The 48,730-nt window shown below is 28.5% G+C and carries 40 protein-coding genes and 1 pseudogene (1 of these 41 running past the window's edge); 19 read left to right on the top strand and 22 right to left on the bottom strand.

Annotated elements, in window-relative coordinates; translation table 4 throughout:
* A pseudogene (locus tag T395_RS0101155) lies at positions 1-271 on the bottom strand (hypothetical protein); the annotation flags it as partial.
* A 560-nt stretch (positions 272-831) separates the two neighbouring features.
* On the opposite strand from T395_RS0101155, the gene T395_RS0101150 reads away from it, so the two are divergent.
* Positions 832-1,887 (top strand): Fic family protein, encoded by a 1,056-nt coding sequence (locus tag T395_RS0101150; RefSeq protein WP_029512678.1) that lies wholly within the window; start codon positions 832-834, stop codon positions 1,885-1,887.
* 92 nt (positions 1,888-1,979) lie between these two features.
* Here the strand turns inward: T395_RS0101150 and T395_RS0101145 are convergent, their stop codons facing one another.
* The 9 genes from T395_RS0101145 to T395_RS0101110 form a co-directional block, all read right to left on the bottom strand.
* Positions 1,980-6,335: a PolC-type DNA polymerase III gene (locus T395_RS0101145; protein ID WP_051617774.1), complete on the bottom strand. Its 4,356-nt coding sequence runs from the start codon at positions 6,333-6,335 to the stop codon at positions 1,980-1,982.
* A gap of 132 nt (positions 6,336-6,467) precedes the next feature.
* Positions 6,468-6,725 (bottom strand): MG284/MPN403 family protein, encoded by a 258-nt coding sequence (locus tag T395_RS03740; protein WP_408633498.1) that lies wholly within the window; start codon positions 6,723-6,725, stop codon positions 6,468-6,470.
* A gap of 119 nt (positions 6,726-6,844) precedes the next feature.
* Positions 6,845-8,281, bottom strand: a complete 1,437-nt coding sequence (gene proS / locus T395_RS0101140; RefSeq protein ID WP_029512676.1) for a proline--tRNA ligase — start codon at positions 8,279-8,281, stop codon at positions 6,845-6,847.
* An 82-nt stretch (positions 8,282-8,363) separates the two neighbouring features.
* Complete coding sequence (locus tag T395_RS0101135) at positions 8,364-9,416, bottom strand: aminopeptidase P family protein (protein WP_029512675.1); 1,053 nt, start codon at positions 9,414-9,416, stop codon at positions 8,364-8,366.
* Positions 9,417-9,428: 12 nt separating this feature from the next.
* A complete protein-coding gene (gene era, locus T395_RS0101130) occupies positions 9,429-10,301 on the bottom strand; it encodes a GTPase Era (protein WP_029512674.1) in 873 nt (290 codons plus the stop codon).
* The gene (gene cdd, locus T395_RS0101125; RefSeq protein WP_029512673.1) at positions 10,301-10,696 is read right to left on the bottom strand and encodes a cytidine deaminase; all 396 of its coding nucleotides are present in this window, start codon (positions 10,694-10,696) and stop codon (positions 10,301-10,303) included. The genes era and cdd overlap by 1 nt, the downstream gene beginning before the upstream one ends.
* Positions 10,689-11,147, bottom strand: a complete 459-nt coding sequence (gene ybeY, locus T395_RS0101120) for an rRNA maturation RNase YbeY (RefSeq protein ID WP_029512672.1) — start codon at positions 11,145-11,147, stop codon at positions 10,689-10,691. Before ybeY ends, cdd begins: the two co-directional genes overlap by 8 nt.
* A 23-nt stretch (positions 11,148-11,170) precedes the next feature.
* The gene (locus tag T395_RS0101115; protein ID WP_408633497.1) at positions 11,171-11,572 is read right to left on the bottom strand and encodes an MAG1140 family protein; all 402 of its coding nucleotides are present in this window, start codon (positions 11,570-11,572) and stop codon (positions 11,171-11,173) included.
* Entirely contained in the window at positions 11,538-13,577 is a 2,040-nt protein-coding gene (locus T395_RS0101110; protein WP_029512670.1) for an Mbov_0121 family peptidase domain-containing ABC transporter, read from the bottom strand. The genes T395_RS0101115 and T395_RS0101110 overlap by 35 nt, the downstream gene beginning before the upstream one ends.
* A 95-nt stretch (positions 13,578-13,672) precedes the next feature.
* On the opposite strand from T395_RS0101110, the gene T395_RS0101105 reads away from it, so the two are divergent.
* Entirely contained in the window at positions 13,673-14,119 is a 447-nt protein-coding gene (locus tag T395_RS0101105) for an RpiB/LacA/LacB family sugar-phosphate isomerase (protein ID WP_029512669.1), read from the top strand.
* Positions 14,120-14,436: 317 nt separating this feature from the next.
* Entirely contained in the window at positions 14,437-15,186 is a 750-nt protein-coding gene (locus T395_RS03365; RefSeq protein ID WP_281170779.1) for a YhjD/YihY/BrkB family envelope integrity protein, read from the top strand.
* A gap of 64 nt (positions 15,187-15,250) precedes the next feature.
* Here the strand turns inward: T395_RS03365 and T395_RS0101095 are convergent, their stop codons facing one another.
* Positions 15,251-15,799, bottom strand: coding sequence for a thymidine kinase (locus T395_RS0101095; protein WP_029512668.1), 549 nt, complete (start codon positions 15,797-15,799; stop codon positions 15,251-15,253).
* Positions 15,800-16,304: 505 nt separating this feature from the next.
* On the opposite strand from T395_RS0101095, the gene T395_RS0101090 reads away from it, so the two are divergent.
* The gene (locus tag T395_RS0101090; protein WP_029512667.1) at positions 16,305-16,658 is read left to right on the top strand and encodes a hypothetical protein; all 354 of its coding nucleotides are present in this window, start codon (positions 16,305-16,307) and stop codon (positions 16,656-16,658) included.
* Positions 16,659-16,945: 287 nt separating this feature from the next.
* Here T395_RS0101090 and T395_RS0101085 read toward each other — a convergent pair whose 3' ends face one another.
* The 6 genes from T395_RS0101085 to T395_RS0101060 are packed head-to-tail and all read right to left on the bottom strand — an operon-like array spanning position 16,946 to position 22,248.
* On the bottom strand, positions 16,946-17,575 hold the full coding sequence (locus T395_RS0101085; protein WP_051617772.1) for a hypothetical protein: 630 nt from the start codon (positions 17,573-17,575) through the stop codon (positions 16,946-16,948).
* Between the two features lie 48 nt (positions 17,576-17,623).
* Positions 17,624-18,136 (bottom strand): adenine phosphoribosyltransferase, encoded by a 513-nt coding sequence (locus T395_RS0101080; protein ID WP_029512665.1) that lies wholly within the window; start codon positions 18,134-18,136, stop codon positions 17,624-17,626.
* A 15-nt stretch (positions 18,137-18,151) separates the two neighbouring features.
* Positions 18,152-19,969, bottom strand: a complete 1,818-nt coding sequence (infB, locus tag T395_RS0101075) for a translation initiation factor IF-2 (protein ID WP_029512664.1) — start codon at positions 19,967-19,969, stop codon at positions 18,152-18,154.
* A complete protein-coding gene (locus tag T395_RS0101070; RefSeq protein ID WP_408633499.1) occupies positions 19,957-20,253 on the bottom strand; it encodes a YlxR family protein in 297 nt (98 codons plus the stop codon). Before T395_RS0101070 ends, infB begins: the two co-directional genes overlap by 13 nt.
* Entirely contained in the window at positions 20,225-21,805 is a 1,581-nt protein-coding gene (locus T395_RS0101065; RefSeq protein ID WP_029512662.1) for a NusA N-terminal domain-containing protein, read from the bottom strand. Before T395_RS0101065 ends, T395_RS0101070 begins: the two co-directional genes overlap by 29 nt.
* A gap of 8 nt (positions 21,806-21,813) precedes the next feature.
* A complete protein-coding gene (locus T395_RS0101060) occupies positions 21,814-22,248 on the bottom strand; it encodes an LSm family protein (protein ID WP_029512661.1) in 435 nt (144 codons plus the stop codon).
* Between the two features lie 182 nt (positions 22,249-22,430).
* On the opposite strand from T395_RS0101060, the gene rpsT reads away from it, so the two are divergent.
* The gene (gene rpsT / locus T395_RS0101055) at positions 22,431-22,706 is read left to right on the top strand and encodes a 30S ribosomal protein S20 (RefSeq protein ID WP_029512660.1); all 276 of its coding nucleotides are present in this window, start codon (positions 22,431-22,433) and stop codon (positions 22,704-22,706) included.
* Between the two features lie 499 nt (positions 22,707-23,205).
* Here the strand turns inward: rpsT and T395_RS0101050 are convergent, their stop codons facing one another.
* A complete protein-coding gene (locus tag T395_RS0101050; protein WP_029512659.1) occupies positions 23,206-23,394 on the bottom strand; it encodes a hypothetical protein in 189 nt (62 codons plus the stop codon).
* 225 nt (positions 23,395-23,619) lie between these two features.
* On the opposite strand from T395_RS0101050, the gene secDF reads away from it, so the two are divergent.
* From secDF to rpsO, 3 genes are all read left to right on the top strand, one after another.
* Entirely contained in the window at positions 23,620-26,118 is a 2,499-nt protein-coding gene (secDF, locus tag T395_RS0101045) for a protein translocase subunit SecDF (protein WP_408633496.1), read from the top strand.
* 58 nt (positions 26,119-26,176) lie between these two features.
* A complete protein-coding gene (locus T395_RS0101040; protein WP_029512657.1) occupies positions 26,177-27,040 on the top strand; it encodes an FAD synthase in 864 nt (287 codons plus the stop codon).
* A gap of 108 nt (positions 27,041-27,148) precedes the next feature.
* On the top strand, positions 27,149-27,415 hold the full coding sequence (rpsO, locus tag T395_RS0101035) for a 30S ribosomal protein S15 (RefSeq protein ID WP_029512656.1): 267 nt from the start codon (positions 27,149-27,151) through the stop codon (positions 27,413-27,415).
* 47 nt (positions 27,416-27,462) lie between these two features.
* On the opposite strand, the gene T395_RS0101030 is transcribed toward rpsO, so the two are convergent.
* Both T395_RS0101030 and argS read right to left on the bottom strand, forming a co-directional pair.
* Positions 27,463-29,181: a hypothetical protein gene (locus T395_RS0101030; protein ID WP_029512655.1), complete on the bottom strand. Its 1,719-nt coding sequence runs from the start codon at positions 29,179-29,181 to the stop codon at positions 27,463-27,465.
* A 46-nt stretch (positions 29,182-29,227) separates the two neighbouring features.
* The gene (argS, locus tag T395_RS0101025; protein WP_029512654.1) at positions 29,228-30,853 is read right to left on the bottom strand and encodes an arginine--tRNA ligase; all 1,626 of its coding nucleotides are present in this window, start codon (positions 30,851-30,853) and stop codon (positions 29,228-29,230) included.
* Positions 30,854-31,015: 162 nt separating this feature from the next.
* On the opposite strand from argS, the gene T395_RS0101020 reads away from it, so the two are divergent.
* Genes T395_RS0101020 through T395_RS0101005 form a run of 4 tightly spaced genes read left to right on the top strand, consistent with a single transcriptional unit; the run spans position 31,016 to position 35,519 of the window.
* Positions 31,016-31,285, top strand: coding sequence for an HPr family phosphocarrier protein (locus T395_RS0101020; protein WP_029512653.1), 270 nt, complete (start codon positions 31,016-31,018; stop codon positions 31,283-31,285).
* A 36-nt stretch (positions 31,286-31,321) separates the two neighbouring features.
* Positions 31,322-32,275, top strand: a complete 954-nt coding sequence (locus T395_RS0101015) for an ABC transporter permease subunit (RefSeq protein WP_051617771.1) — start codon at positions 31,322-31,324, stop codon at positions 32,273-32,275.
* Positions 32,268-33,362: an ABC transporter permease subunit gene (locus T395_RS03360; protein ID WP_051617769.1), complete on the top strand. Its 1,095-nt coding sequence runs from the start codon at positions 32,268-32,270 to the stop codon at positions 33,360-33,362. Before T395_RS0101015 ends, T395_RS03360 begins: the two co-directional genes overlap by 8 nt.
* Complete coding sequence (locus tag T395_RS0101005; RefSeq protein WP_029512651.1) at positions 33,363-35,519, top strand: OppA family ABC transporter substrate-binding lipoprotein; 2,157 nt, start codon at positions 33,363-33,365, stop codon at positions 35,517-35,519.
* A 222-nt stretch (positions 35,520-35,741) separates the two neighbouring features.
* On the opposite strand, the gene T395_RS03575 is transcribed toward T395_RS0101005, so the two are convergent.
* Positions 35,742-37,397 (bottom strand): IS1634 family transposase, encoded by a 1,656-nt coding sequence (locus T395_RS03575; RefSeq protein ID WP_245599326.1) that lies wholly within the window; start codon positions 37,395-37,397, stop codon positions 35,742-35,744.
* A gap of 184 nt (positions 37,398-37,581) precedes the next feature.
* Positions 37,582-40,602, bottom strand: coding sequence for a lipoprotein 17-related variable surface protein (locus T395_RS0100995; RefSeq protein ID WP_029512649.1), 3,021 nt, complete (start codon positions 40,600-40,602; stop codon positions 37,582-37,584).
* Between the two features lie 312 nt (positions 40,603-40,914).
* Between T395_RS0100995 and tuf the strand changes: the two genes are divergently transcribed.
* The 7 genes from tuf to T395_RS0100960 all read left to right on the top strand — a co-directional run.
* Positions 40,915-42,099: an elongation factor Tu gene (tuf, locus tag T395_RS0100990; protein ID WP_029512648.1), complete on the top strand. Its 1,185-nt coding sequence runs from the start codon at positions 40,915-40,917 to the stop codon at positions 42,097-42,099.
* 77 nt (positions 42,100-42,176) lie between these two features.
* Positions 42,177-42,575 carry a tRNA (adenosine(37)-N6)-threonylcarbamoyltransferase complex ATPase subunit type 1 TsaE gene (gene tsaE / locus T395_RS0100985; RefSeq protein ID WP_029512647.1) on the top strand — a complete coding sequence of 133 codons (399 nt, stop codon included), beginning with the start codon at positions 42,177-42,179 and terminating at the stop codon, positions 42,573-42,575.
* Positions 42,575-43,132 (top strand): tRNA (adenosine(37)-N6)-threonylcarbamoyltransferase complex dimerization subunit type 1 TsaB, encoded by a 558-nt coding sequence (gene tsaB, locus T395_RS0100980; RefSeq protein WP_029512646.1) that lies wholly within the window; start codon positions 42,575-42,577, stop codon positions 43,130-43,132. Before tsaE ends, tsaB begins: the two co-directional genes overlap by 1 nt.
* Before the next feature lie 165 nt (positions 43,133-43,297).
* The gene (locus T395_RS0100975) at positions 43,298-44,626 is read left to right on the top strand and encodes a BMP family ABC transporter substrate-binding protein (protein ID WP_029512645.1); all 1,329 of its coding nucleotides are present in this window, start codon (positions 43,298-43,300) and stop codon (positions 44,624-44,626) included.
* A gap of 20 nt (positions 44,627-44,646) precedes the next feature.
* Positions 44,647-46,185, top strand: coding sequence for an ABC transporter ATP-binding protein (locus tag T395_RS0100970; RefSeq protein WP_029512644.1), 1,539 nt, complete (start codon positions 44,647-44,649; stop codon positions 46,183-46,185).
* Positions 46,185-48,356 carry an ABC transporter permease subunit gene (locus T395_RS0100965; protein WP_029512643.1) on the top strand — a complete coding sequence of 724 codons (2,172 nt, stop codon included), beginning with the start codon at positions 46,185-46,187 and terminating at the stop codon, positions 48,354-48,356. The genes T395_RS0100970 and T395_RS0100965 overlap by 1 nt, the downstream gene beginning before the upstream one ends.
* Positions 48,350-48,730, top strand: partial view of an ABC transporter permease gene (locus T395_RS0100960; protein WP_029512642.1) — the 5' end (the start) only. It continues 558 nt past the right edge of the window; only the first 381 of its 939 coding nucleotides appear in the window; it begins with the start codon at positions 48,350-48,352; its stop codon lies beyond the right edge, outside the window. Before T395_RS0100965 ends, T395_RS0100960 begins: the two co-directional genes overlap by 7 nt.

Genomic DNA, 48,730 nt, shown 5'->3' with positions numbered 1-48,730 from the left:
CATCTGTTTCAATAGTTTTCTTTTTGGGTCTTCCACAACCCTTCCCTTTTTTAGGGGCTGTTCCTGTTTTTGAAAATATTACAGTTTCGTCTTTTTGATATTCTCTAAATTTATTTCAAATTCTACGTCTAATATTTTCTTTAAAGTAATCCTTATTATATTTTTCTGAAATATAAGATGCAAATTTGTATTCATATTCATTTGTGTATTCTCAATTTTCTAGTCATCTAAATAGATCTAATCATTCATAATGTTTCAATTGTTTAGCCATTTGTAAACTCCTTTCTCTTATTGTAAACGAAAAGTAGACAGTTTTTATTTTCTGTCTACTTTTCTTGTCCTAGTTTAGCAAGTGGCAAAAGTTTTAATTGTGTTTTTTTGGAAGATTTTTCCTACTAAGCGGGAAACTAATATCTTTAAAAATAAGTTTTAATTTTTATACTAGCAAGTGGGAAACATTAAAAAACAAAAGTATTTTTATACTAGCAAGTGAAAAACGCACAATTATAAAAATTTATACTAGCAAGTGGGAAATATAAATTTCTAAACAACTAAATATAGAGCAAATTGAATAACAGATAAATGTAATTAGTTAACTTTAAAAGTAAAACAATTTTTCCTAATTATTATTTCTATCATTGTAATTTGAAAATAACAAAAAACAAATTTAACTATTTTACAGGCAAATTAAGTTTTGTTAATTCTTAACTTGGAAACTTATATTAAAAAGTTTACAAAAATAAGCAAATGTTACAACCAGGATTTTTGCCCTTATAAATTTTAACTTGCCCTTATTTTGGCATATAATTTAAGGGAAAGAAAGCAAAAATAATGAAAAGATTTAATTATTCAAACATTAAAAATAAAAAGTGAAGTTCAGAAATAATAAGTTTAATTGCTGCTGTTTACAAAGAAGTTGGTAAACAAGAGTTGTATTTTAAAAAGCATGCTTATGAGTTTGAAAAACTAGTTGAATTAGCAAAAATACAAAGCACTGAGTCGTCTAATGCCATTGAAGGTATTCTGACCACTAATATAAGAATCAAACAATTAGTAAAAGAAAAAATAGCACCTAGAAATAGAGATGAACAGGAAATTGCGGGTTATCGCGATGTGTTAACTTTGATTCATGAAAACTTTGACGTTATTTCAATTACAAAAAATAACATTTTACATTTACATAAAATTTTATATAGCCACCAAAATAACCTTATGGCTGGAAAAACCAAAAGTGTGCAAAATTATATAACTGCATTTTTACCTAATAGCAAAGAACAAACAATATTTACGCCTCTTGCTCCATATGAAACAGCAGAAGCTTTAGAGCGATTATGCGTAGAATATAATAAAGCAATTAGTAATAATCAATTAGATCCATTGTTGCTTATCCCTAACTTTATTCATGATTTTCTTTGTATTCATCCATTTAATGATGGAAACGGTAGAATTAGCCGCTTGTTAACTACTCTTTTGTTATATCAAAACGGATTTTACGTTGGCAAATATATTTCACTAGAATCTAAAATATCTAAAAACAAAGACTTATACTATGAAGCACTTAAAGATGCACAAAACGGCTGACACGAAAACACTCACGACAACGAAGCCTTTATTAAATATTTTCTTAAAATAGTTTTAGCTGCTTATAAAGACCTAGATGAACGTTTTAACTTAATAGAAATCAAAGTGCCAGTGATTGAGATGGTTCAAAAAGCAATTAATACAAAATTAGGTAGATTTACAAAACAAAATATTGTTGAACTTTGTCCGTCAATTAGTATTAGTTCTATTGAAGGAGCGCTTCGTAAACTTGTAGCTTCTGGCATATTGATAAAAGAAGGAGTAGGGAAAAATATTTGCTATTATAAAAACGAAAAGATTTGATAATAATTCATTAATATTTTGCTAATTGCCTAATTAAGCTGTTTCATAGCCTAATTAGGCATTTTTATTTGCAAAATAAAATAGCCCTAAGGCTATTAAAATAATGACATTTGATTAGTTTTATCTAAATTGTTTAACACACCCATGTCTTTAAGTTTTTGTTCGAGCGTATTATTTAATTGTGTTCTTTTTCTTAAATCTTCAATCGATAAAAACGTTTTGTCTTCTCTTGCAGAAGTTATTGAAGTGGCAACAGCTAAGCCAAGAGAGTTAATTGCATTAAATGGAGGAATTAAACATTTATTTTCATGATCTACTAATCATTCACTAGCATGTGATTTTTCTAAAGAAACATTAGCAATGTTATAACCCCTTGCATAAAGTTCTTGAGCTATTTCCATAATCGGGATTAGTTTTTTCTCAGTCGAGCTAATGATATTTTTATTGTTTAAGATTATTAATTCTCTTAATCTGTTTTTAACTTTTGTGCCAGCTTTAAAATCGATCATATGATCTAAATCAAACACATCAGCATGTGCTGTGAAGTATGTTGCATAAAATTCAAGTGGGTGATATACCTTATAATATGCAATTCATCAAGCCATAAGTACATATGCTACAGCATGGGCTTTTGGGAACATATACTTAATTTTTTTCATACTGTCAATTTGTCAGTCTGGGACATTATATTTATTAAGTAATGCTTCTTCCTCAGGTTTAAGACCCTTACCTTTACGAACATTTTCCATTATTGAAAACGCTTCGGTTCTTGGAACGCCTTGTGCCATAAGTTTTACCAAAATATCATCACGATAAGAAATAACATCGCTTAATGTAAAACCTCTTTTAACAACTAAGTCTTCGGCATTATCTGTTCAAACATTTGTACCATGTGAAAGACCAGAAAGAGAAACCAAATCAGCAAAAGATTGTGGATTAGATGTACTAAGCATTCTTCTAACGAAGTCCGTTCCAAATTCAGGCAACCCAAGAGCACCGGTGGTCTCGCCACCTATATCTTCTGGCGAAATTCCAAGTTCTTTTGTGCTACTAAAAATAGAAATAACTTTTTTATCTTTTTTAGGAATTTGATCTGTTTTTATACCTGTTGTATCTTCTAACAATTTGATTATTGTAGGGTTATCATGACCCAGAATATCTAATTTAAGCAAATTATCATGGATTGCTTTGTAATCAAAGTGTGTCGTTTTTCAATCTGCTCCAATATCACCTGCTGGATAATTAATAGGAGTAATATCAAACAAATCAAAGTCTTGTGGAACAATTATTATTCCACCAGGGTGTTGAGAAGTTGTTCTCTTAATGCCATCAATTTTATTTGATAGATAATTCATATATACATCATCAAGCTCTGTTTTTGTTTCTTCACAATAATTTTTTACATAACCAAAAGCAGTTTTAGCAGCCACTGTTTGTACAGTTCCGGCCTTAAAAGTTTTATTAACACCAAAAAGATTTCTAACCTCTTTATGAATTTCACCCTGAACAATACCTGAGAAGTTAAGATCAATATCAGGAACTTTATCAGCGTTAAAACCTAAGAAAGTTTCAAATGGAATTGTTTGACCATCAGTTTCCATTAAGGTTCCGCAATCCGGACAATTAATAGGATCTAAATCAAAACCAGAAGTTATATTTTTGTCATCTGACAAAATGAATTTTTTACATTTTGGGCAAAGATAATGTGAAGGCAATGGATTAACCTGACTAACACCAGATAAATAAGCAACAATAGACGAACCAACTGAACCACGGCTACCTACAATAAATCCATTTTCAACCGATTTTTTAATTAAAACATGACTAATTCAATAAATAACGGAGAAACCGTGTTCAATAATTGGATCAAGCTCTGACTGAATTCTTTTCTCAATAAATTCTGGCAATATCTCACCATATTTTTCATGTGCTGTTTTGTAAACTAAATCTTTTAATTTAACAGGCGAATTGTCGAATTCAGGTTTAAATAAACCTTTTTTGATAACCTCTATGTTTTCACACATGTTAGCAATTTTATTAGTGTTATCAATAACGATTTCTTTAATTAATTGCTCATCTTTCAAGAAGCTAAATTGTTCTAGCATTTCATTAGTTGAAAGAAAATGTTGTTTAGGAACTTTTAAAGTATTGTTTCTTGCTTTCTCATAATTGTATAAATAATGACGAGAGTTACCAATTCCTTTAGCATAAACGACTATTTCATAGGCTTTATGGTCAATTTCACTTTGGTATTTTACATCTGCTGTAGCAACAACAATTTTGTTTTTGGCTTTTGCTATAGAAATTATTTCGGCTAATGAATTTAACAATTCTTCTTGTGTGATATCTCCATAAGTTATTCAGTGGTCGAACACTTGAGGTGCCGGAATTTCTACGTAATCATAATTATCAATTGTTTGTAAAAACAACTCATGCGAACCATAAAAATAATCATCTAGTAATTTACTTTTAAGTGTTCCTGAGCCAACTAAGATGTTTGATTTTTCTTTCAATTGGTCTCAATATAATTTGGGTTGTGAATAATATTGATCTGTAGAAGCTAAACTAACTAATTCAAATTGCTCTCTTAATCCTTGATTATTTTTAGCAATAGTGCTTGCTTCATATGAAAATTCCCGTTTGTATAAAGCGTCAGAAGTATAAGAAGCTAATTTAGCTAAATCATCTATGCCTTGTGCTTCAAGCAAACTGATTAATTGTAATCAAACATTAGCTAGAACATCAGCATCATAATCACCACGGTGTGCTTCTTCATCATTATAATTTATGCCAACTTTATTAGCGAGATCTTTGAGTCTGTGTTTTGAATCATTAGGGAATAATAGCCTTGAAACTTTAAGCGTGTCAATTACCGCCACATTTGGAAATTCCATCTGATTTTCATAAAATTTTTGTTTTAAAAAATGATAATCAAACCGAGCATTATGAGCTAAAGCAATTTTGTTGTTCAAGGATTCATAGATTTTTTGTAAAGCTTCTTTAGTGTTGATTCCAGAACTATTAAGCATTTCATTTGTAATTCCAGTTAAGTTTGTTGTAAATGAACTAATAGGCTTTCTAGCTTTAACAAAGAATTGTTCTGGATTATTTATTCTTAATGATTCGCTGATTGAAACAGCACCATATTCAATCAAATCACCAAATCTAGGGAAAAGAGATGAAGTTTCAATATCGAAAGAAAGATAACCAGTGTCTCTTAGTTTAACATTCTGAAAATTACCTAAAACAATATTAACATTTCTATTTATTACACTAAAAGCAGTGCCATAAATTGGTTTTACTCCTTCTTTTTTTGAAGCTAAATAGAACGCAGGATAACCTTGACAACCATTTGCATCCATTATAGCAACTGCTGGCATGTTGAACTTTTTAGCAGTTTTAAGAATTTCTTCAGGTTCTAATAAACCATCCATTGTGTTCATTTTTGAACTAACATGCAATTCAACACGTTTAACTGTGGCAGTATCTACCGATTCTTTGGCTTGACTCGCTATTTGATTATATGAATCAATATAAATATTAATATCTGTCCTACCCATATGCAATCTATGAACAAGACGACCTTTAGCAGAAATTCAGTTTCCTTTAGCTAAGATTTTTTGATCTTCTTCAGTTAATTCGTTTGGACTAAATAATTGCAACTTGGCCCCATTTTTAAGATCAGTAATAGAAAAAATATATAAATGTTTGTTTTTTTCAGCTTTTGGAATGTATTTATACTCTTGATCAAAAATCATGCCTTGAACTTCAATGTCTGTTTTGTCGGGGGCATCTTTTAATTCGTTTAGAGGAACAAATTGATATTCCATTTTTTTACTTCTTCTGAAAAAATTGTTATTAGATGATTCAATAGGTCTGTTAATCTTTGGTTTATTTTCTTTATTTTTAAGATATTGGTCAATTATTTCATTTTGTTTTATTATTTGCTCTTCTTCAACATTAACAATTTCATTGTTTTTAAAATTGCAAAAAATATTTAAATTTTTATAGCCATAATTTTTTAATTTTTCAACAAGCAAATTCAACTTATCAATAACATCTTCTTTTTCATCATTTTCAGGCAAAATTACTTCATAAGAACAATCATTAACTTGGTTTAAATAGTTCGTTAAGTTGTATTTCTTCAATAAAGAATATTTAGTTTTTTGCAATAAATTAACAATATATTCTTCTAAGCTTGACATTTCATACATTGAAGTTGGAAATATAAATGTACAATCAAAGTTTTCCCTTCCTTCTTTTTTAGTAAAGAAAGCTTTGAAAAATTTAAATTGTGCCAATGAAACATTGTTATTAAATTTGAAAACCATTTTTAATTTATCTGTCGAAGGATCAAAACTAATTTCTAAAATTTCCGTATTCTTTAGCGAATCAGGCACCGGGATTTTTAAACGATCACATAATTGTAAAAAACTGTTATTTTGAATCATAGTTTTATTATTATAAACAATAAATGTTAAGCATTTTTATTATTAATTATTTTATTTAAATAATGAAAATATATTTTCCTAATATGCCTATAAAATAGGTAAAAAGAAAAAATGTGGCTAAACCACACTTTTTTAATTCATTATGTAATAAGATAAAAATTCGTCAATCGCCTCAATTCGCTTTTTGTAGTATGTTGTTTTTGAAAAATATTCAGAATATCAATACTTATTAGTGTTTTTTGTCAAAAATTGATTTGTAATAATTAAACTACTAACTGACGATAAACAATTGAGTGTTTTAGCAAAAGCTTCTGAATAAAAATTAGATAACTTCTTTTCTATACAATTTTTGTTCTTTTGATAATAAGAATATAAAGAATCATATCTCAATGATTTTGCCTTTGCAATTTCTAAGTTGCAAATGCTTTGAACATATTTATACTTTTCCGAATTTGGAAGCGAATTAATGTAATTTAACTTAAGAATTTTTCACCTACTTCTTACAATGTTTAGTATGCCCTAGCAAACACAACATATCTCTTGGTTTTTGCGTTACATTTTGGATAAATGCATTTAACTGATTTATTTTGTTTGTCATATTTTTTAGGGATACATCTAGTAGAAGCGCCAGTTTCTTCTTTAATTAATTCTTCAACTTTAGATGAGCAACAAAATGGAGCAATAACAAATTTACGATTTTCAATCTCTTTTTTAAATTCTTCATAATCATAAACAGTTACAGTGTTTTGTTCAAGTCTTTGTTTAGCATTTTCATATAAATTGTCATGAATTGCATCTAACAATTGTTCAATGTAATTTTTAATTTCATTGATTTTGACTGTGGTTTTTTCCAATGTGTCTCTTCGAACAACTGTTACAACGTTGTTTTCTAGATCTTTTGGTCCAATTTCCACTCTAACCGGAATACCTTGTATTTCAGCATTCGAAGCTTTAAAACCTGGTGTTTTATCACTATCATCTAAAAATACACGGAATTTTCTTGCTAATTCTCTTTGTATTTCTTCAGCTGCTTTATGAACTAAAGGATTTTTATTAGCAAATAATTCTAAAATAGCAACTTGAACAGGAGCAACTCTTGGAGGAATAATAATACCTCTATTGTCGCCATGTGTCATAATTATTGCTCCTAATAAACGTGTTGACACGCCTCATGAAGTTTGATAAACAAATTCAGACTGATTGTTTTTATTTTTAAAACTAATGTCGAATTGTTTTGAAAAATTTTGTGCTAAATAATGGCTTGTTCCTGACTGTAGCGCTCTACCATCTTTCATCATTGCCTCAACTGTATATGTTGAACAAGCCCCTGCAAATTTTTCATGTGGAGTTTTTTTACCAATTATTGTTGGTAAGGCCAAAAAGTTTTTTAAAAATCTTGAATAAGAAGAAATCATACCTTTGGTAAATTGTCTTGCTTCTTTTGGGTCGGCATGACAGGTATGACCTTCTTGTCATAAGAACTCTCTACTTCTTAAAAAAGGATTAGTAGTTTTTTCTCATCTTACAACATTTGCCCATTGATTGTATATCATTGGCAAGTCTTTATGCGATTCAATTGAATTTTTGAATAAATCAGCAAAAAGAACTTCGGAAGTTGGTCTAACAAAAATCTTTTCTTCAAGTTTTTTATCACCAACCATAGTAATTGTTGCTAATTCGGGGTTAAAACCTTTAATGTGGTCTTTTTCTTTATTGAATAATTTTTCAGGAATAAACAATGGTAAGTAAACATTTTGAACGCCTTTCTCTTTAAAAACAGCATTCAAGTTTTGTTGAATTTGTTCTCAAATTCCATAGGCATTAGGTTTAAAAACTAATGTGCCCTTCACAGGGCCATAAGCAATAAGATTTCCTTGTTTAACTACATCTGTATATCACTTTGAAAAATCTTCTTCCATAGGTGTAATTTTTTCTAATAATCTCATAAGTCTTATTATATAAAAATTAACTTTCAATAAAATCAAAAAGCCCCTTTTTACTCGAAAAATAGGGCTTTTTTATTGAAAACTAATTTTTTTCGTTTGGTTGTGAAAGCACTCAACGACCTGTTTCTGTAACTAGTACATCATCTTCATTTCTTGATCCGCCAAGTCCTTCAATATATATACCAGGTTCAACTGTTATAACCATTCCTGGTTCTAAAACTGTTGGACGTAATCTTGAAACATAAGGTAATTCATGCACATCAATACCCAAACCGTGACCGGTTGAATGAACAAAGTATTTGCCATAACCTTTTGCTTCAATATAGTCTCTACAAATTTTATCAATCTCTTGTGTTGTAATACCGGGTCTAACAGCATCTCTACCTGCCTTGGCTGCTTCTTCAACTATTTTCATAATTTTTAAAGCTTCTAGAGAATTAGCTTTGTCAACACCACCTAAAATTGTAGTTCTAGTTATGTCAGCGCTATAACCTTTATATAATGCACCAAAATCAACTTTAAGTAAATCACCTTCTTTTAATTTTGCATCTGTTGGGTGATGGTGAGGTTCGGCAGAATTAGCTCCTGTAGCTATAATTTCATCAAAACTTTCTTTATCTGCTCCATTAAGTTTTAATAAATAGTTTAATTTTGCAGCAACTTCTTTTTCAGTCATCCCTGGTTTTACTCATTCCATAAGTTGTCTGTAAGACTCTAAAGAAATATCAATTGCTTTTTTCATTATTTGAATTTCTTCTTCAGATTTAATAATTCTTAAAGCTTGTCCATTGATAGTTTCAACGCTTATTGGATTTATTATATTTTTAAGCATTTTGTAGTTTTCTACTGTTAAATAATCTTCTTCAAAAGCAACATTTTTGTATTGTTTTTGTGCAAAAAATTCTTTTAAGGTATTTAAACCATTAAGTAAAATAACTTCTACATTTTTAGCATTATTTCTTGCATATTCTATGTATCTTCCATCAACAAACAAGTATGCTTCGTCTTTTTCCACAACTAAATAGCCGTCTGATGTTTGTACTTTAGAATATCACAACCTTGTTTGAGGCGCCATAGACACAAGAGCATCTATATTTTTTTCTTCGAAAAGTTTATTTAATATTTTTTTATTCATTTCTTTATCCTTTTACAAATAACCAAATTTTTTCAGTGATTTAGAATCTTCAATTCATTTTTTTGCAACCTTAATTTTTGTATTTAAATGAATATTACATCCAAATTGAGCTTGCATTTTCTTTCTTGCTATTGTTCCAATTTGTTTAATCATTGAACCATTTTTGCCTATTAACATGCCTTTTTGGGAATCTTTTTTCACATAAACAATTGCATTAATTTCAATATTGTCATTGTTTTCAATAAAATCATTGATTTCTACAGCTATTGAATGTGGCAATTCATCTCTTAATAAATTAATAGCTGATTCTCTAATAATTTCTTTAGCAATAAAACGCATTGATTTATCAGTGATAAATTCTGGATCATATAAAGGCTCACCTTCATATGAGTATTCTTTTAAAATTTCAATTAAAGCATCAACTGACTTTTGATTTTTAGTTGAAACTGAAACAATTTTTTCAAAATTGAACTCTTCCAACTGTTTTATTTTTTCTTGTATTTCTACAGGGGATTTTGCCAAATCAAGTTTTGTAATTACTGCTACTTTATGTTTAACACTTTTAATTTTGTCCAAAATTGCTAAATCGCCACCGGCGATTTTCTCATTAATAGGAGTTAAAAATAATAAGCAATCTATTTCATCAATTGTTTCATATGCGAATTTATTTAATTGTTCGCCTAACAAATTAACAGGTTTATGAATCCCAGGAGTGTCAATGAATACAATTTGGTATTCATCGTCATTGTAAATTCCAGTTATTTGATCTCTTGTTGTTTGTGCTACATTTGAAACAATCGAAACATTGTAATTCAAAATTGCATTTAATAAGGAAGACTTTCCTACATTTGGTCTTCCTATAATAGTAACCATAGAAATTTTCATTATTTAATTTGTTCTGCTCTAATAGGCATTGGTACTAATTCAGCAACTGTAAATTTAACAGATTTGTCACCTTTTTGGCTATAAAGAGTAACAATTGCGTCATCTGGCATAAATTCAGTAATTACTTGACGGCAACCAGCACAAGGTGATGTAACTTGATCTGTTGAAGCCATAATATAAAGTTCCTTAAATTTGCCAACTTGTCCGCCATATGCAACAGAACCAAATAATGCTGATCTTTCGGCACAAAGCCCTGATGGAAAAGCAGCGTTTTCAACATTTACTCCATAGTATTCTTTACCATTTTCGTCTACTGCGATAGCTGAAACGTGAAAGTTTGATCAAAGGCAATATGCCTTTGCTAATAATTCTTGTAATTTTTCAATCTTAGTCATTTTTCCTCGTAATTCCTAGAGGATTAAAGATATCATCAACCATTTTGTTCATTTCAATTCTTTCGTTTTCTTCTTCATGGTCATAACCCATTAAATGAATTAATCCATGAGCAAATAAATAACAATATTCCCTTTTTAAAGAATGCCCAAATTCATTAGCTTGGCTTTCTACTTTTTCGTGACTAATAACTAGCTCGCCAAGTGGTAAAAAAGGCATTTCGTTATAAAAGTCTTGTTCTCCAAAATCAAAAGACAAAATGTCGGTTGGATAATCTTTTCCCCTATATTCCTTGTTTAGAGATTGAATTGTTTGATTATCTACTATTGAAACATCAACAGAAACTATTTTGTCAATTTCAAAATAATTTCTGAGATTTTCTAAAATTTGCCTAAATTCATTTTCATACTTGAATGAATTTCCTGCATTAATTTCTATATTTAATTCAACCATATTACTATTATAAAATATATTATTTAACTATTAAACAAATGGGCGAATATGGTTATTTTCTCAGTAATTATTTTTCCTATTATTGTTGAATTAGGAATAAGTTTAAAGTTAGAAGGCAATTCATAAAAATGTAATTCAACTTCACCTAAATTATTAATAAAAATATTTTTAATTTTTAAATTGAAATAATGATTATCAATATTAATTTTTATCATTTGATTGTTGTCTAATTTATAAATTAAATTATTTTGCCCTAAAACCTTAATTTGTTTTTTTTCATCAATTTTCAAAACTATATTTTCAATTTGGTCTATTTTATAGCAAAATAAAGAAATTATCATAATTAGTGTTAGCACTGCTATTAAAGCTAAAAATAAATAAAAAAGTTTATTAATGCTTATTAATTTCTTCAAAACCCACCTCATTGTTAGTAAAAATATAGTTTTTTGAATGACTAATTTCAATGAACAAAGATTCTTTTTGAAATTTTTTAATTAATGTTTTAAGTTCATTCGCGCTTTTTGCGTCGATATTTTCAAATGCTTCATCAAGCAAAATAACATCAAATTTTTGTGAAAACAAACGCAACAGTGACAAAAATTGTTTTTGTCCTGTCGATAAAGTTTGTCCATTATTAGTAATGTTTGAATTTAAGTTAATATCAAAATATTTAATAAGTGAAGTTAATTCGGAATTTTTCAGATTTTCGTTTAAGTTTAATATATTTGCTCTTTTGCCATTTGTAATGTATTCTAAAAAAGCAATATTGGGAAAATAGTTTGTTGGGCTAATTAAAATAATTTTGTCTTGTAAATCATAAAAATCTAGATTTTTAGCATCAACATCATTGAAACTCAATTCTCCCTTAAAAGTACCTAAATTTCCAAAAATTAAATTTAAAAGCGTACTTTTCCCACAACCATTTTTACCTTTAATTTGTATGTTTTTAGCAATATTCAAATTGTCAATTTTTAGTATGTTTTTGCCTATTTCATAGGCAAATTCGATATTTTGCAATTGTATTGAATTTATTTTATCTGTTTTTATTAAACTTTGTCTTGTGGTAGGTGTTTCAATGTTTAAAACAAAATTTATACTATCAAAATATTTTTTGTATAAAACCGTCTCAGTTGCTAAACTAGATAAATTATTGAAAGGCGAAACGAAAAAATTAGAAACGATTAAAAACATAATAATGTCGCCTGAAGAATTTTTATTATTTAAAATAAATAAAGCAAAAGTGAAGATTATAATATTGCCTAAATTACCTATAAAAAAGCTAAAAAAGAAACTTTTAAAATTCATTAGCTTATTCATTTGATAATCAACATCTTTTTCATTTATTCAGTTAATTAAAACTTTATTAAATAAATAATTTTTAAAGTTAATTGAAAAAGAACCAAAATTAGATTCAATTAGATCAATTGTTGAGATTAATGTTGTAGTATTCTTATCAACAAAAATATCATGATGTTTTTCAATCATTTTTCTGATAAGCCAATCTATCAAACTAATGATGAAAACAAAAATAAATAATATCCCAAACAAGATGTAATTAAGGTAAATCATTAATAAACCCGATGCGAGCAAAGAAAGAGAATCAAAAACTATTGAATGTGCCAAATTTGCTTGATAGTTAGCAATTAATTTTATAAAGGCCATTCTTTTTATATATTCTCCTTTTTTCAATTTGTTGATTTTATCTATTGGTAATGAATTTAATTTAGTTAAAAATAAATTATTTAAGTTGTATTCAATTGAATTACTTATTTTCTTAGTTACAAAATTTTTAATAACTAAATTTATAGATTTAAGCAAATTCAGCCATATAAAAATAATAAATAATAATATTAGATTTCTAATGGACTGGTTTGGTAATATATAATCAAAAACAATTTTAGAAAAGAACGATGTTCCAAAAATCAGCGCTAAATTAATTAGCGCTATAAAAAACAACAATCCAGAATGTTTTTTAAAATAAATTAGATTTTTTAATGGAGAAGCTTTAGTTGTTATAGGGGCTTTTTTAACTATAAATAAGGCGATTTCTAAAAAAATCTTTTTTAATTCTTCATCACTATAAATACATAATTTACCAGTTTTAGAATCTTTAATATAGTATTTTTTACCCACTATCTTTTCTAAAATGACAAAGTGTTTCAAATTATCTTGATTAACCAGCAAGACAATTGGCAAATCTTCTTTACTAAGAGTTTCAAGAGCACTAAAGGCGCAATTGTAACTTTCGATATTTAAGCCAAATTCATTGGCTAGCGAATTTAGCGAATTTATATTTATCCCTTCATTTCCATAAGAAGCTTTTAATTTTAAATAATCTAAATCAACATTGGTATTTTGTCTAAGTTTTACAAAATATTGCAAAACACACAATCCACAATCTTTTTGATCCATTTGTTTTGATATTTTCATATACTCATTTAGTTAATAAAAGTAAAATATTTATATAAAAGGAAAAATAAAAACTTTTCTATAATTTTTACATATTTATTTATTAAGGAGAATTTATGGACAAAAAGAAAGTGGCATTGGCTAGTGATCATGCCGGTGCAATATTAAAAAATGAATTAAGAGATTATTTAGCTGAAAAAGGCTATGAAATAGTTGATTTAGGACCAGCAGATGATAGTGTTTCTGTTTCATACGCGGCTCAAGGACACAAATTAGCTGACTATGTAAATGAACACAAAGATGTTACATTTGGTCTTGGTTTTTGTGGAACTGGTTTAGGTATTTCATATGCATTAAATAGACATCATGGAATTAGAGCGGCTAGAATTTCAACTGTTAATGATGCGAAATTGGCTAAATTACACAATGATGCTAACGTTTTAGTTATTGGTGGTAGAGTAACACCTTTTGCCGAAGCCAAAGAAATGGTAGATGAATATCTTAAAACAGATTATGAAGGTGGCAGACACCAAGCAAGAATTGAAGAAATTGAAAAATATTAAAAATGTTTAATAAAAAAAATAAATCCACAATTTATACTGGATTTAATACCAATAAAATTCGTAAAGCTTATAAAAATAAGCTGAGAAAATCTTGATTTTCAAAAAACATAACACCAATAGTAAGGAATGATTCTTCATTTTTTGGAAAAATAATTAAATTTTTCGTTAAATTAATTTTAAAAATTACCACACCGAGAATAAATTGAAAAAATAAAACTAAAACAAGCGAATTGATTAATCGGGCATATGAGAAATTTGTTAGCAAGGAAATTGTCTTTATTCCAATTTCATTGTCATTTTATTTCTAGGTCTCATTTGTGCCGATTATTACTATGATATTGGTCTTATTGTCATTTATAAGTGATTATAATACTGCTTTTATTGAAATAATTTTGGCTAGAATTATCCCTGGTATTAACACTGTTTTAGCGATGCCTGATATTTTTGGCGAAAATAAAGCTTTGCAGTATGTTGCTATAATTTTGCTATCGTTATCTACTTTGTGATTGAGTTCTAGCGGATTTGCGCAACTTGTTTACAGTCAAAATTACATTTACAATCATGAATATTTAGGCAATTGATTCATTAACCGCCTTAAAGGTTTAGTTATTGTTATTGCCATTACAGTTTATTTATTTTTGGGTATCACCATTTATTTATGGTTTTACAAGCTGTTTGAAATTAATTTAAACACTGAAGAAGCTAAAAAAATATTTTTCTATGTTTCTTTCACAATTTATTTATTTTTCTTCATTTTCCTTGGTATTGGCTTGTTATTTAAATTAACCCCAAGTTTCAAAATCCCTTTTAACACAATTTTTTCTGGGGTGTTAGTAGTTACAATTCCAATGGTTATTTTTACATCAACATTTGGTTATTTAACTTCTTTAATTAATTATTCAAAATATGGTTTGTTTGGAACTTTCATGTATATCGCTTTATTTGTTTTCACTTTCAGTTATTGTTTAACTTTGGGTGTTATTGTTAATGAAGCATATTATAAAACTTATTTTTCAACATATACAATTTCCAAAAAATCTTGATTATTTTGAAAAATCAAATTTTAAAAAAAGCACTATAAAACAGCGCTTTTGGTTAATTATTGACAGAGCTCAAAGCTCTGTTTTTTATTTATTTTTTGTGACATGCGCGGCATCTAGCTTCATAAATATCATCGCCTATTACAGTTCTTTCTTTAGACTCAATTTTTCTAAATGACATTCCAGCGGGCGAATAACAAACCATACATACTGCTTTTAATTTATCAACTTTATCAGCAATTGCCATCAATTTGGCAACAATAAGGAAAGGATTGCCCTTAAAGTCCATGTCTAAACCAGACGCAATTATTTTCATACCTTTGCTTGCTAATTTTTCAATAATATCAATAATTTTTTCGTCAAAAAATTGGATTTCGTCAAAAGCTATAACTTCAGTTTTTTCATTTATATAATTCAAGATTTCTTTTGAATCGTTAACTGAAATAGCCGGAAATGACGAACCTGTTCGACTAACAATTTTCGAATCCGAAAAACGATTATCTAAAGCAGGCTTAAAAATAATAGGTTCAAATTTTGCAATTTTATATAAAGTTAAACGTTTAATTAGCTCATCACTTTTTCCGGCAAACATTGGACCTGTAATAATTTCAATTGTTCCATTTTCTACATTTTTTCTCATGTGTTCTCTCTTTATCTTTTTTTATTTGTTATGTTTATTGTAAAGAATTTACAAGCAATTGTTAAAAATAAAGCAAGTTTTTCATAAGTTTGATTTTTTTCTGTAAAAAAACACAAAACAAATAAACTGGAACACGAAAATTGGACAAAAGTTTACTTTTCGCGCCCCGGTTAAAACAGGCTGCTTGACTTACTTTTTTAATAACACATTTTGTCATTATGGAAAAAAAAAAATTTTTTCCACATTTTTTATTGCTTTAGCGGGCGTCTTTTTTTTTTTTTTTTTGTGGTTTAAAATGAAGTTTAACTGGGACATGAAATGTGGATTGGCGATGTTTTTGTACCGGTTGAAACAGATATAGATATTGGTTTCTAATAAAAAAATCATTTAAACGGAACGATATTTATGTGAGGGCCAAAGAAAATCAAGATTAATAGTTTTCTTTATTTTCTTTGGATTCCCTGCAATAATCACGGGTTCAGTAATTGGATAAATCGGAGGAAAAATGAAAAAAATTAAAATTTTATCATTACTAACACTTTTAATTCCACTATTATTTTTTGTTTTAGCTTTAATTTTTGACTATATTGTTTACAAATCTTTTGTATCTTTTTTATTGGAACAAGCAGAGTCAGCATCGGAAGAAGAAAAAGACGCAATAAAAAACACAGTATACTATGTAGGAACAATTTTCATTAGTTCGCTTCCACGTATCAGCGAAATATTGAGGTCGCCAGATACTGAAATGGGATCACTTATTATTATGGAAATTTTATTTTTAATAGGTATGGGTGTTTCTTTTGTTAGTTTATCAATCGCAAATACTATTGTTATTTTTCACTTTCTAAAATACTACTAAGGGAATTGAATAAACGATTATGTGCAATCTTTTTTAACGAAGATTGCACATTTTTATAATAAAAATTTAAAATTTATTTCAATATATATTTCGTCATTGTTAATAAATTAATTATTAATTTTTATTATTAAATATTTTATAAACAAACTTCCAAGCTCAACGTTTCACATTATTAAAAAATAAAAGAAAAAACTATATAAACTTAAACTTGGAAACCCAGGAATCGCTTCTCAAAAGAACTATAAAAAACCAAAAAGCCTGTTTTATAGACTTTTTGGTAAATGAATTTAAAAGCTAATTGAAATTCATTGTTTAGTTTTTTTCTTTAAATGCAAGACTAATTTATAAGTGGCTAATGCAATGACAATTGACATGGACGGTTCTAAAACTAAATTAAGAACGTGTGTTACAATTCATTCAGGTATGCCCCAAACACCTTTTAAAGGTCAAAAAGCGTTGTGTAAATGTTGAAATGACAAAACAAATATAACATTGAATTCAACGGCTATCAAAGTGAGAATTAAAAATTTTCACATTTTAGGTTTATTGTTGAAGTTGAAAATTTTATAAAAAGCATAAACTAATAAAGCCATGAGCACACGCGGTAAAATTGAAATGTCAGGGTATTGATATTTTATTGAACCAAAAAGAAAAGCGGCAATTAACGAACTGACACCGAAGCCCAACCCGCTTACTAAAGCCCCTTTAAAACCCAAATGACAAGTGGCAATCACTACAAAAATCGGTAAATAAGTTATAGTTGTACCCGCTATTGGAATATAACCAATGTATATAGTAAAACCGGAAGCCAGAAAAAAAGAAAAGTAAACTGCCAACAAAACAATATTTTTTGTTACTACAGAATTACTTTTCTTATTTTTGTCTCGTTTTTGTTTTGTTATTTTTGAATTTTTCAAAGTATCTAATTTAACTTGTTTATAGAATTTTTGGTAATTTTTATGCTCTTAATATTTAAGCAACGAATGAACTTCAACGCCTTCATTAATCAATAATTGTCTGCCATTTAATTTTTCAAGTTCAAGTAATAAAATTACTTTTTTAACAACAGCACCTTGATCACGAAGCAATTTAATTATTGCTTTAGTTGTGCCACCTGTTGCCAAAACATCATCAACAATAGCGACTGTTTGTCCTTTTTGAATGAAGCCGTCTTGAATTTCTAAAACATTTTGACCATATTCAAGATCATAAGAAAGTGCTTGAACCTTGCCAGGTAATTTACCTGGTTTTCTAACCATAACAAATGGTTTTGATAAAAATGCTGCTGTTGGCGTTCCAAATAAGAAACCTCTTGCGTCTGGACCAACAATAATGTCACAATCTTTAGCTAAATCGGCCATTTGAATAATTGTGTAATTTAAAGCTTGACCATTTGCTAATAAAGGAGAAATATCTTTAAATACAATTCCTTTTTTTGGGAAATCAACTATATCTCTAATATATTTGTTTAATTCCATTGTTTTCACCTATTTTTAAGACTTAAATGGTACAGCCACATCTTCATAAAATTCTAAAATGTCATCAACTTTGATGTCATCATATTTTCTAATATGTGTACCGAAGTCTTTACCGTTATTAACTTCTTTAACTTCGTTCTTTTCTCTTTGAAGAGTTTCAATAATGCCTTCATGAACAATTTTTCTATTACGAACAACTTTAACCTTGCAACCTAATTTAACAAGGCCTTCATCCATAATACTTCCTGCGATTACACCAAGTTTTGAATAACGGAATAATTTGACAACACGCGCTTGTCCAATTTTCTTTTCTTCATAAATAACTGTTCTTTCAGCATCTAATAATTTTTCTACTACATCAATAGCATCATAAATAACTGTGTGATAACTTAATTTAACACCTTGTTGTTTTGCGCTTTGTTTAATGGTTGATGATGGTTTGTTGTTAAACACTATAATTAAGGCATTTGAGGTATGAGCTAATAATAAATCATTGTTTGAAACTTGACCTGCTTGTGCACTAATTATTTTAACCATTGCATCATCATTTTGCATATCTTTAAGTTGAGATTCTAAAGCTTCTGCTGTTCCTTGAACATCAGATCTAATGATAATGTTAATTACTTTTTTACCATTATCATTTGCCACAAGATTCATTGTTTTATTGAATAATGTTTGGCTTTTATCAATAGCAGCTTTTTCTTGAGCTAATTTTTTGGCTAACTTTTCATCACTAATGCAAATGAATCTTTCGCCAGCTAATGGAGGATTATTTAAACCACTAATAATAACAGGCATTCCCGGAGTTGCTTCACTAATTGGTTTCATTGTTGAAGGATCAATTAACATTTTGACTCTTCCATAAGATGAGCCAGCAACAATAAAGTCGCCTTTTTCAATTCTTCCGTTTTCAATAATTAAGGTTGCTGAAGTTCCAAGACCTTTATCAATTTTACTTTCAATAACAGTTCCAAATGGTTCTCTATTAAAGTTGGCTTTTAATTCCATGATGTCAGTCATCAATAAAATTTGCTCTAATAATTGATCAATACCTTCACCGGTTTTTGCTGAGCCCTTAACAACAGGAACGTCTCCGCCATATTCTTCTAAAATTAAGTCATTTTCAGACAATTCACGCATAATTTTTTCAACATTTTTGTTGGGTTTATCCATCTTGTTGACAAATACAACAACAGGCACATTTGAACTTTGAGCGTGTTTAATTGCTTCTTTTGTTTGAGGCATAACACCATCATCAGCAGCCACAACTAAGATAATAACATCAGTTATTTTAGCACCTCTAGAACGCATTTCACTAAATGCTTCATGTCCAGGAGTGTCAATAAAGGTAATTTTAGCTCCTTTATGTTCAGCTTGATATGCTCCAGTGTGTTGTGTAATTCCTGAACTTTCGCTTAAAGCTACTTTAGTTTCCCTAATATAGTCAATTAAAGTAGTTTTTCCATGGTCAACATGCCCCATAACAGTTACAACAGGTGGTCTTTTACTTAATAATTTTTCATCATCATTAAAGACAATTTCATTTAAAAAGTTTCCCGCGTCAACATTAACTTCTTTTTTGAAATCTAAACCATAATCCATACATAATTCGGCTATTTGTTCCTCATCTAAAATGTGATTAATGGTGAATAATTGACCTTTAAGAAAGAATTTTTTAATTAAATCATTAGCATTTACACCAATTTTTTTAGCAAATTCATTAAGAGGCATTTTATTTGTGAAAATAAATACACCATCTTTAATTTCAGTTTTAACGTCTGATAAAACTGCTCTAATTTGTTCATTATTACTTAATCTTTTTACTTTAGCCATTTCAACTCCTCCAGTTTATTATTTATTTCGAGATATGTCTCTTTTGAAACATTGGTTCTAAAAGCTCTATTTAAGCCTTTGTTGCGCATAATTAAGTTTCAATTTTCCCTAGTAGGAATAAAATATGCTCCTCGACCTTTAAGTTCTTTATTTACATCGAGAATAATTCTTTGATTTTGTTTGTCATAATCAAATCTTACTAATTGTTCAACAGGAACAATTGCTCCTGTAATGATACATTTACGAGTTACCAAATTAATCCCAGTCCTCGTCATTAAATTCATCAAGATCAATCGAGACATCTAAACCAAAGTTTGCTAAATCAGTATCAACTTTAAAGTCTTGAATTACTTTTTTAGCTTTTTTATAGTCTTCTAACTCATTTTTAACATCAACAATTTCCTCTTTGACTTCTTCAGGAATTTCTTGTTCAGCATTTTCTCTGGCATGTTGTTCAAATAATTCTTCGAAGTTTAAGTCATAGAATTTATCATTTGACTCTTGTTCTTCTAATTCGAAAGCAGCAACATCACTGTCAAATGTGTCCATGCTAATTGGTGCATTAGAAATTCTATTAATTCTTGGTTTTCTTTCAATTCTGTTAATTGGTTTGATTTTGATTGTTTCTTTAACTTCATTGAATAAATTATTTTTGTTATATTCTAGGCCTAATTCATCAGCTTGTTTAACATCAATAATTTCTAAAACTGCTTTAGTTAATTGAGAAGCCAAGGTTGAATTAATACCTTTAGCGCCAATAGCAGGAGTGATTCCGTCATTAGGCACAATAACAAAGAATTGATTCTTATTTTCACCTTTGTCTTTAGCCACAACATCTACAACTTTTGCTGGTGACATTGCGTTGGCAATATAAGTTTTTAAATCATCACTATATTCAATAACATCAATTCTTTCATTATCTAACTTACGGCTTATAGCACCAATTCTTGAGCCTCTCATACCAATAACTGCTCCATGTAAATCAAAGTCACTATTTGGATCAGTCTTTTTCACAGCCACTTTTGAACGTTCGCCTGCTTGTCTTTGAATTTCAACAATCTCAATTAAGCCATCATTAATTTCAGGAATTGATTGAATTAATTCATTTTTCAATGCAGCTGGATTATCAAGTGAAACAATAATTTGGCTTAAACTTGATTCTTCTTGAACTGATTCAATAACCACAGAATGTCTTTCACCTAAATTGATTTTTCTCTTATTGCTTATTGAATTTTTTGGCAAGTAACCAGTAATACCATTTTGATTATTTTCATCAATAATTTTTACATTTCAAGAATTGTTTTTATTTTTTGAAATAAATTCAACTAAAACATTTTGCCCAATTAATTGTGAATATTTTTCATAAACCATTCTTTTTTGTAAGATTTTCATTCCTTGCACAATGGTTGAAAAAATGGTTCTTAAATAATTTTTATATTGAATGTCAGCATTCATTAAAACACTTAAATCAATAGGTGCTTTAATAATGTCACCTTCTTTTGCGCCTGTTTGATAAAGTTGTGCTTCACTAACACCGATGTTATAAAGTCTAACAATACCTGAGTTAACCTCATCAGCTTCGTTGTCTTCATCTTCAACAACCATCATTTCGGTGTTATACATTTTGGCAATTTTACTTCTTTTGTCTAATTCAATAACAATGTTAGCTTCTGGATCAATGTTTTTTCTAATAACATTAGTTATACTGTTTTGAAAAACTTCAACAACGCTTTCAATTGGGCAATTGTAAGCAGAAGCATATTCAGCAATAGTTTTGAAATAGTTTTTTTCTTGATCTAAACTTTTATTTATTTCAGCATTTTTAGTTTTTGACATCTTAACTCCTAAAATTTAATGTGTTTTTTAATTGCTTTGATATTGTTTTTTGCTATTTCTATTTTTCTAATTTGTCCCTTGTTGTTTCATTGGACTAAAATTTTGTCTTCTTGGTTCTCTAATAATTTGACAATTAGTTTGTCATTTTTTTCGACATTTTTAAGTAAATTAATTTCTAAAGTTTCATTGATTAATTTATCTAATTCGGCTATTTCATAGTCCATTTGCTCACCCCGAGTACCAATAGTTAATGCATCAAAATTAAGATTTTGACCAAATTTTTCATCAATAAAATCATTGATTTTTTGGCTATATTCATTAACTACTTTTTCTTCAGCAGTGTCCAAATATACATCTAGACTTTTTACTCCTGCGAAATTGTCAATTTTGGCTTTAAGAATAATATTGCCAAATTGTTCTTTTAAAATTTGTTCTCAATTCATTTAGCTCCTTATAAAACAACAAAGAGTTGCATGGCTGCAACTCGTATATTAATATTCGACTTGTTGCTTATAGTATAACATTAAAAAAGCAAAAAAGTTATATACATTTATATTTTTACATTATAATAATAAAGATTTTTCACGTTAGAACAAACTAACAAAATAAGAAAAAGGAGGCAAAAATGGCAAATATTAAATCAAAAGTTAGAAGCATTGCTAAAATGGAAGAATTCAGACTTCGTAACAATGCTATGAAAACTCGTGTTCGTAAAGCTATTAGAGCTGCTAGAGAAGCAGTTTTAGCTAATGAAGCAAACGCTGCTGAATTAGTTGCTAAAGCACACTCAATGATTGCTACAGCCGTTCAAAAAGGTACTTTCCACGCAAACAAAGGTGCTAGAAAATCATCACGTTTAGATGGTTTTGTGAACGCTCAAAAAGCAAAACAAGAAGCTTAATAAGCCTCTGCTTACAAAACTTAAAAGCCAACAGTAATTGTTGGTTTTTTTAATTGTTTAACGGGTTTAGTAAATCATGCAAAAAAGTATTAAACATTCCTGAGTTTCCAACTTGGAAACTCAAGGTTTCTAAAATTTACAAAAAACCAACCAATGCCAGAACATCGCTTTATGTAAATGATGAAACATTAGACAAAATAAGAGAAAAATACAGAAAAAGCCTAGGTTAATTGAGTTTTTTTCTAACACAATTATTAAACAAAGCCATTAGTTTGCTAGCTCACTATATTTATATTTTTATTAATAATAGTTTTTTTAGCTTTTCACTTATCATTTACTAGTTTGAAAGATTATTTAATTCTCGCCCATTGCGATTGAAGTTCAATAAATTACAACATTCATTGCTATAAAAAACACCAAATTCACAAATTGAATTTTTATTTTTGCCTTTTTTATAGCCATTTTCACGCTTACAAGCAATTATTATTTCTTCTAGAAATTATCCACACACCATTGTTTGAGTTAATGATAAAAAATCTAAAAGCCTATATTTGTCATTATAAAAAAGAGTGTGTGGAGGTTGATGATTAGAATTCTGCTCTTTTACTGCAAACGCTTTTTTGTAAAAAACACTTAAATGACCTAACAAATGTATTCTTAGGACTTTTTCAATTTCGTTAATTTTCATGTTTTTATTTTAGATTTTTTCTATGCCAATTTTTTCACATTTTTTACATATGTAATTTATGTGGAAAACATCAAATTAATCAACGTTAGAGCCATTATGACTTAAACAATCCTATTAAAAATTTAATATTAATATATAATAAAGAAACTTATGTGAAGAGCTATTAAAAAATTTTTTATAAATGCATTTTCATTAACAAATTGAAAAAGACTTCTAATAATTTTTGTGACATTGATTTCATCAATTTGCGCAATTGTGTTCGGAAGTTTATTTTATGTTTCAAAAAATGTGAATAAATCTGTTGAATATGGCGGCGGGGTTGAGTTTTTAGTACAAGTTAAAAACCAAACCGGTGATGAAACTGATGAGTTTACTAAAAATGTTGCCGATTCAATTGACAAAAGATTAACTGGTGGGGTTTCATTTAATGGAACTAAAGTTGAAACTCAGGGCGAAGGTAAAATTTTAATTACTAGAAATGGTTCATTAACTGATGATGAAAGAAAACGTTTTGAAAAAACCATTACTGATAAACCAAATTTGATTTTAACTGATATCAATATGGTGCCATTGTTTGTGGATAATCAATTTAACTCAAATCATGATGCTATTGATTATAAAAATATTACAAGATATATTCCGCCTCTTAAGCCTAACGGAGCAAGTTTAGATTACCAACAAAATGGTTCTGCTTCATACGCTATTAAAGTTGACTTAGTTGATAAAGCAGCAGAAGTTCAATGAACAGAAGCTACAGATTATGTTTCATCAACAACAAGAACTATTTTAATGTGATTGGATTTAGACAAACTTGTTGATATGGCTGAAACAATGTATCCTGACAAATGAGAAAAAGCAGGCAAGAATCCATATAACTTTGTTTATGTTGATGAAACTCCTTATGACACAACTAATAAGCAAGCAAACACTTTAAAGGTTTATCAATTTGATGCAAAAAACTTTTTAGTAAGTAATGCTGGTGTTTCACAAGCTTTAACTGGTTCTTCATTTACTATTAGCGGTAGATTTACTGAAGAAGAAGCCAAAAAATTAACTGAATCGATTAATTTTGGTACAGCCAAGTATGATTTAACTTTCTTATCTTCTAACTATGTTGATGCTAGCTCAGTTTCTGGTTCATTTGACAAAGCTTTATTAGCCGGAGTTGTAGTATTTTCATTAATATCAGTCTTTATGATTGTTAATTATGGACTTTTAGGTGCATTAAGCACAATATCAATTGCTCTTTATATGTTCTTAACTTTATTAATGTTCACAGTGTTGCGTGGAGAATATTCACCAGTAACTATTGCGGCTTTAATTATTGGTATTGGTATAAGTGTTGATGCTAATATTATTACTTTTGAGCGTCTGAAATCAGAAGTTTATGCGGGCGAGAAAATCAAAAAAGCAATTAAGAATTCCAACCGGATGTCAATGTCTTCGATTATCGATGCTAACTTAACAACTTTGATTGTTTCATTTATCTTGTTCTACTTTGGAACAAGTGCTGTTAAAGGATTTAGTCTTTCATTAGTCTTCTCAGTTATTTTTACCTTATTAGTTATGCTTGTCTTTACTAAATCAATTAGTTCATTAATTGTGGGTACAGGTTATTTTGACAAACGTTTATGACTATTGGGTATTAGATATAGAAAAATTAATAATTTAAATGCTCAAATTTTCTATCGTAAATTTGATTATGTTAAAAATTCTAAATGATTTGCCTTAGGTTCATTGATTTTTGTTGTTATTGCTTTAATAGTCTTTTCTTCAATTGCCGGAGTGCAAAAAGAATTTTGAGCAGGTTTTAATCGTTCATTAGAATTCCAAGGTGGTATTAATATATCAATTGAAGGCAAAAACAACAATATTATTGACATTGTTCAAGCAGAGCAAATTAAAGCCTTTTTAATTAGTAAACAAGCTGAATTGGGAATTAATAATGTATCAGAATTTGTAAAAATCTTACCTGTTAATTCAGATCGAACAATTTTTAAAGTTGTTATTGAAACACCACAAGATTTAAATAATAGCATGGACAATATTAAAAATATTATTAATGAAAATATTGCTTCGGTTCAAGTTTGAAATTATGGTATTTCTTCAATTGAAGCCCAAAATCTAGTTAAAAACGCTTTATTAGCCGTGTCAATTTCATTCGTTGGTATTATTGTTTATACCTTAATTAGACTAAAATGAACATTCTCATTTGCTGCTATTATCGGCTTGCTTCATGATGTTATCTTAACTATTGGTTTCATTATTGTAACTAGATTACAATTGTCACCAATCATTGTGGCTGCTATATTATCAATTATTGCCTTTTCAATCAATGACACTATTGTTGTCTTTGACAGAATTAGAGAAAAAATTAATTCAAATTACTACCACGAATTTTTAACTTATCAACAAATCAAACAAATAGCAAACAGTTCGATTGCTGACACAATCAAACGTAGTATATACACTTCACTAACAACAATTTTAGCTGTTTTAGTCTTATTAATGTTTAAAGATGCAACTAATTTAGCATTTAACTTAGTAATGATTTTTGGTTTAGCAATTGGTGCTTATAGTTCAATTTTCATATGTGCTTGAATTTGAGTTAAATTAGAAACCATCAGACAATTAGGCATTAAAAAACGTCAAGATAAAAAATATTGAGTTATGCCAGGTCCAGAAGAACAAATTTTCCCTGGAATTAATGATTTTATAGCTTAATATATGTAAAATATGTAAAGGAAACTTTGCATATTTTTATTAACTTTTAAGGACTAAAATGACTATTTACAAAATTAATAATCAACCAACATTTAATAAACCAATCTATATATTAGGCAGTTTTGAATCTTTTCATAAAGGTCATAATGAATTATTGCAAACTGCTAAAGCATTAAAAGAAAATGAGCCATCAAGAGAAATAGTTCTAGTTTATTTTGAAGATGTTGAATATTTACCTAAAAACCATGGCAAAATTTTTACTAACAATGAATATAGAATTCAACAATTTGCCAACCTAGGTTTCAAAAATTGTATTCGGCTATTTTATAGAGAAATTAGGAATTGATCACCAGCTGAATTTATTGAGAATTTAGTTAAAAATCAAACTGATTATACTTTTATAGCGGGAACAGACTTTAAATTCGGCGCTAAAGCATCAGGCGATGTTAAATGATTATTGACTAATTATGGAACTAACGTTTTGATAGTTGAGCCATTGAAACTAGCAAATGGTAATAAATTATCAACAAGTTTTTTAAAAGAGTGTTTGATTGCTGGCGAAATAGAATTAGTTAACAACTTAAATACCTTTAATTATGGTTTTTTGGGCGAATTATCATATTCAACTGAAAGTGTTAAATTTGAAATAGCTGACGCTGAAAAAATTGAAAGTTTAACCAATGGTATTTATATTTGCAATGTAATTGTCAATGATTATGTTTATTATGCTGCTGCTTCAATTGTTGATAAATCAATTACTTTAGAATTTATTGATTATATTTTGAATCAAGGTGAATATCAAAAAGTAGAAATACAATTATTGCAATTAGTTCGTCCATTTTTAAATAATGAAACACCAAAAATTAATGAAAAAGACTTATTTATAGGCAAAAACTATTTTGTTAAAATTAGCAAAAACTAAAATAATTATGCTATTATAATAACGCATCCAGAAATGCAATTTTATTCTTGGTTTTAATTAATAATTAAGGCTAGGATAAAACATATTTATTTTACAAGGAGTAAAAATATGATTACTAAAACACAAAAAGCTCAATTAGTAGCAAAATACGGAAAAAATGCTAAAGACACAGGAAACACATTTGTACAAATCGCAATTTTAACAGCTGAAATTGAAGATTTAAAACCACACTTCCAAAACAACCCTAAAGACAACCACTCAAGAAGAGGTTTCTTAGCAAAAATTACTAAACGTCGTCTTTTATTACAACACTTAAAAAATACAGATTTCGACACATACCAAAGAGCTTTAGCAGAACTTAACTTAAGAAAATAATTTACATTAAGCAAAAAACACGGTTATTTTGACCGTGTTTTTTTGTCTTATAATTCAATAATGAAGTAAGGATGACTTGTTTCAGTAGGATCAACATAAAGTTGATATTGAGAATTTTTAGCATCATAGTTAATGTAAAAAACAGAGTTTTCATTTACAGTAACATTTTGCCCGCTTAATAAGTCTTGTATATTATTTCCCTTAATTTTTAAAATTGTAGTTTTGTTATTTTGAATGGCTAAAACTATTCAAGAATTGTTAATATAAATTCCGCTAGGTAATAATTTGATATGGTTTTGTTCAAGAAGATTATTTAATTCATTGTGCTCTTGAATGTTTGTATAATCATTAACATTGTAATAATAACTTTTTACTGTTTCGCCTTTTTTACCTATGAAATAGACTTTTTGGTCATTAAATGAAAGAGATGACATTTTGTCAAATTTTTCTTTTAAAGAATTAATGTAATAAACAAAATTATTTTTATATTCAGAATCGCTTAATCAATTAGTTAATGAGTCGTCATTTGGCTCTAAATTAAACAATCTACCAGTTGTTTCTATAAAATGTTGCTTTCTTATATAAAGGCGCATTTCATAGTCTAAGGAAAGAATTGATGATTCTCCAACTGGATGATATTTTTCAGGTTGCCCGTCATCTGAATGTGTTGGATCAACAAAGAATCATTTTCCATCATCATTTTGAATTGATAATCAGGTATGTTGTTCACCAGTAAGAATTTTGTATCTAAGTCTTGCTTTAGAAAGTAGCATTGCAAATTGTTCAACATATTCTTTGCAAACACCTAATCATTTTTCATAAGCAGTCTTTAAAGACGTTTCATTAGAATTAGTTGCTGATTTATAAACTAATTCTTGCATGACGAATTTACCTAAAATATAGGCTTTTTCAATCACACTCATTTCATCATTAATTAAACTCGTAGCGCGATTTACATAATTATTAATAGTTGTTTCTAAGTTTTCTGCTACAAAATTAATCATGTTAAATTTAAAATTAGTAACATATTTTATGCCATCAATTTCTTTTGTATTAAACATTACTTCGCCATTTGCTACTAGAGATAATTCAAAATAATTTTTGTAATCATTTTGAAGAAAATCCATCATTGCTTCATAATAAGTTGATTCTTTTATTAATTTAGCTTTACGGTCATAAACAACGTTTTTGGAATACATTTTTAGTTCTGGATTGTCAATAAAAGCTCTTTTTCCAATGTCCAAAACATCTTTAATATGAGCAATAACTTGAGCTTTGTTTAACTCAGTTTCAAATGAATATGTTGGTGGAAATTGTCTAGCGAAAAAGTCATCTCATTCAGAATATAATTTTTGAATTTTAGTTTCAGCTTCTTGATTTTTTTCTTTAATAACAGCAATATCACTAATATTATTTAAAGATTCTTTTTCACTATTCAATTCATTTTTTAATTCATTAGTTTTAGCTTCAAACATCATCATGTAATAAAACGAAGTTGTAGCGTCAGTTTTTAGTTCATTCGCTCATCTTTCAAAATCATTGATTTTTTCGCCATAATTTTGAATTAAATATTCTGCTGTTAAAACATTTTTATCTTCATCAATTGGTTTAGGACTTTCATCAACAGGCGGAATTGGTTGTGGATTTGGCTCTTTTATAGGCTTTTTAGCATTATCTCCAGTTTCATTGCAAGAAGCAGATAACCAGATCAAAGGAGCTGCTAAAGCTAAAGTATTTAAAGCCAAGAATTTTCATTTACGTTTCATTTTTAAGTTACCTTTCTAAAAAAAGCGGTCTTTGCACCGCTTTTTTCTACATGTTGTGTGGAATTGAAATGTCAATTAATTTCATTCCGTTTTCAAGAGTTATGTTTACAGCCTTAACAATTGCTAATAAACTTTCTTCATTTTCATTGCCAATGATTCTGTCACCATTTGAGTATCATGAATTAAACTCTTTTGCTAATTTAATTAAATATTGTGTTAATAAATTAGTCATGTATTTTTCAGCAGATTTTTCAATAATTTCAGGGAATTCTAAAATTGTAGAAATTAACTTTTCGTCTCTTTCTGATTCAAATTTAGTTGCTTTAATTGAGTTTATATCATAATTTGATTTAGTTAACAAGGTATGTGCACGGGCATTTGCGTATTGAACTAAAACAGCTGGGTTATCATTTGATTTGCTAGTAGCAATATTAATATCAAAATCAAGTTTTGAGTTATATGTTCTATCTAATAAAAGGAATCTAGCACTATCTTTTCCAACTAAGTCAATAAATTCTCTTAATCAGAATGATGTACCTTTTCTTTTTGACATCTTGAATTCTTCACCATTTTTCATTAATCTCACAAGTTGCATGCAAAGAATTACTAAATCATCACCCTTATGACCTAAGTCCATCATGGCAGTTTGCATTCTTTTAATGTAGCCTGAGTGGTCTCCGCCTCAAACGTCCATTATGATTGAACCTTTGCCTGTTCTTTCAAATTTAATGTTGTGGTAAGTAATATCGGGTGTAAAGTAAGTGTATTCGCCATTACTTTTAACTATAACACGGTCTTTATCATCGCCATAACGAGTTGTTTCTAATCATAAAGCGCCATCTTTTTCATATTTGTTTGGTAATTTAGCAATAGCAGCTTTAATTTGAGCAGCATCATTATCATAAAGTGATTTTTCGCTAAATCAAATATCAATTGGCGCGCCAAATCTATCTAAGTCAGCTTTAATTTGACCTAAAAATAGCTTTGTGCTTTCAAGTTTTCATTTTTCTAAAATTTCGCCTTCTAATTTAGCACCTTTATATTGTTCACCATATGTTTTATAAAATTCGTTAGCAGCTCAAATAATATCTTCGCCTCTATAAGCTTCTTCAGGCATTTCATATTCTGGATCAAAAATTTGTTGATATCTTGCAAACACACTTTCGGCAAGCATATTAATTTGGTTTCCGGCATCATTGATGTAGTATTCACGAACAACTTCTAAGCCAGCAAATTCAACAATGTTAGCTACTGTTGAACCAATAGCTGCATTTCTAGCATGACCAACATGTAAATAACCTGTTGGGTTGGCTGAAACATATTCAATATTAATTTTGCCTTTTTTATTCCCTTTACCATAATCATTGCCTTTTTTAAGCACTTCATTAATACCCTCAACTAATGATTGTTGGCTTAAAAAGAAATTGATAAATCCAGGCCCAGCAATTTCAATTTTTTTAAGGTAAAGTTCTTCTTTTTTAGCATTTAACTTTTCAACAATTTGGTTGGCTAATTCAAGTGGATTTTTTCCTTTATTACCCATAGCAACATTTGTTGCTAAGTCAGAATAAGATTTAGGTTCAATTAAAAACGGCTCTTTTTCAATACCAAGTTCTTTTGCAACTTGTTTTAATTCTTTTAATAGATTTTCTTTAACAATTATCATATTCATAATGTTTATATTATACTTAATTTGTATATTAAATTGTTATGAGATTAACAAAATAACATTATTTTAAGCTTGAAAATGATTTTTAATGAACTAGTCGAATGCCAAAAGTAATTTGAATGTGATTTGGTATAATATAACAGAATTAAGAATGTAGGAGAATTTATGAAAACATTTACAGCAAAAATTATTGATCCAATCGGTCTTCACGCTCGTCCAGCTAGTCAAATTGTTGCTTTGGCTTCTCAATTCAAAAGCGATATTACTATTGTTTCAAATCAAACAGGTAAATCAGCCAACTTGAAATCATTAATGATGGCAATCGCTTTAAATTTACGTAACAAAGATTCATTTACAGTTAAAGCCAACGGAGAAGACGAAGAACAAGCAATTGAAGTATTACAAAAGGCATTTGCAGATAACGACTTAATTTAGTTATTTTTCTTATTTGCCTAGTAGAAAGGCAAAAACATGCGCTTTATTAATTATTTTTCTAAAAAAATATTTTTTTCAATAGGTACATTCGCCTTAGTAATAATATGTGCCTATGTTTTTTTATATTCTTCAATTGCTAACAGCAACAAACCAATAATTAGCGAACTATTTAATTTTCTTAAAAACGTATTCAATGGTTTTGGAGAGCTATATACAAAATCTTTAAAACTAACATTTAATAGTGCTTTTGATTTGTTTTGAAGTTATTTCTATCATAGTCTTTTATTTCTAATATTAACAATTTGCTTTTCAATAATTTTAGGTATATCAATTGGCATTTTTATCGGCTATAAACACAATAGCATTTCTGAAAAATTTGTATCAATTTTTGTTTTTGCTGCCATTTCAATTCCAACATTCATATTAGCTCCAATAATGATAGTAATTGCGCAAAATAATGACATTCCAATAATGTATTTAAAACCAGATGAATATGGCATTTGGTGAAATATTGCGTCATTAATAATACCTGTTTGCTTGCTTTCTCTTTTACCAATTAGTTATATTTCAACGGTAACCAAAAACACTATTTTACAGACGTTATCAGAAAATTATGTTGTGCAAATGAAAGCAATTGGTATGTCAAATTATGATATTTTTAACAAAACAGTCTTTAAAAAAATAATTGCTAATTTAGTGTCACAAAGCATAACAATTTTAGCAATCACATTAAGCATAAGTTTTATTTTAGAAAGAGTATTTCAAATACCAGGTCAATCATTATTAATTATTAGTATGTTCCAAATGAAAGAAATTAATGTTTTAATGTGTTTTATAACTATTAATTTGTTAATTTTTCTAACTTTAAATTTGATTAGCGAAACAACTTATATTGCCTTAAATAACTTATTTATAGGTCAAAGCGCTAAAAGTCATTTAATTTTAAACTTAAAATCGATGTTGAAAAGAAAGGGGCTAACTAATGAATAAATTTAATTTATTTAGCTTTGCCAAAAGCAAAATTCAGCCTTTTTCTTTAACAAACAAACAAAGTACTTTTGTCAGATATTGAAAGAGATTTTTTGCTTTAAAAATCAATTGATTAATTGTCGGATTAATAATTGCTTTCTTACTATTTATTTATTTATCAATAATTTTTTATCCTTATCAACCTTATACAAAAATTGAAAATAATATTTTATTTAACGGGTTGCCTAATTATTCAAGTCCGTTAGTGTTTCAAAAGTTTACTTTTGATAGTCCTATTTATGAACTAATTAAGCAACAAAATGCTATTGATCCAAGAATTATAATTAGCGAAACACAAGCGGTTGATAAAGTTAATGTTGTGTATGACGCTTATTTATTGTTGGAAACAATTTATCATAAAAAATTTATTTTATTTTTTGGCACAAATGCTAATGGATTTAGCAGATTTAGCAATTTAATTCATTCACTTGGTTGAACAATTTGATTTACTATTAGCATATCAATTTTGCAAATGTTATTAGGAGTGCTTTTAGGCACAATTTTTGGTTATTTTTCTAAGAAAAAAGCAATTCAAATTAGTTATTTTTTGTTTAATACTTTTACAATAATTCCTTTTTTGATCATTATAATTTTGATTTTTCAAGCCACAGCTTACACCAACTTAAAAGCAGTTTTATTTTTAACTTTATTCGGCTTTATTAATTTCTTTTATTTAGCTTATAATAAAACAATCTCAATTTGCAATCAAGAATACATATTAAGCTATAAAACAGTTGGTTTGGGTAATTTTAGAATTATTTGTAAGTATATTTTGCCACAAGTTTTAATGTTGGCTATTAGCTTGATAACTGAAAATATTTCATTAAACATTTTGGTTTTAAGTTCGTTAGCATTCTTTAATGTTAAAGGACTTGAAAATACTTTAAACATAGGCAATATTTTCAAACAAATAATTATTGATTATTCCAATGTTAGTTATGTTGTATTTGCAATTGTTTTAATTTCTGGTTTTGTTTTATTAACAAAACTATTTGGTATTAATCTTTATGTTGCTTATAATCCAAAAGAGGAAAAAAGGAGAGCTTAAATGAACAAGATCTTTAAATTATCATTAATTTCTTCTTTAACAACCTTGCCATTAATTGCAACAGCATGTAATATTAGAGAAGCAAGTTCAAGCAAAACATATATTAAAGAATTTAATAGTGCCAATCCAATTACCAATAATTATTTAATTAATAAAGTTAAAAGAGTAGAAACTGATTATGAAGCTTTATTGCACTCGCCATTGATTCGTTGAGAATTTAATGGGAAAGCAAAATATGATTCATTAAATAAAACATTTTTTAAAGTAAGCACAAAACATTTATCTTTTGGTCTAGCAAGCAGAATAACATTAACTTTAAAAGATAACTCAGTTTATGTTTATGACAGTGATGAAGTTGATAATTTTGTTTTATCAGCAAATGATAGAACGGGCATTAAACAAATTTATTCGGAGAATGAAAGAAATATTAATTCACAAAGTTTTTTCAATAATTTATCAAAAGCTAAAAGTATTTCTTTTTCTTTAAAGCAAGCTTTTTATGTACATAATAATAGCGAAAGATCAGGTGATTTTATAGCTTATTCAGACTATTGGCGTTCTTTGCAAAATGATTGAGATAATTCACAAAATTTATTTGCTAATTACGCTATAAAACAGCCAAATATAACAAATTTTGCTACAGGGATAACATTTGAATTACTTGAAAATTCAAACACAAATTTAGCTAGTTTCACTTTAGAAGAAATACCAAATAATTTAATTTTTAACCCTATGCCTTTTTATGAAAGTTCAGAAAATTTAAGGCTTGAAGATATCAAATTTGCCAGCCCTTATTTATTGGCTTACAATTCGTTTGACAAACAAATTTTTCATAAAAATGAAGACTATCCTGTAGTTAATTTTAAAATAAGTGATTATAAACTTGAAGAAGTTATTTTAAAATACAATCCTGTTCCAATAGATATAAGCACTTACCAATTGCAATTAGTAGAAGCTTTTAAACAAAATTTGATTTCTGAAGCAGATTTCAATTTGCTTAATTCAACACAACAAAATGAGATCAATAATAATACTGTTATTTACGGATTAAATTATTTCAGTCAAAACAATAGTTTTACCAATGGTAATAAATATTTAATTAATTTAGAAAGTTTACAAACAAACAATCCAAAATACAATAACGCCTTTAAAAAAGCTTTTTTTGGCGATTTAATTAATGGCGAAATAAATCAATTAAACCTTAATTTTAGAAATTTACTTTCTATGTTGATTAACCCTTACGCATTACAAAAAATTAATAATTTTGATAATTATTGAAATAGTTTGAGTCCGCAAAATTTAGTTTTTGATGCAATCGATTCTTATCAATACAAAAGTGCTAAAATAGCAGAATTTGAAGATTATATTAATAACTTATATTTTGAAAATACAAGTACCAATGACTTGATTTTTGTTAATAAATACGATTTTGAAAAGCAATATCAAGCAAATGTTTTAAATTTAGAAAAAGCTTTACAAAACCCTAAAATAGCTGTTTTAAAGGCTAAAATGAAAAATATTTTAGATCAGTTATATACCATTTATTCTTTAGATTCATCAGAAATCCTTGAATGAGAAATTCCAGTATTTGAAGAAGAAAGTTATCAATTGAAACAATTGTTTGATTGAATAACGAATATTTACAGGAATTTAGATTCAAGATTAAAGCCAACGTTTAAATTTGTTGAAAAAAACGACAATTCATATTATTTAAAATATTTTGAAGAAACTTTTTATAACTCTTCATTTAGCAACTATATATTTTCACTTTTAAGTAATAAAAATATTCCATTATTAACTGTTTTAAAGGTTAATATGAAACAAGACGCAAATAGTATTTTGTTTGATAAGACTTTTACTTCAATTCAAATGTTAATTGACATTTTAAGCAAAACGACACACAAAAACATAAAAGAAATAACAATTGAAGACATAACTAACTATAAAAATGAGTTAGTCAATATTTTACAAAGTTTAAAACTTCAAGATCAACTATCATTAATAAAAGCAATTGATCTAATTTTTTCAGTTCAAGCAAACACTTCTGCATATTCATTAATAAACCAATATTCAAAACAAATTGTACAAATTCAATTTGAAAAACCTTTGAACGATGTGGGTTACACGCAATATCAAGACATTAATGTTTTGATATAACCAATTTCTTAAAATGCTTTTTCATAGGTAATTTAGGCGAAAAAAAACAAGCTATTTTGCTTGTTTTTTTAGAGCGTTAAGCTAATTCTTGTTCATAGATGGTTTCAATTCTTTCGCCACTTCCTGTTAGAAGAACGAATTTACCTGAGTTTCCAAGTTAAAAAGGGCTAAAAAACGAAAACACCTATAAATAAGGCGCTTTCGTTTTTTTGTTATTTTTAACTACAATGATAGATTTTCTATAACAAATGAAAAATCTTTATATATTTTGTTTAATTCGTAATGGTTTGGATCTAAATTATTAATAATTTCACCAACAACTTTACCATTTACAGTTTTAGTTGTTATTGTTATAAGTTTTAAGGCATCTATAAACATATTCATAGTTACTTTTTGAATTTCGCCGTTATCTTCATAGAACTTTTTAAGTTTGTATATTGAGTATTTTAAGACAATCAACGCTAAGAAACACAAGAAAACATGCGCTTGAATGTGAGAATCTTTATGAACAAACATTGGTCTAACTTCAAGCGAAGATTTCAATGTTCTAAAACCTTCTTCAATTTTTCATTGTTGTCTATAAATTTCATTAGCTCTTTGCGCTGTTAAATCTGGTATGTTGGTTTCAATCATATAGAAACCATCTTGATCAGCTATTTTTTTAATTTTAGAGTAATTTAATTTTGCAATTGTTTTGCCCTCAACATCCATATATTTTTTCTTATATTCTGGAATAAGATCACTTAAGCAAATTACATTATTTATTGATTTTTTCTCATATTTCGCTATCGAAAAAGCTCTTTTTATTCTGTCAAGCTTTTCTTTTGCTGGGCTAAAATAAACTATTTGTTTTCTAAGAGTTTGATTAAATCTTTTCTTTTTTCTATTGTTTGCTCAAACAGATTCCACAAATCTGCTTTTTGAAAAAATTTCATGTTCCAACATATAATCTTTATCTTCAATTATGAATTTTTTGTCTGTTTCGCTAAGGTTATCGATGCGTTTTTGAACAATGTATTTATAGCCTTTTTGTTCTAAAAATCTTAAGTTAGCATTTTGACTAATTCCTCTGTCGGCAATAATGGTTACGTCTTTAATCTTGTAAATTCTTTCCATTTCAATTAAAAACTTAATTAAAGTTTGTGAATCGGCAGTATTTCCTTCAAAAATTTTGTAATGAAAAGGTATTCCATTATTGTCTGTTGCCATTGCTATTACTATTTGGTCTTCATCATGCTTGCCATCTTTTGAAAAACCTTTTTGTCTTACGCCTTTTCTTGAAAAACTTTCAAAATAAACAGTTGTATTGTCGAAGTGTAATTGTTTACTGTTTCTATTAGTTAATTCTTGTAATTTATTGTAAAGATTGAACAAAATAGTTTCTTTGTTTGTTAAAAAAGTATCAAAATAGTTATAAATTGATGATTTTTTGATTTCAATATTGTGCAAAAAATCATTTTTGTTTTTATATTGACAAATGTAGCTTCTTGGAAAAATAATTCTGGTTCCAATGATAAATTCAAGAACTTCTTCTAATGATTTGTGCTTGCTTTTCAGCAATGAACTGAATAAGTTTAGTTCTTTGATAATTTTGTAAATTAAATCAATTCCAACATTTTTAACATTAGTTTCAACAGATGTTGGCTCTAACAATTCGAAAAATTTGCTCTTTGCTTCAATTTTGTTGTTTGTAAATGGAACTAATTTTGCAATTGCCTTTAGATCATCAATGTTTTGCAAAGAATATTTATCTTTGATTTCATCTCAATATCCTAAACCAACTAAATCACCAATTCCTTTACCATAACCTTTTGAAATTCCGATTGCTAAATAGATACCTTTTGGGTTGTTTCTTTTATATAAAATGTAATTGCTCATGCCCTAATTATACACTATTATCATTGTAATCATTGTAAAAAATAAAAATTTTTTGATTTTTTACTTATATACGTAGTATATAAGTAGGGTTTAAAAATTATAAAAAATGAGCTTCCAACTTGGAAACTCAGGTAGGTAATTTAGGCGAAAAAAAACAAGCTATTTTGCTTGTTTTTTTAGAGCGTTAAGCTAATTCTTGTTCATAGATGGTTTCAATTCTTTCGCCACTTCCTGTTAGAAGAACGAATTTAATAACAACTTTGTCTTCAATTAAATATAAACCAACACCCTTAGTAGTTCCTTTTAGTTTTGTAGCATTAGAAATTGTCATTCCTTCTCTACCGTGAGTGTTAATTGCTTGACCATCAACTGATGTTTGAGCTTGAATTGCTTCTGGATTGATTTTAATTTTTAAATCAATGTTTTTATCTTTTTTGCTTTGAGGCTTAATTACATTTGCATCAATTCTAATTAGGTACATACCATCTTTCAATTTTCCTGACACATGTTCTTTAAGAGCTGCTTTATCAGATTCATCAATTACGAACAAGTTCTTGTTTTTAGCAAATGGAACTGCTCAATCAGCAAGAGCTAGTTGGAATCCATCAATTGTAATTTCTTTAGTTGTTGAATTTGATGAATCTTCTTTGTTTGCTACTGTAACTGGAACAACCACAACTCCTGTTTCAGCATTAATTTTTAATTCACCCATTGTTAAATCAACTTTTTCTTTTTGATCGCTATCAAGAGCTAAAGTAATATTTTCATTTGTTACTCTATAAGCATTAGTTGATTCTTTATCACCATTAAATGTTGCTGTTAAATGTGTTGCTATTTCTTCAACATCTAAAGGATTGCCTTGTTTAAAGCCACTTAACTCATATTTTTTAACAAATTTGTCATCATCTTTTGTTAAAGTTACGACAAATGTTAATGTTCCAAGTGAATCGTTTGCATCTTCAATTGATTTTGTAACAGTAATGCCTTCTTCAATTACTAATTCGGCATTGTCTTTCATAATCTTGATATTGTTAGCCTCAACATTGGTTGGTAGCACTTCGCTTTTGTTTTCTAATTCTGCTGTTGTGTCATCTAAAACATTTGTTAATGCACCTTGTTTAAAACCGTTAATTGTTTTGTTTTTAATAACTTCAACAGTCATGCCAGTTTGTTCTTGGCTTAATTTGTAGGTAATATTAATTTCGCCTTGGTTTTGGTTTGGAATTCATGAAGTGATTTCAAATGTTAAGCCATTTAATTCACCTTTGGTTAAATTAGCTTGTTCTGCATTAACAGCCAATGTAGTTTCCTTGTTTGGATAATCAATAGTTTCATTGAATTCTGTTGCTTTTGCTTCAAGTTCGCTTTGTGTATATATTGTGTTTAATTTAGCAGGAGTAGTTGTGGTTACTTTGTTGTCCATACGTCTAAGGCTTTCATCAAAGTTATATCTACCAATAGTGAAAGTTAATGAATATTCTTTATCATTACCTTCACCATTTACTACTAATTGAACTTTACCATTAACCATTTTTTCGCCATCACTAGCATATGTAGTTACATTAGAACTCTTGATAGGTACTCCGCTTTCTCCTAATGTGAACAACACAATGTCATTTTCCATAACAGCTGCTTCTCTATAGTTATATGCCAAGATAGCGCCATTTTCTTTAGTGCTTAAAATTTCTTTAACCTTAGCGTTTTGAACCAAAGTAAAGCCTCTCATTATTTCACGCTTATCTAATATGTATTCTTTACTTGTTTTGTGTGTTTCAAGTCTTCTAGTAATGAAATTTTCTGAAACTGTTTCATCTTTTTGAAGTTTGAATTTTACTTCTCTATAGCCATTATCAAGCTCATCAGTTGTAGCTTGTTCATTAACAAAAGCTTTTTCTATTGCCATATAGCCTTCTGTTGTAGTAACAGTAACTTTAGCAATTTCTAATTCATTTGCATCAAGGTTAGCAATATCTCCTTCATAACCCGCTGTTGCGATTTTTTCAGCATTAGCTAAGTCTTTTTTAGCTTTAGAAATAAGGCCTGTAATTTCAACAGTAATTTCTTGGCTTTCTCCACTTTCAGCAAACTTATCAGTTAATTTATACTTAACATTAACTATATTTGAATCTTCTTGTTTTTCAGCTGATAAGATAGTAACGGCAACATAGTCGCTATATTCATTTACAACTGTTGTTCATTCAGCTGGATTTTCTACAAGCTCTTCAATTGAAGGAACTTCTTCGCCTTTTAATGCTTTAATTGTGATTAATTGGCTAATTGCTTCATACTCTTCATCTGTTAAAGCTTCATTAGCTGGCATTACTTCAACTGTAATAATTTCTGAATAATTTTGTGTTTGTTTTTGTTTAGCTTTATAACTAAATTGAACTTTTTTAGCTTCAGTTAATACAAAACTGCTATCATCAATTTCTATTTCAATTGCGCTATTTGGAATTGTGATATTAAGACCATCAGCAAAGTAAACATTCATTAAATTGTATGCATTATAAGTTGTTCCAAAAGTTACTTCTCTAGCTGCCTCATTCAATTTTTCAACTGGCATTGCATCAATAGTGAATGTTCTAATAAATTCTTTTTTATTATCTTCATAACGTTTGTCAGTAATAACAAATGTAGCTTGTAACAACCCTTGTTCATTACGCATATAATTTTTTGAAGAAATTGTTACATATTGATCAAATTCGCCGTTGTATTGTTTGTTAACTCCATTTTCACCTTGACTTTGGAATATTTCTTCAGTTACATATGGATCTTTTAAAGTTAATACTAAACCAGCATTAACTTCATCAAAAACACTTTCAGCTAATTTTAAATTAGTAAATTCAAAAGTTCTTGATTTTGGTGAAATTGCCCCACTTGAAATTTCTTTTATAGAAACATTAATGGTTGCTTTACCGAATTTTTCATGTTTAATTTTAAGTTCATCAGTAGGATCAACTTTATTAAACGCTATTGTGTATTGTTTTGTGTCAATACCCAAGACATTGTATTTGCTCAAATCAGTATCAAGTGAAGAATCTAGATGTTCTGCTTTTGGTGAAATTTCCAATTTATCTAATTCTTCATTTAATAGCCTTTCTTTTGAATTGTCTATTTGTTCTTCGCTAGTACACTGTGCAGCCATCAATGTAATTGATGAAATAGTTCCAGCTCCTAATAAAATAGATAATTTCTTAATTCTCATTACTACTCCCTATTTATTAATAATATTAATCTACACTTTTATATTATCAATACACTAATGAATAGGCAATGAAATAGAAGGTTATTATTAAAAAATTATAAAAATAACTTATTTTTTTCCATAAATTAAAATATATATAGCTAAAAAACCATTTAAAAAATAACAAAGCAAACTAAAAATATTTGAATATCATTTTTTTAATTTAATATAAAATATTAATCATATAAACGGCGCATTGGACAGGATGCAGATGAAAGGCTGCACTTAGGTTGGTTTTAGCGCTAAAACAAACAAAAATATGAAAGGATTAACATGGCAAAATTAGATTTTAATCGTAATAAAGATCACGTTAATATTGGTACAATTGGACACGTTGACCACGGTAAAACTACTTTAACAGCAGCTATTGCTACTGTATTAGCTAAAAAAGGTTTAGCAGAAGCTCGTGACTATGCGTCAATCGACAATGCACCTGAAGAACAAAAACGTGGTATTACAATTAATACCTCACACATCGAATATGAAACAGAAAAACGTCACTATGCACACGTTGACTGTCCTGGTCACGCCGACTACATCAAAAACATGATTACCGGTGCTGCTCAAATGGATGGTGCTATCTTAGTTGTTGCTGCAACAGATGGTCCTATGCCTCAAACACGTGAACACATTCTTCTTTCAAAACAAGTTGGTGTTCCTCGTATCGTTGTTTTCTTAAACAAATGTGATATGGTTGATGACGAAGAAATGCTTGAATTAGTTGAAATGGAAGTTAGAGAATTATTAAGCAAATACGGTTTTGATGGTGACAACGCTCCTATCATCCGTGGTTCAGCTAAATTAGCTAGCGAAGGCAATGCAGAATACGAAGCAAAAATTATGGAACTTATGGACGCTGTAGATACATACATCGAAACTCCAGTTAAAGAATTCGACAAACCATTCTTAATGGCTGTTGAAGACGTTTTCACAATTACAGGTCGTGGTACAGTTGCTACAGGTCGTGTAGAACGTGGAAAATTAACACTTAACGAAGAAGTTGAAATCGTTGGTTTAAAACCTACTAAAAAAACTGTTGTTACAGGTATGGAAATGTTCCGTAAAAACCTTAAAGAAGTTCAAGCTGGTGACAACGCTGGTTTATTACTTCGTGGTATTGAAAAATCACAAATCGAACGTGGACAAGTTATTGCTAAACCAGGTTCAATCATTCCTCACACAGAATTCAAAGCTGCTATCTATGTATTAACAAAAGAAGAAGGTGGACGTCACACTCCATTCTTCAAAAACTACAAACCTCAATTCTACTTCCGTACAACAGACGTTACAGGTGGAGTTGAATTTGAAGCAGGACGTGAAATGGTTACACCAGGTGAAAACGTTGACTTAGTGGTTAAATTAATTGCTCCTATCGCTGTTGAAGAAGGTACAAAATTCTCTATCCGTGAAGGTGGACACACCGTTGGTTACGGTAGTGTTACAAGCATTATTAAATAATAAACAAATTAATTATTAAAAAACAAGGCATTGGGCTTTGTTTTTTATTATAATTTTGCTTATCAAGGTAAATAAATATGAAAAAAGAAAAAATAATAGTTAGAACTTTGGATGATTTATCCCAAGTCGCTAAATTTACATTAGACAATTTAACAAGTTCCAAAAAAGTCTTATTAAATGGCGATTTGGGAGCAGGAAAGACAGCTTTAGTTAAAAAAATAGCAGAACAAATAGGCATTAAACAACCTATTACATCGCCTACTTTCAACTACATGAAAGTTTATGATGGTTTAGTTCATATCGATGCTTACAATTTAACTGAAGATTTAAGTGAATTTGAAGATTTTTTTGATAACAATATTGTTGCTATTGAATGAGCAAACAATATTACAATTTATGACAAAAATTATCTTGAGATAAATATTGAAGTAGATACAGAAAACAATCGCATATACACTATAACGAAAGAGGAATAATGAAACTATATTTGGATACTGCCGATAACGATTTTGTACTTGCTTTATTTGACAAAAATTATAAATTTATTGACAAAATCGTCTTATCACAAGAACAAAAAAAAGTTGAATTAATAGACAAATACATTAGAAATCTTTTAAACAAAAACAACTATAAAATAGACCAAATCGATGAATATTATGTCAATATTGGCCCCGGTTCATTTACCGGAGTTAGAATTAGTTTGGTTTATTTAAGAACTCTTGCTTTATATTTACAAAAACCAATTTTTACAATAAGCACTATGCAAATTTTGCATAATCAATATCCTGATAAAGCAAAATTAGAAATTAAATCAGGAGGAAATAAAGTTTACTCTTGATTAGCTAATGATACTTTTTCACCTGAACAAATCAAAATTGAAGTTAATGAAAATCCTAATCTTTTAAATGTTGATTATGATTTAATGATTAACAATTTTGCTCAATATATCAATTTGTTTAAATCATATGATGATTTGATGGATATTGAACCATATTATTTAAAAATGCCACAAATTGGCACGAAAAAACATTAAGCTAAATTTGAAATCAAGAACAAAAACATAATTAATGTGGAAATTTCCACATTTTTTATTTCTAAAAGGCGCTAAATAGTTTTGACATCATAAAAAATACTATAATTTAGACATACATAATAAATATTAATATGTATATAAATTAAATTTAAGGAGATTTTCTTAATGAAAAAATTTAAAAAAAGTTTGTTATTAACAATGGCAGGAGGTACATCATTATTTAGTGCTTCAGTTATTGCCGCTTCATGTGGAAGCGAAGCAACTGAACACCCATTAAAACCAAAACAAATGATGACCAATGTTGTTAAACTAGAAGAAAGAAAATTAACTGCTGAAGAGCTTCAAAATGTTCCTAAAATAGCAGTTGTTACTGACACTGGTGATTTAAATGACAAATCATTTAACCAATTATCATGAGAAGGTATTATTCACTTTGCGGAATTCAATGGAATTCCTGTTTCAAAATATAATGCTTACCAAGTTCACAATGGAAATTTTAATGAACAATATGACGCGGCTATTAATGATGGAGCAAAAATAATTGTTGTTCCTGGCTTTAGCCACCAAGACAAATTGGCTGAATACTATGAAACAAATAAAGAAAAAATTAATAAAGCCGGAATAGTATTTATTGGAATTGACTACTCATTAACAAATGAACAAATAGGCGGACGTGGAATATTCTTGAACTTCAATACAAAAGAAGGTGGTTTCTTAGCAGGTTATGCTGCTGCCGAATTCTTTAAAGATGAAGCAAACAAGACATATAACGCATTCGGTGGTATGGCCATTGATGCTGTTACAGATTTTATCGAAGGTTTTGCTAAAGGTGTTTACAAACACAACTTGACTAATACAACAAATCCTTTATTATCTGTAAGCAATAACAGTTCGTTCTATTTAGATAGTGGTTTTAAGACACATCTTGCTTCAAAACAAACAGATGTTTCAAGAAATTCAATCGCCTTGAACCCATCAATTCTTTTACCAGTTGCAGGTGCGTGAACAACAGACTATGCATCTAAACAACCAAATATTAAATATATCGTTGGTGTTGACACTGACCAAGCAATGGCTGATAAAGCTAATGAAGCAAAATACTTTACATCAATTCTAAAAAATATGGCACAGGGTATTTTTGACTTATTAACAGCTTACGCTAAAAATGAAACATCGAAATTAGGCGGATACGTTGCTGGTCAACAAGTTGGTAACTTAAGAGATGGTGTTGATGCTAACTGAGTAGACTTATCTGAAACACACTTAGCAGGTGATGACACAGCTAAAGCGAAAGCTGCTATTGATAAAGCAAGAGAAGTATTTAAAGCTATGTCAAGTGAAGACAAAGCATGATTAAACAGCAATAAACCTACTCCTGATGCCGAAGCAATAGAAGGCAACCAAGCAAGAATTGATGCATTAGTTGTTGCAACCAAAACAGCTCCTACTGCTTCAACAGATTCAGCTGCAATCTCAACTCCAAGATCAAATTAATAACTAAATTGTTATAAATTATGTCTCAAGTTCCAAACGCAATTGAATTTAGACATATAACTAAAGAATTCCCTGGTATTAAAGCTAACGATAATGTTAGCTTTAATGTTAAAAAAGGTACTATTCACGCCCTTATAGGAGAAAATGGGGCTGGAAAAAGTACTTTAATGAGTATTCTTTTTGGTTTATATGAACCGACATCAGGCGAGATTTTAATTAATGGAAACAAAGTTTTCTTTCAAAGTCCTAATGATGCTGCTAACTATGGAATTGGTATGGTACACCAGCACTTCAAATTAGTGAAGGTGTATTCTAATTTAGACAACGTTATTTTAGGTGATGAGTTTACTAAACATCACTTATTAGACAAAAAGACAGCTGAAATTAAAATTAAAGCGTTGCAGGACGCATATAACCTATTTTTTGATTTAAATCAAAAAAGTGGACAAGCAACTGTTTCAACCCAACAAAAGGTTGAAATTATGAAAATGCTTTATAGAGATAATGATATTTTAGTTTTTGATGAACCTACAGCGGTTTTAACCGATGAAGAAATACAAGGTTTGCTAAAATCATTTGAAATTTTTAAAGCAGCGGGTAAAACAATTATTTTTATCTCTCATAAATTAAATGAAATTGAACAGGTAGCAGACTATGCGACTGTTTTAAGACACGGAAAATCAATTGGAACTTACAATGTCAAAGAAACCCCTATGGATGAATTGGTCAAAGCTATGGTTGGTACTAACGTTGTATTATCTAAAAACGATACTCCTGCTCTTAGAGAAGAAGTGGTTTTTGAGTTGCAAAATATTACAACAAAAAAACTTACTAAAAACTTACACGATCTTTCACTAAAAGTTCACAAAGGTGAAATAGTGGCTATTGCTGGAGTTGAAGGTAATGGTCAAAGAGAAATTGAAAGAATATGTTCAGGATTAGTTTTACCTGCTACTGGTAAAATCTTGTTAAGAAACGCAAAGGGCGAACTAGAAGATATTACCCATAAAAGAGTAAAAGCGAGATCACAAATGAACATTTCACACATTCCAACCGACCGTCATGCTCATGGTCTAGTCTTGGATTATTCAATTAAAGAAAACGCAATTTTAAGAAGATTATGAGATCCTAAATTTGCTAAATTCACCTTTATTAAAGGTAATAAAGTTAACGAATCAACTAAAAAAATTATTGAAAAATATGATGTTCGTGGTAGCTTAAAAGGAAACGCATTATCACGTTCATTGTCAGGTGGTAACCAACAAAAATTTATAGTTGGGCGTGAAATTGAAACACCACATGATTTTATTATTATTATGCAACCAACACGTGGCCTTGATGTTGGTGCTATTAAAAATATTCACAACCAAATATTAAAGGAAAAGGCGAACGGCAAAGGTATATTACTTATATCTTACGAACTTGACGAAATTTTAGCCTTAGCGGATACTATAGCAGTTTTAACAGAAGGAAAAATTGCTACTATTAAAGATGCTAAATCAATTACTAGAAAAGAAATTGGTGATTATATGGCGAACAAGAAAGGAGTTAATAAATAATGTCAACTAAATTTTCTTCTTTCAAAGAACAATATCAAAAATTTAATAGACAATTAAGCGATTTTGTTAGATTAGATAGAACTAAATCTACTGCTAGAAAGATCATTTCGTCAATTTGAGCTTTAGTATTTGGTATAGCTATAGCCTTAGTTTTTATAGGCTTTAATGCAAAATCTAATCCATTTGTTCTATTTTCTAAATTAGGAAATGCTTTTAATGATCTTTATGAAAATAAACTTATAACATATTTTGTAATTTTTGGTTTCTCAGGATTGGCCTGTGCAATAGCATTTAAATCAGGATTATTCAACATTGGTATAAGTGGGCAAATGATGATAACTTCTACTATCATCTTCTCTCTTTACATGGGTCTAGGTTTACAAAAAATAACTATAGGCTACTTAATCCTTGGTTTTGTTTTAGCTATTTTAGCTTCAACATTAATTGGTGCTCTTTCAGGTATTTTGAAAGCATATTTAAATGTTCACGAAGTTATTTCTACAATTTTACTAAACTGAATCGTTGCTAAATTAAACACATTCTTATTTAAATACACTAACTCACCTTTTGGTGATGACAAAGCCAAAATCTTTATCGATGGTGAAACAGGTAGTGGTATTTCTTCTGGGGCCTTTAAAATAGTTAATAATGGTGGAACAAACATTTTTGATTCAACACAGCACATAATGGGCTACATTTTCTTAGTATTGTTTATTGTTGTGGCTATTGGTTTATTTGTTATGTACAAATGAACAACAACAGGTTATAAACTAAAAATGTTAGGTATCTCAAAAAGTAATGGAGAATACGTAGGTATTAATGAAAAAGCATCAACAGTTTATGTAATGATGCTATCTGGTGCTTTCGCTGGAATTGCTGGTTTCTTCTATTATGTATTTAATAATGAAATTAGAAATGTAGATGGTGCCGTACCAATCGCAATTGGTTTCGAAGCAATAGCCATTTCTTTATTAGCGCTCAATTCATCAATAGGTATTATTTTAACAAGTCTATTCTATGCGGTGCTTTATACAGCAAGACCAAGTTTACAAAGTTATCCTCTTTACATTAGAGAAGATGAATTGCAAATCATTACTTCGTTAATTCTTTACTTAGCCGCTTTAGCTCAAATTTTCTTACAATTTAAACCAATTAAATTTAGTGTTCAATCTTCAATAAAACTTTCTTCGAGGGTTTATTGAGCAATTCAATTAAATTATTGACTACAAAGAAGAAAAATTAATTTAATTAAACGTTATAGCAGAATCAAAAACCGGATTGAAAAAACTATAAAAGCAGAAAACAGTGAAGTTAAAATTAACAAATATAAAACTGCAAAAACTAAATATTTTAAAGCAATTGCTGTAATTGATGCAAAAATAGAATACGCTGAACAAAAATTATCTATTGTTAAAGAATTGCAAAAAATCAAAGCAAATATTTTCTTTGATAAATTAATTATTAATAGACAAATAAGACTTTTAAATCAAAAAAACATTTTATTCTTACCAAATCACCCATACAGTGTGGCTGAAATGGTTGAATTAAATCAAAAAATTCATGAACTTAAACAAGATAAAAACAACAAATCTCAAGTTGCAGAATTGAAGCAAAAATTGACAGAATTAAATAATTCAAATTTACCTAAATTTAAAGATGTATTTGCTGAAAAAATTGCTGAATTAAATAGCAAAAAACTTGAAAATAAAGATGTTTATAAATCTAAATTAGCAGAATACAAGACAACAGTTCAAACTATGAAACAAAATCTTAAGAATCAAATTATTTCGGCACAAAAAACTAGTCTTGAATTTGATTTAAATCAATTTAATAAAGATTCAAAATCATTTGCTGAAAAAATAAGAGAACTTAAGAAAGCTTACAAAGCACAACAAAACAAAGTTTTATCTGTTGATAAAAACTTACCAAGCAATGAAATTTTAAACATCTTTAATCAACACGCTGAACACAAAAAACACTTTAATAACCAAATGCTTTTATTTAAAGCAGACGCTATTAAACAAATCAAAATGCAGTATCGTTCTGATTTAACAGTGTTAAAACAAGAAACAAACAAGCAAATAGATGAAAATAATAAATTTATTGTAAAACACTATTTTAAAGAATTTTTAGGTAAAAAACACTTACTTAAAGGAGGAATAATATGGTAGCATTTGCCAACTCTTATAACTGAATATTATTATTCTTCTGTATTTTAAGTATTGCTGCTATTTCAGGTATGTTTACCGAAAGAGCAGGAATTGTTAATATTGCCGTAAATGGTATGATGATATTTGGAGCGTTGGGATATTTAATGTTTTCACATCACTTTCTTGGCGAAACTAACCCATGATTAGTTATCCCTGCAACATTGGCAGGAGTGTTGTTTGGTGCTGTTGCTTCCTTGATTTTTGGTTTTGCTGTTATTAAGTTAAAGAGTTCGCAAACAATTTCAGGTTTCGCCTTTAACTTATTAGCCGTAGGTATTGCATTAATTTTCTTAACAATCTTTGGTGATGCTAAGAAATTACAAAATACATTCCAC

It is taken from the genome of Mycoplasmopsis iners ATCC 19705 (genome assembly GCF_000701805.1).
In the GTDB taxonomy this organism is placed as follows: domain Bacteria; phylum Bacillota_I; class Bacilli_A; order Mycoplasmatales; family Metamycoplasmataceae; genus Mycoplasmopsis; species Mycoplasmopsis iners.
The sequence above is the reverse complement of the archived record's forward strand: the minus strand, read 5'-3'. Positions and strand labels throughout refer to the sequence as shown.